Consider the following 54790-nt stretch of genomic DNA (forward strand, 5'->3'; position numbering starts at 1 on the left):
TACAATGAAGGCAAGATGATAGGATCCGTGCTCTTAGGGGCTGGGAACGATTTCTACGATGGGCGCAAAGGCTCCTTGAAAGGCGAGGTCCTTGGCGGAGTAGGAAACGACAAAATCTATGGGGGATCAGCGAACGACACTCTGCGCGGCGAATCTGGAAACGATTCAATATTAGGCGGGGTGGGTGCCGACAATCTGTATGGCGGTGCGGGAGCTGACATGTTTATTTATCGAAGCGTGAAGGATTCCATCCGCGACAAAGCGGGTAGAGATACGGTATTTGACTTCAACCGTGCCGAAGGTGACAAATTCGATCTTCGGGATATTGACGCCAACACGAAGCATGCCGGGAACCAGGCGTTCAAATTCATTGGTGGCGCAAACTTCACTAAACACGCTGGAGAGCTTCAGGACTACAGCAACGCAAGCGGGCATTATTTGCGGGCCGATGTGAACGGCGATGGCGTCCCGGACTTCTCTATCAAAATCGAGACAAGTAGCGTTTTCGCCAAAGCGGACTTCCTCCTTTAGCACGGCGGTGCGACACGGCCCGACCCCATACGGCATAGCGGAAACCTTGGGAGACCCCAGGGTACAATCCCGGGGCATAGCGCCAGAGAGCCCGACCAGCCGCGCGTTGCGCGCGGCGACATCGCCCGATCCCGGCATCTATCAGCTGATCAAGGCCCTTAACGCGACGGCCGTCCGCAGGTCTATGACGATCATCTCGGTGCGCTCAGCGAAGCCAGGCCGTCATGGTGAGCCGCGCTGACGGCCGAAGTTCGTTCCCGATCGATGCGCGCGTGAACATCGCCGACGCGACCAGCACCCGCTCCAACCTTTTTGAGGTCCGAAGTCGCTGCTGATCCCGCACACCCGAAACGAGAGCCGGGCTTAACGGTCCGGCTTCTCAGGCGGCTTAGTCACCGCTCTTGCCGAGACCTGACGGGCCATCAAGACGGCCGGCCGTAGCGGCGAGCGCGCTTATCGCCGTGGCGAGGCCCTTCATAAGCATCGCGGTATCTCGTGTCTCGGTAGCCTTATCAATCTCAAGTGCTCGGCGCCGCAACTCAGAGCTTTCGGATTCCAGGCGGGCCAGAAGGTCGTCATTCATGGCGCTCTCCTTCACGAACCGTACGCAGCTTTGTTCGGGTGTTTCGGTGCCTCGGAGTTCACCGCGGTCTGGCCTTCTTTCAGGGCAGTCTTGTCGGCTGTGCCGGAATCATGATTGGAGGGACCGGTTCCTTTTGTGGCTTTCGGCTGTTTGCGTTCACGTGCCGAGGCGTGCGTCCCGTCAGAGATGCTTCCGGGATGCGTGTCTTCAACGACCGGTGTCGGCGCCACGGTTTTGCTTTCGTCGGGGTTTGTCATAGCTGGTCTCCTTTTCGGGGAGAACGCTACCGCGCGCATGTTCCTCTAACGATCAAAACCACTGCCAAGCCATCCAGAAGCAGGTATAGGCAATCACCCCAATCACGAACAGCCACGCAATACGGCGAGCCATGACACAGTACCCCTCTGGTTCAAGCCGGAGCAGAATGCCCGGTTACGCCGTCGGAGTCGACCTCATGCTCCAAGACTAAGCGCCTTAACCTCAGCAGCTAGAATGGCCTAACAAGACTGAGTAGTTGTCCCGTATCATGCACCCCGGCCGCATATGCCAACAGGATTTTTCTCGCGCGGTCCCTAGCCAGTTTGCCGTCTGGATCGCATCCATATTCGAGACACCAACCTCTCATCACCGTTCGGAGTTCTTCGACCTCTTCGGGTTGAAGAGGAGCAACGGTTACACAGCAACCACTGAACATAGTGCCTCCGTCAAATCGGCAATCATTGCCCGCCTGAGGAAAGTAAGCTGCTTGTCGATACACGCAACATCGATCGAGCGGCGTTCTAGAAAAACGTGGGCGTGTGGTTGCTGAACATTTACCCGCTACCCTATCTTTTTTAGGGTGACCTGCGCTCGATAAATACAGCTGAGTAGTTATCAAGGATGGTTCACCCCCCAGGAAGAGTAATCGGCTTCGGTCTGCGCCCTATTCCAGCCTCAGCACCGACCTGAACGTCACCGTGTCGAGGATCTTGCCGTCCCGATCGGCAATCTCAAAGCGCTGACCGTCGATAAGTTCGCACTTTACAATCTTCTCAGCCAAGATTTCTCGAGCCGCTAATCGTAACCGATATGGTGTGCTCGATCGACGCAAACTCAAGACCAACGGGGTCAGTTTCTTGGGGCGCGCCGTCGCTTGGTCAATCCCATCGCGGCCATCCGCCCACCGTGCTCCCGGGCGAGGCGACAGACATCCCCAGCGGGCGTGACACTGGATCTCCAACATCTCGCCAGTCAGGAGGCCGGCGATATCAAGGCCTTCGTGAAATTCTTCAACGCATCGAGGCCGGACAGCAAGAACGGCACATCCGGCCCTAAGGACGTATGAGCCTTTGACCATTTTTTGACGATAAATGCTGCTCACTCAATCTAAGCTTGTGTTCCTATTGCCGTCGTGGAATGGTCCGAACTTCGGTCATAAGGAGTGATTGCAATGGCGGCAACGGACGTAACGCTTTACGAAATCAACGCCGTTATTGAATACCTCCTATGGAGAACGCAATCATGATGCTCCATTCTGAACACTCGACGGCCAACCTGCCAACGGCTGTGATCGACGCAAACGTGTCGCGCATAATCACTACCGGACACACATTGGCCGGTGATGGTGGACACGCCGCGCTTGTTCGCGACGCTGCGGGTCCGATTGTGACGCTCGATGGCGCCAAGTGGCGGATAGCATCGTCTCCCGTCAACCCGCTAATGTTCGGCGCAAAGGGGGACGCTCCTCTGGACGGGAGCGCTGGCGGAACTGATGATCGATCTGCAATCCAGGCCGCTTGGAACCACGCCGCGAAGTACCGTGTGCCGTGCGAAATGCTTGGCCGCGGCTACAATTGTTCGGAACGGCTTTGGACTCAGTCGAACCTATGTATCCGGGCAGATTTCGCTGTGCTTTACATCACGGAATGGCCAACGGCAGGCGGTTTTCTAGGCAACTGGAACCCGAACGCGGAAGACCGCGTCCAGTCTAACGTCTACATTGAGCGCTTGATCACGGACGGCTCTAAGCTGCCGCCCCCGACTTCAACCCAGAACACCAATCTCGGGCCAGAATTCACCTTTGGTATGAGAGACGCCCGGATCGTCGGCTGCGTCGCGCGCAAAGCCCCGAAGGGAAATGGCGCCGGTGTCGGCGGCTGTGGATTCGGCGGAGAACGTGGCCTCGACAACGTCATCTTTGAGAATTGCATAGCCGAAGACTGCTATCGCGGCGTCCGCGTCGCCGGCCTGAGTGGCGTAAACGACAACGGCACGTCGCGTGCGGCCACCGGTCTCGTTTTCAGAAACACGACCATTCGCCGCTCGGGCTGTGCGCTTCATCTGCACGCCATGACCGAGGACGCGTCGATCATGAATCTCAATGATCTTGGTCTGTTCGACGTTACGTTCGATGGCATCGACATCGTCGATTGCGGCCACGTTGGTTGGGCGAGCTTCGACTTCGGCGCGCACAGCCCGATTTTGCCGCAGAAGTCCGGCGTCTTCGTCATTAGTGGCGCGCGCAACGTCATCATAAAGGATGTCACTATCAAGCTCAAAAGCACCTACACGACCACGGACGAGGACTGGCAGGGCCATGCTGGTTACCCAGGGTCTGGAAATTACATCAGCGCCGGCCTGTCTGGCGCAGTTGGCGCGATCGTTTGGGGCTGGGGCTCGAACATCGTGATCGACAAACTCATGCTGGATGGTGATGTAGATGCGGTTTACCATCACGCTCGTGGCGTTGCTATGGGTGATCTCGGTTCAATCTCTGTGACGGCAGCTCCGGCGCCAGTCAACAATCACGGGGTCGATATCACACGCGTGCGTAACGCTAAGGGGACGGTGGGCGCGATGATAGACTGCATGGCTGGTACCGTCCTATCGCGCGTGTCTGGTGAGGTCTTCGGGAAGTTCGTTACCCCCCCAACGGCATTGATCAAGGCTGGTTCGCCTTTTGTGGCCGCCACGAATATCTTGGTTGGTGTGCGCGAAATGAATGGAATCAAGGAGGTGATCGGCTCGGCGAAACAGCTCTATGACGCCGGCAACACATTCGCGTCGTTCCCCTCTGGACGCACCGATATTCGGCGTCTTGCCCTTAGCGGGGCGGACACACGCATTCGGCTGGCGTTGGCCGACGATGTTGCAGGCAGTGCAGAGTTACCAAATGCGACATGCCTGCTTTGGCTCGTATCATCCAGCAGCACTGCCGCAAATGCTCTGCTGGCGATTCACAATGGGGGAGTCTGGATATCTGGCCAGCAGGGCACAGGCCTGGAGAAGGGCAGTGGTCCTCTCTTGAACGCTGCACTCGCCAATGGCGAAGGGACTGACGGCAAATTGACCGTGTCTTGCAACGGTGGGCGCCTCTACGTTTCAAACCGGCTCGGGTCAGCCGGCACTTTCGACTTCCATATAGTCGCGAGCCCCTATGGTTGACAATTCTCTTCTGCATGGGCCAGACCGGGCGGGTGGTCAACATTCGCCACCGCCCCATCAAATACCGAAGTAGATGACGACGGCGGCCAGCTGCTACAAGATGAAATCGCCCTTGACGAGATCGATGGTCTTGTCGAGGCGAAGTGCGAAATCGGCTTTGCCATCACCGTTCACGTCGCCGGAGACGAAGGTGTCGCCGCTCTTGTGGAAATAGCGAAGCTCACCGGCCTTATCGGAAAACGCCTTCTCGCCGATGAAGGTGAAGGTGTCGTTCTTGTTCGTGGAGGAGCGGGCGTCGATACCGGACAGGTGGATCCGGTCGCCCTGCTTCTGCAAGAAGTCATAGATCATGTCGCGGGAACTCGCCGTGCTGTCTCTGGTGCTGGTGAAGACGAACAAGTCGGCGCCGGCTCCACCATAAAGCCTGTCGGTGCCAGCACCGCCGTAGAGCTTGTCGGCGCCGCCGCCTCCCTTCAGGAGGTCATTGCCGTTCCCGCCCTCAAGTGTATTGGCCGCGCTATTTCCGATGATTTTGTTGTCGAGGCTATTGCCTGTGCCGTTGATTGTCTTGGAGCCTGTCAGAGTTAGGTTTTCGACGTTTGTGGCGACAGTATAGCTGATGGAAGTCTTGACGAGGTCCTTCCCTTCTTTCGCGTTCTCGATCACGTTATCCTGCGCGCTGTCGACGATATAGGTGTCGTTGCCCTCGCCCCCTGAAAGGGTATCGGCTCCGGCTTTACCGTCGAGAGTATCATTTCCACCATATCCCATCAGCTTGTTTGCCCGGCTCGTTCCCTCTATGATGTTGTTCAACTCGTTGCCTGAGCCTTGGATCGCTTTGCCGGTCAATGCAAGGTTCTCAGTTCCTTTCGCAAGGCCATAGTTAACGCTCGACTCTACCGTGTCGACACCACCGCGATCGACAATTCTATCTCCGGTATTTTCGACGATATAGGTTTCGTTTCCGGCCCCGCCGACCATGGTATCGGCACCCGTCCCGCCGTCTATAAAGACGGTGTCGTGTTTTGTCTTGACTGACTTGGCCGTCCCGCCGTCTATCTGGATATAGTCGTTGCCCGCACCCCCGAGAATGGTTTTGTTCCCGGTCCCGGCAATGATGGTGTCGTCCCCTTGGCTGCCCGTCACTTTGCCACTTCCTGACCCGATCTTGGCATAGACCCCATCGCCCTTGAGAGTGACATTACTCGCGCCAGAATAGCTCTTGGACAATACCTTGGAACCATCGAATTCACGCAGGTCAAAACCGTACATGATGCGCTCGACGGAATTCTCGATGATCGCGATGACTTTGCCGTCCGACGCACGGGTGATCTTCAACGATCCGTCCTTGGTGATTGTGCGCGCATAACTGCCAAAGCTCGAAGCGAGAGAGACGGTGTCGAATTTACCGCTTCCCCCGTTGATTGTCCTCCCCTCTGAGCCAGCTACGGTATCCTTGAAGTATTGGGGATTGAGAGCACCCAAGTCGAAGTGATCGTTACCCGAATGCCCGATTGCGTAGAAATCCTCGCTGGTGAGGGAAAGCCATTCCGAGTTCTCGCTACCGATGGCTACCTGAATTTCGCCCGATCTCCAGCCGTTTCCCAGCAGCTTCTGGGCAAGATCGGTCTTGTAGAAGCCGCCCCATTTTCCGTCTGTGCGAGAGGCGTATTGCATCAGAAGGTTTATATCCTGTTGGTAACCCTCCTTATAATGCAAACCCCAACGGGTCATTGCGAATTTGCTGTTCAGCGTGACAAGGCCGCTGGAACGCTCCGCGTTCCATGGCCACAACCCTAGTGCATCAGCCATATCGCCAACGTGGACAAAGTTTGTCAGACGGCCATCTGCACCCAAGGTTTCACCGGCTTTGGCTCCGATCGAGCCATAAGTATAGCCCCAGATTTTCTGGGGGGCGTTACTTTCCACAAGATCGGAAACAAAATATTGCGTCATCGCGCCGCCGAGGCTGTGACCTGTAACAATAACTTGCGCTATACCATTTCTAGCTTCGTGCAGAAAATCCTTAATCGCAGTCGCGAGCGGTTCAAAACGGGTGTAGTAAGACTTCAAAGCCTTCATGTCAAAGGTGAGGTCTGCGGACCAATCCTTGAGATCGTCAGACCCCTTGAAGGCGACGGAGAGCGTTCTTTTTCCGTCGGCAACGCCGAGATTGACCGTAGCAACGGCATCGCCTGAGAAGAAGCCTTTCGTGCCGTCACGGAACACCCCGTCCGCCATGGTGTACTTTTTGTCGGCAGGGTCCATGCCGAGTTCGATTGCTTGAACACGATGCCAAAGCATCGACATGCCAGACGTGGGATTGTCCTTGTCATAGACTTTTACCATCTGGAGCGCCGTTTCAGTCACCCAGCCGCCACCCTTGAGCGCTACCACGTTTTGCGCTGCTTTCTCGAAGGTCAGTTTCTCCACGCCTTCCAGAGCGTAGAGGTTGTTCCCAGAGACACTCGTAATGAGCGTTGCGAGTTTCGGCGAGTCGGGTTGCTTGACGGAAATCTTGTACTGATCGGGAGATCCCTTGAGGTTCACTGTGTCATAATCACCGTCTTCCTCAAATTCATTAAAATCTAATGAGTCGAACTCTTTGTCTCCAAAAACATACTTCTCTCCCAAACCTAGTATAAATCTGTCATTTCCTGCAGCGCCCTCAATGAAATCTTTGCCATTTCCGCTCTCGATAGTATCATTTCCATCTTGCCCACTAAGTTTGTCATCCGAGTGGCTGCCGATCAATTTATCGTCACCTTTCCCTGCCCACACGCCGCCGCCCGGCTCGTGCAGGCGAAGAATGTCATTCCCATCTGTCCCATCAATGTTGAGGTACGCCGTCTTGCTGATGAGGTCGACAGGACGTGCCGACAGCACGTCGTTAATGGTCGGATTTGTACCTCGGAGGCCGGATGTATTGTCGAAAATCACGTTGTATTCGTGGAAATACACTAGATCAGCTTTTTGAAGTCTATCAATCTTTATCGACCGCCAATGATCAAACGTCCCATCATCTTTGAATACCTTTTCCGATAGGTAGAAATATCGCGAAGTATTTTGGGGTTTGGAAACCGAAATTGTGACAGTCGCCTCTATCCCACCCAGATGCATCATGCCCCTGGACGTTTCAAAAAAGAGAAAGTTTTGTATTTCGTCGTAGCCGCGAATTGAACCGCCTATCTTCCCTCCACCCAGCCATCCGCTCGGGGTAAAATCGACGTCACTTCCTAGGGAGCTTCCGAAATGAGAGAACATCTTTTCCCCACTGGCAAGAATACCACGTTGATCGGCACCGCAGATCTAGCTCCAATACTCTGACACGGGGCAAACCCGAGTCAATAGTAGCCAGAGTGCGCTCACGGTGAAAGAGACAGTTCATGACGTGGGATCTTTTGAACGCATTGAGTTGGCGGCTTTAGAGTGGGCGTTCAGTTCGGCGTTCCGGAGGGAATTTGTAGGTGCCACGGCAGAAGTTCATCGTAACCGTTGCTTCATTCCCACTTTGTCCTGGCGCGCGCCGTGCTTGGCGGTAAGCTCTTCACGATCTATTGGAATGGTGCGGCTGCAAGACTGGCAGAAGACGCCAAGCTGAAGATCGGGCAGCAAAGTACCGAATGTCGTCACATCACTGCCAAGCAGGCCTGCGTACGATAGCCAATCTGCCTCTGTCGTGTTCATGGTTCTCATTGTGTTCTGGTCACGGACCGAGTCAAACGTCTTGAACATCGCGTATTTAAGACAGAAGTATCCTTGTGAAGGCGCCAAGCTCACCCGCTTCAATCGAGCCGGGTTCTTTTGTTGCCGGATGTTGACGGAAGGCGTGGGCATCCTATCTTCGCTGCTGGAAGCCCCCTCCAAGAGGCATCCGGCAGAGAGGTGCGTGACTGCTGGAGCGGTTGCGCGCCTTTTTCGTCTGCTACCGTACACGCGCCGATGCGGTCTCTTTTTTGACTAATTGCCGATGCGATGTGATCACCATCGTCGGAACCAATCTCAAGCCCCATGCCTGTGGTTTCGGCGGTGAGAGCCGGGGCGCTGCGACGTTCCCCGGCTTTTCCGTTTTCGGCTCTTGAAGCTGCCTGGTGAGCAATTATTTCAATATTGTCGCGGTGGGTTCCCCATCCACATCTCGCCGCGACTTCAGCCGGGACGTTGTGTCGTAGCGCGTCCCGGCTTTTTAGGTGCTTTCATGGCGTACCGATCGGTCATGATGTTCAAGCGTTCAGGCGGTTGGGTCGTCGCTGTCACCGCCGATGGGGAAGAGAGTGTGCGATCATTCAAGAGCTACGAGAACGCGAAGTCATACGCGGATGAACATCGCATCCGATTAGGCCTGCCCGTGACCGACAATGTCATTGAGTTTCAGCCGAAGAAGCCGACGAGCCCGCATTGACGAATATTAGCAACGCACTATTTCCGCCGCGTTGCGGTAACTCTCTCCCCCGAGAACAGCCCTGTCGCGATGAAGCCGGGGATTGGTGTGCAACTATCCTCGGCTTTTCATTTGGTTGAGATGGATAGTTGTGAAATCTATCTCCCTCCTGTGGAGCGCAGTCGGTCGCCTTAAGGCTTCCACCCCCTCGTATATCCCCGCCCCATAGCAATAGCCGCGACCCTAAGCCGCTCCTCAACCGCATCACGTTCGGCAAGCACGGTTCGGATTGCCTCGAGCGCATCCCAGTCGTGAAGCGCCAGCACCTCCATGGCTTCGTTTTTCGGTTTGTCCTGGGGCTGCTGCGGCTTCATTGAAGGCGAAGCTCCAACTGCTTTTTGCTCTTGAGGACATAGAGTGGGCGAGGGGCCTCGGCCGCCTTTAGCTGCATCTCTGCGCGCCGGGCAGCGTTCTTTTCACGCCAGGCACGGCTGGCCGCGACCTCAGCGAGAGCTCTTGCGACGACATCGTTTTGCATCGATACCTCCGTTTTGTTCTCTTTATGTTCCCATTCGGGGGCGGAGGTGTCAAGTCGCCAATGAGAAAACAATCCTATTTTTCGAAGGGCGTTTAGCGTCTCGGATGCGTGTACGGCAGGCCGCCTCGTAGTCACCCGGCTACGCCGGAGGGCAGGGACGAACGTCCTGCCATTTCCCACCTCAAAATTGGAGAATTAGATGCCTACTCTTACCGAGTTGCAGGAGAAGCGCGGCCGTCTAATGACGCAGGCGCGCGAAGCCCTGAACGAAATCACCGCGAACACCGACGAAGCCCGCTCTGCGGAACTCGAGGCTCGTCACGACGCCATCATGGCCGACTTTGACCGCGTCGAGAAAAATATCGAGCGCGAAGAGCGGCAGGCCGCCATCGAAGCTCGCTTTGAAGAGCGCCAGCGTCAGCGTCGTCCGAGGGGCGAAGATGGCGAACAGCGCGGCCAGGATGAGGGCGAGCCCCTTAGCTATCGAGCTGTGTTTCACAAATTCATGGCCAGCGGCGCCGACATCGGAGAACTCACTACCGAAGAGCGGGCGGTTCTGAGGAGTGGCGCGCAGTCAGGTAAAGAATTCCGCGCGCAGACTGCGGGGACTACGACAGCGGGCGGCTTTACCGTCCCGACCGAGCTTGCGGCGATCATCATCAAGACGATGAAAGACTGGGGTCCGATGTACGATGAGGACATCGCCACCGTCCTCAATACCGCGTCGGGCAACCCGATGAAACTTCCCACGGTTGACGATACCGCTGTGACCGCCGAGAAGCACACGGAAGCCGCCGCGCTCACCGATGATGGCGGCAAGGATGCGACCTTCGGCCAGAAGTCCCTGGATGCCTATGTCTACGACACGGAATTCGTCCGGTTTTCGATGGAGTTGGCGCAGGACTCGATCTTCAACATGGAAGCTCTCCTCGGTGGGCTCCTTGGTGAGCGCCTGGCCAGGATCGCAAACCGCGAGCTGACGGTCGGCGATGGCACTGGCGATCCGAACGGCGCGGTTACGGCGTCGACGCTGGGCAAGACGGCCGCGGCGGCCGCGGCAATTACTGCTGATGAGATCATTGATCTCCTCCACTCGGTGAATTCGGCTTATCGTCGATCGCCGAAAGCGCGGTTCATGTTCAACGACATGACCCTGGCGGCTATCCGCAAGCTGAAGGACGGGCAGGGTAACTTCCTGTGGCAGATGGGCGACGTGACTACGTCTCAGCCTGGCACGCTCCTCGGCTACCGCTATTCGATCAATGACGACATGGACTCTCTGGCTGCTGCCAAGAAGGTCATGCTCTTCGGTGACTTCTCGAAGTACTTCGTCCGCAAGGTTGGCTCGCCCGTCATCGGCGTATTGCGTGAACGCTTCTGGCCTGACCTCGGCATTGCCGGCCTCATCCGCTTCGACGGCGAGCTTGGCGACACTGCTGCCGTCAAGCATCTGATCACCGCTGCTTCCTAGTCCTGGGCGGCGGGCTTCGGCCCGCCTCCTTCCAAGGAGGGAACATGAATATCCGAATGCTAGTCGGACTGTCCGGCAACGAATACAGCCTGTCGCCTGGCGACACGCGCGAATTTCCCGACGCTGAGGCCATCCGGCTAATCGACGCCGGTTTCGCCATTCCCGTTGTCGAGCAGCCAATTGAGCGCGCAGTCAAGGCGCCTGCGCCAGAGAGGCGCGGAAAGCGGGGCAGGGATGTGGTACCCACCGAAGGTGAAAATACCGGGGAATGACCCGGTTTCGGTCGCCGAAGCGAAGCGCCAGTGTAACGTTCTACACGATGACGATGACGCGCTGCTGTTGGGGTTCATTTCCGCGGCGCGCGACTATGTGGAGCGCTATTGCGGCACGCCTCTGGCGCAGCAAACTGTTGAGGTCAAATGCGACAGCTTTGGTGACATGGCGCGGCTTCCCATAGCTCCGGTGAGTGATGTCGATATTGAGTATGTCGCGACAGATGGCACAGAACAGACTGTGCCGGATGAGGCATACGAGTTGAGGGCCGATGGGCTCGAGGCGTCCGTCGTTCTCGCGTACGGTCAGAATTGGCCTGTGACACGTCCAGGCTCTCGGATCGTCGTGACGGCTATCGTCGGATACGAAACCCTTCCCGCGTCCATACGACATGCGATGCTGCTCTGGATCGCCGAAGCCTATCTCAATCGCGAGAATGCGGAAACGCCCGAATGGACGGCGTTTGACGCTCTATTGACCAATTACCGGCGTTAGGCCGCAGGAGACCCTATGGCAGCACTAAGCATTACCGCGGCGAACGTCGTTGCGGGCACGAATTCCACGCGCGATATAGGCACGGCCGGCACAACCATTACGGCGGGGCAGGCTGTCTATCTGGACACCGCCACGAACAAATGGCTGTTGGCGGACACCAATTCCGCGACGGCCGCCGCGCGTGTTGCCTCGGCTATCGCGCTGAACTCGGCGAGCCTGAACCAGCCCATTTCGCTGCATAAGAGCGGCGACATCACGATTGGCGCGACTGTCACCGCTGGCGTTGCCTACTACCTTGGCGGCACGGCTGGCACGATCGTTCCGGTTGGCGACCTGACGACTGGCGACTATCCGCAGATTATCGGCATCGCGAAGTCCGCGACGGTCCTTGCGGTCGACTTCCAGTCGGCTGGGGTGGCGTTGTAATGGCCGCCGACGAAATGATTGTTGGCGAACTGGCGAGCTTTGGCGCTGGGCAGTTGCGGCTGCGTGCTGGCGATATTCTCGTGACTCGGGTTGGCTATAACGCCTCTGGCGCGACAATCGACGCCGTGCGCGACCGCGTCGAGAAGGAACTGATGCGCCTCGGCATCGCAGAACCGAAGGTTCTCGTGGTTTCTGGCGACATTTCCTTCGAAGTCATTGAGCGCGCCTAATGCCCTGGATCCGGTTCACCAAGGATCATAACTGGGTGCAGCCGGCCTTCACCATCGCCTACAAGGCGGGCATGCACCTGAACGTCACGCGCGCCTGTGCTGACGAGGCTGTGGCGGCTGGCAAGGCTGTCCGAGCGAAGAGGCCGATTGATGGCAAAGAAGCCGAGTAGCGGTAGATGGGAAGAATGCCCATTTACCGGCGAATGGGGGTTCCATCGCGATTCTTTCTATTTCGCGACACTCCGCAATTTTGGCAGTTTCGGACGATTCATCCTCGATTGGAAGCTCGGCGTTGACCTCGGACACAGCATAGCGACTTCCGCGAAAAACGCGTGGCGCTGGTGGGGGCTGCATGGCCAAAAAGCCGAATAGCGGCGCCCTGCGCGTCAAACTGCACTTTCAGGTGCGGCCTCTGGTCGACGACGGCATGGGCAACGAGCAGGCCGGGGATTGGGAGACCCAATTCACCGACTTTGCCGAATTGATCCCGCTCAGGGGCGGGGAACCCGTGCAGGCTGCCCGTCTGACGGGCGTACAGCCGTATATCGTGAGAGTGCGCAGTCACACGGCCAGCCGTGAGGTAACGCCGTCCTGGCGCGCTCTGGACGCCCGCAATCCGAAGCGCGTTCTGAACATCAGGGCTGTTTCGGATCCGGACCAGACGAACGCCTGGCTCGAGATGATGGCCGATGACGGGGTCGCAACATAGCGGTAGGCGACATAGTGCGGGGTAGGGTATGGCGCTGAAAGCCACAATAGCCGGCAAGGATGCGCTGTTTCGCCGCCTGACACAGGTTGCGCCGAATGTCGAGAAGTACGCGGCCGAGGCAAAGCGCAAGGGCGGTGACGAATTGGCCGAAGCGATCCGACGGCAGGCCCCCACCGGCGCGACGCTGGAATACATGGAAAGCATCGAGGCTGACGAGCTCGCAAACCGCCCCCATCAGGAGCGCGTGAGCAAGGCTGCCGCCAAGGATCCAACGGCGGTTGGGCTGTTCGCCGAATACATTTGGCGTTGGTTGGAGTGGGGGACTGCGCCACACAACACGGCAAAAGGTGGCGGCACGGTCTTGGGGCAGGCGACGCACCGCGAAGGCGGAGGCACGCAGCATCCCGGTACCAGCGCTCAGCCGCACATCTTTCCCGTGTACAGATCGCTTCGACCGAAGATCATTAAGCGCATCCGCGCCGCGGTGAACAAGGGCGTTCGGGAGGCCATGAAGAAATGAGTCCCGAATACGAACTGCAGGCCGCCATTGTGACGCTCCTCAAGGCGGATGCGTCGCTCATGAACCTCGTCAACGGGGTATATGATCAGCCGCCTACGACAGCGTGGGCCACCCCGAAAGAGGGGTACGTCACAATCGGCGAGGCGCAATTCATCCGTGACGACGCGACTTGTCTTGAGGGCGGTGACGTCTACCTGACATTGCACACTTGGTCACGGAAGGTTGGTTTTCCGGCTGTCAAGGAGATTGCTTTCGCGGTCTCGGAATCACTGCACATGGCTCCGCTGGTCTTGGCCTCTTGGCGCCTTGTTTCGATCATGCACCGACAGACGCGCGTTTTTCGCGATCCTGACGGGTTGACAAGCCACGCCGTTATTGAATTCGCGGCGTCGGTACACAAGCCGCTGGCATAGGCCGGGCATTCCTCAAAATCACATATGAAGAACGTCCGGCACGCCCGGCGAAGGAGAAATTATGGCTGGAGAACAGCTCGGCAGGCTTCTGCTTATCAAACTGGGCGACGGCGCGACGCCGGAAGTCTTTACCAATCTCTGCGGCCTCAAGGATCGCAGTTTCGACCTTTCGGCAAACTCGGTCGACACGACCAAGCCTAGCTGCACCAACCCCGGCGGCCCGGTTCAGAAGACCAGCCGTCCCGGCATCGTGAGCCGCACCTTCTCAGGCTCCGGCACGTTCGTGTCGAGTGCTGCCATGAAGGCATTCATGGTGCATGTGAACGACGCGACGGTCTTCAATGCGCAGGTCGTCGTTCCTGGTCTTGGCACCTACGAAGGATCGTTCTTCGCAGCCAATTTCACCCTCGACGGCAGCATGGAGGACGATCTCCAGTTCAGCGGTTCGTTTGAGGCTGCAGATGCGCTGACGTTCACGGCAGAGGTCTAATCCATGGCTAAAGAGGAGAAAAAGCCGGTGGGCATAGTTACCCCAACGAAGCCCTTCCCGCTGCAGGTCAATGGCGCGCGCGGGGAGGTTGCTTTGTGGATCGGTGACGTTCCGCTCGTCATTGCTGCGACGATGGGCGGTCTTTCCGCGGTGTCGACGCGGCTGGAGTGCAAGTCTTTTCAGGATCTGTTTGTCCGCCTGTCCGGCGTCGAGGCTGCCGCTACGCTGGCCGGCATCGAACTACTGACCGTCAAAGGCGACCGCCTGGCGGCCATCGACAGCTTGAGGCTGAAGCACTTCCCGGCCTGCGCGGCCGCATTCTCCGCCGCTCTGTCACATCACTTCGATGATGGTGACGAGGGAAACGGGGAAGCCGTCGAAAAGGCGGCATAAAGAGAAAAGAAGACCCGTTTCCGTGGCGGGACTGGATGCGGATTGGCTTAGGCGGGCTGCAATGGCGGCCTGCCGACTTTTGGGAATCGACGCTCACCGAGTTCTTTCAGGCCATCCACGGCCGGAACGAGGCGAATGGCGCGGAAGACAAGCCGAAGGCACCGACCAAGGGGGAGATGGCGGAGTTGTTGGCGGGGTATGGGTGAAATGACCAGTCAAGAGATCGACGACTTGGCCTATCTCACTCAAAAATATGGCGGCACCTTCCGAAAGGTGACGCCGCGGCCATTGGGCGTGGTTCTACCAGACGGCAGCATTGGCGTGCGGTTCATACCGATAAAGGATGGCCTAGTCGTCAGCGAGCATGACAAACCTGACAGGGTGTGGGCCGAATGCGCCGCTAATGAAACCGCGAATTCGTGAGCCACTCTGCGTCTGCAGTTGAACGGTTTTCCCGTCTCTGCATCTGCCGTAGTCGGCCAGGGTCGCAAAGAACACGGAGAACTCGTCAGATCCACCCGATCTTGTGACCTCGTAGGCGACTGGAATAACCATGTCATCGACCACGATGTGGCCATCACCTTCGTGTGTCGCGGTCATCCCCCATCGCCTCCAAAGCCCGCCTCGCGCGGGCTTCTCTATTTTAGGATGAATTCGCCTTGGCTGACAACTCCAACGACGACATGATTATCGCCATTGGCGTTGACATCGCCACGATCCGGCGCGGCATGAAGAAGCTCGAGCAGGAGATCGGCTCTTCTACCAGCAAGGTGCAGAAGCAATTCGAGACTGTCGGTCGTGGCATCGACAATGCCATGACGAGCGCGATGCAGAACCGCATCAACGCTATGGTTGGCGTCGGCACCAAGGGCGCCAAGGAATGGACTGGGGCTCTAGCCGACCAGGGCAAGGAACTTGAGCGGCTTCGCGCCAAGTACAGCCCGCTGTTTGCGACCATCAACAGCTACAAGGCGACCGTTGCGGATATCCGTCGCGCCCACGCGGTCGGTGCGATCTCCACCGACGAAATGACTGCAGCCATTAGCCGAGAACGGCAGGCCGCTCTTGCGAGTACAGCGGCGATCAAGGGGCGGAATGCTGCTCTGGCGCAGGGCGCGCGTGGCTCAGGTCAGGGATTTCAAACCGCCAATATCGCCGCACAGTTTCAGGACATTGCCGTAACCTCGGCGATGGGCATGAGTCCGCTGCAGATTGCCTTGCAGCAGGGTACGCAACTGTCCGCCGTCTTCAATCAAATGGGCAACGGCAAGCAGGTCCTCGCGGGACTCGGCGCAGCATTCGCGTCGATCGTTAATCCCATTTCGCTGGTGACAATCGGTCTGATTGCCGGCGGTGCTGCCGCAATCCAGTATTTTAGTGCTCTTGAGTGGGGTGGCGCCAAGTCTGAGGAGACCCTGAAGCGCGAGGCAGAGCTCGTCGCTGGCGTGGTGGCAAAGTGGGGGGATGCACTCCCCGCCCTCAAGGCATACAATGACGAACGTCAGAGGATAGCTGGAGACAAGGAACTCGCGGAAGCGCTCGAAATTGGGAAGAGCGCCCAATGGGATGATCTGCGAAAACAAATCGCGGACGTGAATGTTGAGTTCACGGCGTTGAAGACTGACATTCAGCAAAGTAGCGATAACGTCGACGGAATCGTTGCACTCCAGAAGGCGTTCAACGATCTCCAGTCAAGGATCGACAAGGGAACCGCCACTGCCGCTGACGCCAAACGCGTGCAGGATGCGCTCGCAGGGTTCGTTTCGGAAACCGGCATTCCGACAATTGCGGACTTTGCGAAGCAGTTTGATGTATTGGCCGCCGCCATCGCCAACGCGTCAGGTAAGGCGAAGACGTTTGATCGTGATGCCGCTATAGCGTTGACCTCCCGGCACCCTAGCCGCGGAACATATGGCGGGATGGAGCGTACCGCCGATGGCACAATGGGGGGCATCGGTGCTGTCTTGCCTTTCAATGGGCCTGTCCCCGAACGCCGTCCGCTTATCGAACTAGACGGCTTGCCTGGAGCAGACAAGGCAGAAAAAAAGCAAGAAACTGCCGCCCAAAAAGCCGCAAACGCTTATCGTGACCTGATCAAGTCCGCAAACGACCGCATCGGCCAGTTGCAGCTCGAAATGGAGCTCACTGGTCAGTACGGTGTGGCGACAGATGCGGCGCGCTTTCGCCTGGAGCTCCTGCAGCAGTCAGAGGACAAGGGCAGGTCCCTTAGCCCCACCCAACGCGCCGAGATCGAAGGCAAGGTTGCGCTCTATGAGAAATACTCGCAGGCGCTGGCCGAAACCAAACTGCAGCAAGATCTGCTGAATCAGGCGCGGTTCAGCGCCGTCAACCGATACTGGTTGCACGACGATGAAGTGACGATCGATGGTAGTGGCAATGTCATTGGTTTTGCCGATACGCGCTATGGCGGCAATCTCGTTCAAATCTACTCAAGGCTGGGGCTCGATACGGAGACGGCATATGCGCCGCTCGTCACGGACCTGTCGGGCGACAGCGTCTGGACAAGCAGCCACCGAGGCGATGGCCAGGCATCCGTTGCGATGGTTGCCAACACCCCGGAAGCGAAAGATTTTACGTGGCGCTTCCCATATGGCGCGCCGCGGCTTTCTGTCGAGGTGAACGGCGCTTATGTCTGGGACTATCGCATTGACGATGACCCATCCAACCCGGCCGCGTGGGTCTTTTCGCGAAATGCTGCGCTCATCATGTGCTGGCACCAATGTTTCAGCGAATTCGGTCATCAAAGAAACTATCAGCGCGCGATCTTGCCCGTCCTCGACATGTGGAAGGAAGAAGCTGACGTTTGTGATGAGGACGTCCCCCTGGATGGGGGCGGCACGGAAAAGCGCTATCTCTGCGATGGCTATGCGACGGCAGAACATGACCCAAAGGTCGGCACGAACGCTATTCTCGCGGCCTGCGACGGTTGGATCTGCGAACGCGGTGATGGCGCTCTTCTATTCGTCGTTGGCAAGTTCCGCGAGAAATATTGCGGTACGCTGACAGACCGCGACATCACGGGATTCCAGCTACAGAATGATGTGCTCTTTCGTGAGGAATGCAACCGCCTGATTCCGAAATTCACCTATCCGGCGACCGACTACACGACGACCGACACCGACTTCTTCGAAAACACGTCCGACCAATTGACCGCTGGACGGGTCCTTGCTCAGGAGGCCGAATACAGTTGGTGCACGCAGTGGCGTCAGGCCCGTCGCCTTGGCATCCGCGACTGGCGGCGCCTTCAGCAGAAAAAGAAGGGCACTCTCGACGTCAGGCTGTGCGGCATTAACGCCGTCTACAACAGATGGAATCGCCTGGAGACGCCGATCGGCCTGCCCGCATTGGATGGCGCCGTGATCGAGAACAGGCGATCGGTACTCGCTCTCACCAAGGGCGGTTTCACGATGGACTTCATCAAACATCCCTCGAACATAGACGCCTGGACCCCATCCTCGAATGAAGGCACGGCACCACCCGTGCCGCCAAAGCCCGCTGTGGGGACCATTACGACACCTACGATTAACAGTGTGACTGCGAAGGCGAATAGCAATTCCGTTTATCTGAGCGTCAAAGTCGTCGACCCGTCGAAGAGCGATCTATCGATGGTCGTTCGCTATCGCATCAAGGATGTAGGTGGCGGTACCCCCGGGGAGTGGGTGGAGCAGATTTATACCGGGGTGTCGCCTTCAGGCGGGTACATCACGGTGAGCACCAATCCCGTTCCGAACAATCTCCTGCTCGAGGTTCAGGCAGCCTTCATTTCTTCGAAGGGCAAGTACGGCAATTGGTCGGCGACGTACGAGATATTCTCGACGGCGGATCCTAATGCTCCAGGTGTTGTGACAAGCCCGTCAGCCGTTGGTGGCGTGGGGCAGGTGACGTTCTCCTGGCGCACGCCAAACAGCGCGAACTATGCGGGCGCCAAGCTTTACTGGGGTGTTTCCAATTCGTTCGGCAGCGCCACCCTCGTCACGCCGCCGGAGTACGGCACCCCGAATAAGAACGACAGCCGCATCATCACCGGCTTGTCCGCTGGCACGCGGTACGGCTGGATCGTTGCGATAAACGGATCCGGCGTCGAGGCGTCTCCGGTTGCGACCGGTTCATACATCGTCACATAAGGAGCCGTCATGGCCATCGGAAACATCTCGGCCGGCGACACGTCGTCGATCGCCAAAATCAATGAGGCGATCGACAGGGTCAACGTTTTCGAGGACAGCAAAGTCGACAACTCCATCCCGACCGGTCGCGTCCTTGGTCGCTCGACGGCGGGAACGGGGGCGGTCAGTGCGCTGACTGTCACGGGTGGTCTTGAGGCCGCCTCTAGCACTCTTCGGATCGCTGACAATGGCGTGACGACTGCGAAGGTTGCGTCGAAAGCGATCACCAACAATGAATTGGCGGACGCAGCCACGCAGACGTTCAAAGGGCGGTTGGCTGCGGGTTCAGGCCCGGTGTCGGATTTGACCGTCTCTCAGATGAAGACGGCACTTGGCATATCTGCGCTTGAAGCGGGGTTAAGCGACGAGGTTTCTGCGCGGACGAATGCAGTCAATGCGGAAGCCACCACTCGGGCGAACGCTGATGCTGCAGAAAGCCAAGCACGCATCAATGGAGACACCGCCGAAACGCAGGCACGCGCTATCGCCGTCAATAACCTGCAGGGACAAATCAATCTGCGCGCGACGAAAAGCGACCTGGCTGAAGAGGCAGGAGCGCGGCAAGCTGGCGATGAAGCCGAGGCGACCATGCGCGTAGCCGCGGACGAGTTGCGCCCGACCTTCTCGAAAGTGTCAGGAGCAATCCGCCCAGGTGAAGCGCCTTCGTTCTTCACCGCCGAGGTCGATGGCGAACCTGATACGCTGGAGCCGCTTTCCAGCGCTGACGTTGCTGCCTCCACGGATGGCAAGGTCGCCAAAATTGATGGCGCCGGTGTTGTTGCGCCGGTTGCTGTCTGGCGCATTGAGCCTGGGCACCTTTACCGCGTGCGCTTTGTCTTGCGACGAGCCGTCGATACGGATGATCCTGCGAATGACGCAATCCGGCTAGGCGTTCGGTGGCTGAAGTCTGACAAATCGGGGTCGGCAACGGCGGCGTTGGCAAATCTGCTCGACGTGACAGTCGCTGATGGCCGCGTCGAGTATGTTTTCACCCTGGCAACAGTGAGTGGTGACGACGTCGACGCTGTGTCTCCGCCTGACGGAGTGTATTTTCGCCCGTTCGTCCGCGCCTTCGGGAGTGGCGAGACGTATGTGGAAGTCATTCAGGTTGTGGATGCAACCGACGCTGTCGTCTGGTCTCCGGACGTCGAACTCCTCATGCGCGAAATCGCTTCCCTAACAGCGCAGGTTATTTCACTAAACGACCGCGTGTCCTCCCTAGAGGCCTAATTCCAAGGAAATCACTATGGCAGCCTTCACGGTTGCCGCCGGCACGGACTGGATCGACACGATTGTGCTCGGTTCGGTCAACGATCGCTGGCGGCTGGACGACTACGACATCTGGCTTCACGTCAAGAAGGAAGGTGATGACACCATCCTCCTTGATCTCACCACGGCAAACGGCAGGCTGGTTGTTGCTGACGCGCCCGGTCGCCGCCTCGAGATCAACGTGGGCTGGTCGCTGATCGAGGCGGTAGAGCCCGGTCCTTTCGTCTTCGACATCCTCTTTGAAAACAAGACCACGGAAGTCCGCTCACGAAGCGGGCCGCACACGCTTGCGATCTCCCCTGGCATCACCTTTCCGGAGCCTTGATACATGGCGCGACAGCTTTCCAATCCCGTTTATCTCGCGTCTCCTGAAAAGGGCGTTGATGGCCGCGGCATTCTTACGGGCGCCCGTGCGCCCCTTATGACCGACGGTCGCATCGGCGACTTCTGGCTCGACAGCCGCACCGACCAGCAGAAACTCTACGGCCCGAAGAATGCCGGCGCATGGCCGGACCTCGGCTTCATCAAGGGCAACCGCGGCTGGACTCCTGTATTCGCCGCTGTGGCCGACGGCGTTCGCCGCGTGCAGCAGGTTGTCGACTGGCAGGGCGGTGAGGGCCCAAAACCGGCGACCGGCAAATACGTCGGCGCGACCGGCCTTGTGGACGCCATCGGCGACGCTCTCGACATCCGCGGGCCGGAAGGTCCGGAGATGGTGATTGATGCACTTGATGCCGGTGGAGATACCGCGACGTACGATACGCTCGTGCCGGCGGCCGACGTTGGAGACGACAACGTGCGGCGCCCATTGAAGGAAATGTTCTCGCCAGGCGGTTCGCTAATCTTCAAGACGCTTGCAGACGCGCAGGCAGCAACGGTCCCGGCGCGGATTGACCGTGTCTTCATCAACGAACTCGACGGTTTCAGAGTGCGCGTTGACAGTGAACCAGCTGACGGCGGCAAGCACCGCAGCGCCGACAGGTTCCTGTCCGATGAGCAAGGGACGGATTCGGCGAATGGCGGCTGGTGGGGCGATCTGGCTGATGTGGGGCCGACGCGGATCAGCACGGCTGCGCAAGCTGCTCTGGATATCGCCTCGGCCCGAGTTGCCGCAGCGGTTGAGTATCCGGTCGTCACGGGCGCCAATTTCACCGCATCGTCGGATGTTCAAGTGCTGCTGTCGACCTCGGATCCAAACTCCTATTGGCACTTTGGCTCGATGGTCTACGAGCCGGCAAAGAACCGGCTTCACTGGATGTTCAGAAGCGCCGCTGTTCACACGGCCATCGAGTCGCAAATCCTCTACATGTTCAGCGATGACGGCGGCGCAACGCTGTGGTCGTATGATGGTGACGGCGATCTCGTTTCCGGCCCGTCGGCTATTCTAGCCTCGCCAGCGGGACGCGATTACCGGGACGTATGCCTTGGCATCACGCCTACCGGGGACATTCTCGCCATCTACACGGATCTGCCAATCGGCGGAGGGGCTACTCCAATTCGGCGCCTTCGCTCCCGCGATAGCGGTAAAACTTGGCAGTCCGAATCCGTAATCTACACCCACTCGTCGACCGGGGCGCGGGCGTATGGTCGGATCAAGGTCATCCCCGGTGAAGGAAAGTCACGGATGGCTTTCACGATGTACCGCACCGACACGAACGACGTTCGCTTATGGGTCTCCGACGACATGGGGGAGACCTGGTCCATGGGAGCGGCGATCTTCTCGGGAAGCGCAGAGAACGAGACCGAAGTGGCGTTCTGGGGCAATGTCGGTGTTGCCATCGGCCGGAAGAACGCGGGCGGCATGTCTTGCGCTATCACCCAGGATTACGGCGCGACGTGGACTAAGTTGACCGATGTGCTCGGTAGCGTCACAGCGGATGTTGCACCCACCGTCGACATTGTCCGGGATCCATACGGTACGGTCTGGGTCGTGCTGGGCGTCTGCAGTCGTGCAAATGATACGATGCGGTGGTTCTCCGGAACGCTGAAGGACGTGCTCGCCAATGGCGGCGATGGGTTCGATTCGTACTTCGACAGCGCCACAGATATGGCCGCCACAAGTGGCTATCACGTGCCCCAGCGTCTACCTTCCGGTGAGTGGGTGGTCCTCGAGGTGAAAGAGGACAACAGCGGAGGTCGAGTGCTTCGTCTTCGGCGGATGCAGATCGAGAAGTCGGTCATGATGGCACGAAAATGGACGCCGCGGCTTGTGAGTGGAAGCACTTTGGCGGCACCGGGGAATGAAGCGACATACTCTTCGCAGTTTGGCCGCTATGATCGACTGGGCGACCTAATCCGGTTCGATGGATACCTGCAGATCGCTACGAAGGGCACGCTCGAAGACACGAACAACGTGCGTCTCACTATGCCCGGGCCTGGAGTTCCATCTGGCTCGCAACTCGTTCTGCGTGCGACCGCACACATCGCGCACTTCTCGAACGGAAATCTCCCGGCGAACAACTACTTAAGCGGGGCAATGGCCCTAAACGGCCAAGGCACGCTCGCACTATACCGGACGGGTCAAACCGGTTCGACGGCGATGGTGGCGACCGAGATCAACGCGACCTTCGCGGTGCGGTTCTCGGGCAGCTACTACGCCGCGGTGACGAACTAACGTGGAAGGCGGGCCGGCTTCGGTCGACTCGCCCGATGGAAGAAACGTAGTCAAGACTCCCCGGCCTCCCGCCTGGTGCGGCGATGGCGTTCCTCCGTCAAATCCCCACAATCCTAGGAGACCTTTATGGCTCGGGAAACCCTTCCCGTCGCCCTCGACCTCATGTTTGGTCACGAGGGCGGCTATGTGAATGCCAAGACTGACCGCGGCGGGCCGACCAAGTATGGCGTGACGCACAAGACGCTTGCCGCCCATCTTGGCGTGGCGTCGGTGACGGACGAACGCGTCAAGGCAATGACGCTGGCCGAAGCAACTGCGATCTATCAGCGGTCCTACTGGTCGCAGTCTGGTGGCGATGTGCTGCCGGCTGGTCTCGACTACGCCGCATTCGACTTCGGCGTAAACTCCGGCCCGTCGCGTGCCGTGAGGTCGCTGCAGGCCGTGATGGCCGCCAAGGGCGTCTATGCCGGCAAGATCGACGGCCATATCGGTGAGCAGACGCTTGCCGCTGTGAAGGCTTACCCGGGCGGCGTACGCGTGCTCATCGTCGACTATTGCGACGAGCGCATGCGGTTCCTTCGATCTCTCGGTGGCAAGACTGGCTTTTCGGCCAATGGCCGTGGCTGGACGATCCGCGTCACGGGAAAGGACCCGAAAGGCCAATACAAGACGCAGCCGGGGGTCGTCGGCAATGCCCTGCGGCTTGCCGCAGCGGAAAAGCCGCGGGGGTCACAGACGACGGCTGGCAGCGCAAAGGCTGACGGACGCGACACTGGTATCGGCGGAGTACTGAAGAAACCAGAGGCATGGGGTCCGCTTGGCGGCTTGCTATCGGCAATCGGCGCAATTGCTGCCGGGAGCGGGCCGGTCCAATGGGCGCTTGCTGCGGCCGTTGTGGCGGGCGTGGCTTACGGCATCTATCGGCTGGTCGAGCGGGAGAGAGCAGATGCATAATCCAGAATACGGCGGAGTCGATAGCCAGACGTCGGTTAGCACGCTGAAACTGTCCTTGGCGGCCAGCAACGCTCGAGAGGTGCTAGCGGCGCTTTCCCATGCGGCGCAAGCTCTTCCGGGTTTCCGCGACGCTCTTCTGGACCTCTTCGAGATCAGCGAGGAGCCTTTTGTTGTCGAGCTGGACCGTCTCGCCGCACCCCGCGCAGACGAAGTCGTCATGCGCCTTTATCCAAGCGATAGTCTCCTCCGTCTTGTGGCCGCATTTCGGGCAAGGCAACCCGAACTTTTTCCCGTCGAGCATTTTCCCCTCCTGGTTGGTGAAGGGGATATCAACACGATCAAAGGGGATACGCAATGCTGGCAATAGCAGCGGGGCTATGGTCCCGCATTTCCAGCTATCTCGCCATGGCTGGTGTAGCGCTCGCGATTATCGCGGGCGCATTTCTCTATGGGCGCTCCGACGGCAAGGCAGACGCAGAAGCCGAGCACGCCCGCAACAATGCGAAAGCAATCAAGAAGGCGAGGGGCGTCGAAAATGAAGTTCAAGGCATGGGTAGCGCTGATGTTGACGCTGGTCTCGCTAAGTGGATGCGTGACGGCAAGCGGTAATTTCTGCGATGTCGCGCGGGCTGTGCGCCCCAGTGTGGAAGACAACATGACCGAAGAGACGAAGCGCCAGATTCTGCGGGAAAACGAAAAGCTGGCAAAGCTTTGTGGGGTGGTGCCGTGACCGGCCCCGAAATCATGGCCGTTGTCGGCTTCATCGTCATGCTGTTCGGCGCGATCTTCGGTGTCTGGAAATACCTTGACGGCAAGCTGACGTCGGCGCGGCAGGAGACGGACACCGTTGCGCGCGATCTTGCAGCACACAAGCTCCACGCGGCCGAGACTTTTGCAACCAAGCAGGGGATGCAGGAGCAGACCGGCCAGATGCTTCGCGCAATCGAGGGTGTGGCGTCTCGCATTGATGGAATCAGTGAGCGGCTGGACAATATTCTGTTGCAACGACCGGCACGAAGTCCCCGCAATTGATCAAGCCCTCTCTGCCTCACGGTGGAGGGGGCTGTTTTTGTTTGTGCCTTCGGAAAGGTGGGGAGTAGACCAGATCAGCTATCGCACCACGGTTACTAAACAATCGAGGACTTCACCGGCCACAGCGATCAAGGAACTGCAGAACCGCGTCAGGCAGAAAGAAGGTGCTATCACGGTTGTTGGGAGATCCTTCAAAGGATCGAGGCGGGGCAGCGTGGACAGAGCGAGCGGTAAACGCAATGGTTTCGACTGCCCATTACGCGGAAGAAGCCGGGCCTGGCGTCCGGCTTCTGAATTCCAAGTTCACGATCGTCAATCAGGCCGCGGTGTCAATCTGGGCAGGGCTAGCAACTTGGATTGCCTTGATCATATTTAGCAGATTGCTGATGGCGGCTGTCTCTTCCTCGATCCGCTCCGCCGTGGTCTTTCCGTCGGGCCAGGCGAGAGACACACCCTTGCGTTCCATGGCGACAAGACTGTCCCGATGTTTCTTCCGGTCGAGCATCATCTCTGTGAGCTTAAAACGCAGCTCTGCATTTCCCATTTCATCACTCCTAACGTTAGCCCCACTGGATTAATGCAACGCAGCGACGCAAGAGTCCAGACTTGTAGAATAGAAAAGGCTATTCGGCTCACGTAAACACTATTGAGGGTCTGGCTTGTCATCTAGGGGGTGATAATGCGACGCGACGCTAGAAAGTGGCAGCTGAGGAACGATCGCCGTGGCGATTTGTTCCTCAGAGTGGATTTAGGGGCGGTATGAACCGGTCGTCATAGGATGAAGTCGCCCTTGACCAGGTCGATGGTCTTGTCGAGGCGAAGCGCGAAGTCGGCCTTGCCGTCGCCGTCAACATCGCCGTAGACGAAGGTATCGCCGCTCTTGTGGAAATAGCGCAGCTCGCCGGCTTTCTCGGAAAACGCCTTCTCGCCGATGAATGTGAAGGCATCGTTCTTGCTTGTCGCACTGCGGGCGTCGATGCCGGACAATTGGATCCGGTCGCCCTCATCCTGCCAGAAGTCGTAGACCATGTCACGGGCGCTTGGCGTGCTATCCTTGGTGCTGGTGAAAACGAACAAGTCGGCACCCGCACCGCCATAGAGCTTGTCGGCACCGGTCCCGCCGATCAATTTGTCGTCACCGTAACCGCCGTCGAGCCGATCGTTCCCCGCGCCGCCGAGGAGCCTGTCGTTGCCGCTTTCGCCGTGAAGTTTATCATTGCCGGAGCCCCCGTCGAGATGATCGTCACCGTCCATGCCCCTGAGATCGTCGTTGCCCGTACCGCCCAGGAGCTTGTCGTTGCCGCCGCCGCCATAGAGCTTGTCGTTGCCCGCTTCCCCGTAGAGTTTATTGGTTTTTTTGTCGGTTTCTGAACCGTCCTTCCCGTCTCCATAAAGACTGTCATCCCCCGACCCGCCATAGAGGATGTCCGAGCCCTTACCACCGTAGAGACTGTCGTTGCCGCTACCTCCATAGATTCGATCGTTGCCCGCAAGGCCCTCAATTCCGTCGTGTCCGCCCATACCTTTCATGAAGTCGTGCGCGGACGTGCCCTGCATGAACGGATCGTTGCCAGCGCTGCCGAGAAAATTCGGTCCACCGGAATCTAGCCGGTATGTAGCGACACCCTTTTCATAGTCGGCGACAAATAGCAGGTCGCCCTCAGACCAGACCTCCCAAGGTGTGCCTTCGGTTATGACCGCGCCAACCTTTGCGAACTTGCCGCGGTCATTTTTCTCGAAGATAACGATTTCATGAGAGGCAACGAAAAGGCGCCCGCCTTCCAACCAGGCCTCACCCGATATCACTGAGCCAAACTCGTCGGTTACCTTAATCTGCTGCGCCCTTTTGAGGCTGCCATTCGCTGCGATATCATAAATGATGATACCGTTGTCCCCGCTAGCTCCGACGACGAGTTGCTTGCCATCAGTCCAAATCTCGCCGTCAATCTTGAGCTTTGAGGCCCGCACGAGGCTACCATCGGCGGTGATGCTGTAGGACGTGATGCCGCCCGCTGAAACGAAGAGATGCTTTCCGTCCGAAACAATCTCATCTACCTGTTGCGGCAGTTTGACGTGTTGGACTTGCGAGACGTTCGCGCCGCTTCCAGTCTTGTAGACGGTCAGTCCGAAGCTATCTCCCACAAACAGGTGCTTCCCTTGTGCCAAAACAGCGCTTGAGCTTCCATGCGGGGATGACAGCTTTGAGAGTTTGCCGCTGGAACCTACTTCAAATGCGGAGAGTTCATTGAAACCTGCGACATACAGCCGGTCACCGTTGGACCAGAGATCATTCGGCCCTTCCAATATCTTTACAGACGAGAGTTTCGTCAGGTCGCCGTTCTGGGATATGTCGAAGACCGTCACGACGCCATTCCTGAAGAGCTCTAAGCTGCCAACAAAGAGACGATTATCGCTCAGCCATAGCTCACGGGTGTCGTACGGCAATTTCACGCTATCGATTTTAGTGAAACCAACCATGAAGATCCTCCAAAGAAACGGTGACGATACTTTACATTTGCAATATTCAACTTGATCGCGTCAAGATAAGCAATTGTTGGATAGCGCATCCGGGCCCTCAACATCCTTTGGTGCGGCCGATGTTCAAAGCGCCGATCGGGAAAGCCGGAAGGCATTCCACGCTTTAGGCTGTTGTTGTCGCGGGAGACCCGGCCAATGTACATGCCATCGCGGAAGGCAGACCAGACTTCCTTCTCCTCGGACCATGTTTGGATCCATCGGTGTTTTCTTTAATGTCGTCGTTGTTAGGGCTTCCAGCCCCTCGTATATCCCCGCCCCATCGCGATAGCCGCGATCCGAAGGCGCTCTTCGACTGCGTCGCGCTCGGCAAGCACGGTTCGGATCGCCTCAAGCGCGTCCCAGTCGTGGAGCGCTAGGACCTCGAAAGCCTCATCCTTGGCATTCTCAGTCGGTTGCAGCTGCGGGATCATTGTAGGCGCAGCTCCAACTGCTTTTTGCTCTTGAGAACATAGAGTGGGCGAGGGGCCCTGGCCGCCTTCAGCTGCATCTCTGCGCGCCGGGCAGCGTTCTTCTCACGCCAGGCACGGCTGGCCGCGACCTCAGCGAGAGCTCTTGCGACGACATCGTTTTGCATCGATACCTCCGTGTTGTTCTCTTTATGTTCTCATTGAGGGTCGGAGGTGTCAAGTCGCCAATGAGAAAACAATCCTATTTCTCGAAGGGCATTTAGCGTCTTGGATGGACATACGGCAGAAAGTCCTTATCGAAGCTTTCATGCGCGAAGTAATCGAGCGCACGCTGTCCATGCGGTGAATACAAGTCCTCCGACTTACCGTCAGGGCCGCCCAGAAGTTGGCCGATGACATGGTAGGCTTGCTGGATTTTCGCCTCGAGCTCGGCGATGCGTTCTGCGTCGGTCATGTCTTTTTCCCCAATCGGCCTAGATACGCCTCTTCCCGCCATGCCAGTCGTTTAGGCGCACGATCTCTTCTCGGCCTGCATCAGTGACTGTCCACGTGCGGTCGCCTTGGCTGTCCCGCTTGCCCTCCTTAAGCGCCCCCTTACTGGCAAGCTCGTCCATGGTGAAATCTGTGGCGCCTGGTACCTCGGCGCTTGTCCTGATGTCGGGATGTTCAACCATATGCCGTAAGGCGTTCATGCAGCGAGTATTCAGAGCGAGTTGCGGTTTACGGTCGTTGCGTCGGTCGCGCTTCGATCTGTCCCAAACAGACCAATCCTCCTTGCCGTCCTGCAGGGACTGCAGGACGTAGTTTTTGTCGACGCCCATATGGATGTTGTACCACTTCCTTACGAGTGGCACAGGTCGCCCGTCGTGGAGGGGATCGATCTGGGGAAAGCCGTGGCGCTCGAGCGCGGGGATGACAACCTTCACGTACATTGACGCGCGCTCTTTGCCGACGACTGCGATGGCGATTTCTCGGTCGGTCGCGAAGAGCGGAAGTTTGGAGAGAGGGTCGGTCATTGTTGCTCCCACTTCGTCATGGCCTGGCGCGCCAACTCACTTTGCCCGCCGAGATAGTGCGTATGCAAAATCGCGTCGATATCCTTCGGGGAATGGCCAGTGATGGCGCCAATCTCGGCGATAGAGCAGCCAGAAAGAGCGAGTCGTGTCACTGTTGTTCCTCGCAGATCATGGAACGTCAGCCCCGTGATGCCGACCGCTTTCGCAGGTCTCCTCTTACGTGGTGGTGCGGGTGGTGAGGCCGCAGGAGAGGGCTAGAGCGGCTGACTTGGACGTGCAATATGCGAAATCTGGCTAAATCATTGACAAAATTGTAAAAATTATGATGGATTGGTGTTTAATGCATCGTCTAGGTGTCGACGATGTACACGCCGAACTCATGGAGATCGACATTGAAATGGTCGATAGGCGTTTCGTCGTTTCGATTCTGAACCGCAGCCTTGGTGGCGTCACGAAGTTCTTACTTTTTCGCGTTTGATTCTTCCGAGCGCCGACTTCCTGACCCCTTTTTCTTTGCCGTCAATTTCTGAAGGCTCTCATATAAGCGAAAATCCGAAGTATGAGCTTTGACAGTCTTGGGTTTGGGCTCTCGCTCAGGCGCTCGAAGCACTTCCCATATCGCCAGCAAGTCGGCTTCAGAAAAAAGGTAGTCCCGGCCGAACCGCGAGCAGCATCCGTATTTGCGAGCGATCTTGATCAAGGCGCGGTTCGAAAGACGCAGGCGCGCTGCGGCTTCGTCGGCGGTGTAGATGGTGTCGAGGTGCGTTGGCTGGGTCATCCCCTGACGCTATCGCCCACCTGGTGCCAGGCAACTGGACGTCAGAAACAAAAAGTAAGGGAGTGGTCGACAGTTGAACGTCGTCCACAGGATAAGGCGATCACCCTTGTCGGTCCCGCAGGCGAACGCCGGGGCCATTGCCGTTTTGGTCGATGAACAGGATGCCGGCGGATTCGAGGGCGGCGCGGACAGCAGCAACGTTGTTGGCCAGTCCGCTTGCAATCCCCTCGCTTGCTTCCATGCGACGGAGCGTCGGTGCGGAAATACGCGCCCTGTCTGCCAATTCAACTTGGCCAATCCCCAGAAGGGCACGAGCAGCCGCGATCTGCCGGCCTAGAATGTGATTAAAATCGCTCACTTTGATAAATAGCGCTTGACGCGTCCCCAATTGATGGTAATAGTTATCGTACTGAGCGTTATTAATCAACACGAGGAGACCCGCCATGCACACCGCCCTGCAGACTACAGACAGAAGGCTCACCCCGCGCCGGCTGGTGCCGAGAAGACCGTCGGCGAATCCGTATGCCAACAACCCCGGCACCATCGCCAAATGGCTCGATGCGTTTCACGCCGAAAGACCTCACCGTTTTCAGGCTGGCGACGAAGTCACGTTCGAGACGGCGGACGGCTGCAGGCGCAATTTTTACATTCTCGAACTCATGGATGGTGAGGTCGCCGCATTCTTTTATGACGGCAATCCGCATCTCGTCCAGGTGAGCATGGCCGATGTCGACGACCTTCGGATTGTCAGCACCCGCCAGTACCTCGATGCGGAAGCACTCGACATGTATCGCGCACTGGTCGGTCTCGACATAGAAGCCGAGGTGGCAGCATGAACTGGCGCGAAATCTACCCCGAAGGCTCCACCGTTTTCATAGGCCGAGATCGCTATATCGCCACCCATAATGAGCATGGGCTCGGCCTGGACCTCTACTGCCTCAAAACCGGTGACCGTGCCATGACGATCACGCCCGAATTCGTTTCGCAGATCGTGGACGGAATAAGGTACCGCTAACAGTTTCCCGCCAGCCGCTCCGCATTGTCGGCTGGCTTTTGCCGGTGGCGCTACGTAGCTGCCCCGGTCTTTTATACCAGAGGCCCGCGCTGCACCACCGTCGCCCACACCAGACGAGCGCGGGCCGCCCACATAACCTTACACCACCTTCACGCCCGCCGATGTAAGCAATCTGGCCATTTTGGCAGAATCGACCAGCACACCGCTTTCCAACTTCGTGATCTCGAGTTCGGTGAGGCCGGACATCACGCTCAGTTGCTCGATGCTATAGCCCTTATTTCTGCGGAGTTCTGCAATGGGATTCGAAACGTTGATCGTCATTTTCTCTCCTGTTATTGCATCGCAATATATGTCGCTTGCGGCGCACAACAAGGGTGGGCAATCCGCATCTTGCGGTGTCGATGCGGATCAAAGTCCCTCTCTGCGCATTCCTCAGCCGTCACCATCCTAAAAGCAGGAGCTCAAAATGGACTGGAATCGCGTTGAAGGTAATTGGAAGCAGGTGAAGGGTAAGATCAAGGAGCAGTGGGGCAAGCTGACTGACGATGATCTCGATGTCATCGACGGCAAGCGTGATCAACTCGAAGGCAAGATCCAGGAGCGCTACGGTTACGAGAAGGACCGTGCGACCAAGGATGTCGACGATTGGTACGGTCGCCAGACCTGGTAACAACGAAAGACCCGTCGTTGACGAGCCCTTTCGTCAGCGCTGCTTTTCGCCGGCACTTTTGCCGTCAGAGCTTCTGGAGCGCTCGTCAAACCGATCCGCGCCTTTGGCAAGGTCCGAACCCTTCTCAGCTTCAACTTTGCGCTCATCGGCTCGTGCGGCCTTGTGTAAGCCCATGGCGCCTTCCTTGCCGTCTTCCGTTGGTGCGTTCTCGATCGTCATTGCGTCCTCCTATTGGATACGCGAAAAACGGCCTGTCGAGCGCGTTGTTCCAATCTTGAAAAGCGGCCGGCCAAACACATATCGATTCCGCCAGGTTGTAATTGAAAGGAGCACCACGATGCTGGCTGACGTTTTCTTCTCTGTACCCCTTCACGTCCGCTTCCCCAATGGCGTAACGCGCTCTTTCGAGAGCCTGCACGACACAGTCGACTTTCTTGAAAATGAATGGCCCTTGCGTCACGGAGCTCGATACAAGCGCGCTTGTGAGAAGTGCCGCGCCGCGCTCTATCGAATGGCACCGGTCGCTGTTGCGCGTGAGGCGTTTGTCGCCGCTTGCCTTGAGGCGGGTTTGCCTGTGGAGGCGTTTACGCCGAGTTGGCAAAGAGGACCGTCATCGCCGCCGCGCATGAGTGCCTAGAGACAGACGCCGCTCGCCTATTGGGACGGGCGGCGCCCTTTGGGAACGAAGTTCCGTCCGCCGCGTTCGTCTCTTGATCAAAACAGGAGAGCGTCATGAACCGCATCATCTATATCGTTGGACTGGTCGTTGTCGTGCTGGTAATTCTGTCGTTCCTTGGCCTTCGGTGAGTGTCATGACCGATCCACGCGAAAGACGGATCACTGCGCGGGCTTTCGAACTCTGGCAGGCTGAAGGATCTCTTGACGGGCGAAGCCTCAGTCATTGGCTGCAGGCGGAGAAAGAGGTCGACGAGGAGTTGGCAGAAGAGCCGCTTAACGATCAAGCCGAGTCGGTAGGGCTCGCCGGCGCTGTGAACCCACATTGAGGTTCGACTCCACCGCTGAGACGACTGGTTTCCAAAAGCGGGGAGAAATTGTGGGAAAGATAAACGCCCGTTATCGGATTTCTCAACGATAACGGGCGTTTATCTTTTAATCTGGCTCCCCGGGCCGGATTCGAACCGGCGACCTGTCGATTAACAGTCGAATGCTCTACCGCTGAGCTACCAGGGATCATCCGCTCGCTGCTGGTTTCCAGCTGCTCGCTGCGGAGTGAGCGCGTAATACAAATGCTGGATCGATTTGCCAAGCGGTTTTTGACAAAAAAATGCACCAGACTTGATTGATTGTGGAGAAGTCTCCAACTGAGAGGGACGCGATGCCTGGAAAACCGGGCTTTTCAGCAAAAAGAGCGATGGATGGCAGCGAAAAAAAACAACATGCATTTTGGCATTGATCCCCGCACCAGGCAGATCGTCATCGGTTCTTTTCGCCTCAAGCTACCGGAATCGCGCTGGATGCGCACGCTGATCGGCGTGCTCCTGGTCTTCGGCGGCCTTCTCGGCTTCCTGCCGGTACTCGGATTCTGGATGGTGCCGCTTGGACTTCTCGTGCTTTCGCACGATTCCCACTTCGTGCGGCGCCAGCGTCGCCGGCTTGCCGTGTGGTGGGCGACCCGCAAGGCGCGTCGGGGCGCCCGCTGATCGTTCCTTGCGTCCGTTTCGCTGACCTGATCTAACCCGATGGCTATCGCTTGAGGGGAAGCCTATGGAATTGCTGGTGAAAGGTGCCGTGATCGGGGTCGGCGCGACGGTGCTGATGGATTTGTGGGCTGTCGTGCTGTGGAAGGCCTTCCGCCAGTCACGACCGAACTGGGCGCCGGTGGGGCGCTGGGTCTGGCACCTGAAGAACGGCACGGTCTTCCATGACAACATTGCGGCCGCCGAACCCCACGCGCAGGAGCAGGCGCTTGGCTGGATCTTCCACTATGCCGTGGGCGTTCTCTATGGCGTTGTCCTGGCATTGTTCGTCGGCGCGCCGTGGTTTGCCGCCCCGACCTTCCTGCCGGCCTGGATCCTCGGTATCGTGACCGTAGGGGCGGGTTGGTTCCTGCTACAACCTGGTCTCGGAATTGGTGTTGCGGCCTCCAAGCTGCCGAACGCCAATACCGTGCGTGTTCTCAATCTGGTGTCGCACACCGTCTTCGCGCTGGGGCTATACTTGACGGCGCTCCTCATTCGCTGAAGGAAAAAACGCCACCGCGGCGGGGCCGGCGGTGGCGTCTGTCTTAGCGGGCGGCGGCGACGCCGAGGATGAGGCCTGTAGCAACGCTCATCAGAAGGTAGGAATTGTCCACCTTCACCCATTGCTGGCCACGGGCGGGCCTGTGCAGGCCGTGGCGGTGATAGTCGCGCACGGCCGGCCGGCCTTTCCAGTTCGAATAGCGCTCGCCCTTGCGCCAGGTATGGCGCGTTGTGACCACCTTCTTCTTGACGGTGTAGGAATGGCCGGGCTTGCGGTCGTGGCCGTAGAGCTGCTGGGCCTGTGCCATCGGCATGGCGGCAAAGGAAAGGGCAACGGCGGCGAGAAGGGTGCGTGTGATGTATTTCATCGGTTGGTTCCTCGTTGTTGATACGAGAAGCCTAGGGCCGGCCGGATGAACCAAAACTGAACGCCATGATTACGATTTTGTAATGAAAATAACAGCTTGCTCTGCGTGGCAGATGTGGGAGCGGAGAGGGAAAGGCCCTGGCGGGCCTGTCGCCCTAGTGCGTGGACGGGATGTCTTCCTCGTCCAGGAAGGAATGGATACCATCCCGTGCCACCGTGGCGAGGAATTCGTCGAAAGCCTCCCGATCGGTCGCGAAGGGCGCATCCCATTCGAAAAGGTCCTCGTTCTGCGTCACCACCTCCAGGCGCCAGTCCTGCTGGGTGCCGGCCGGCCGGTAGATATCCACGAGAACGGTGACGTCATCCTCCGTGAATTCGCCGGAGAGTTCGGAATGCTCGAGTTGAGGTTTCTTCGCCATGGGTGATTCCGTTTGATCAGTGTTCGGCATATGCGCACGTCAGCCCGCGTCTGCAAGAGCCCGCCTTGTCGGGCAAGATCAATTTCCGCGGATGCGAGCGCAGGCATCCCGCCATTGGGCCAGCTTGGCGCCGTCGCCCTTTTGCGGCGCAAGCGAGAACACTTTGCCGCCGATGGAGACCGTCGCGCCTTCGCTGTTGTCCTTCGACAGCGTATCGAGCAGGGGCGCGGTGTCGTAGGTGCCGAGACTGAGCATCCAGCCGCCATCCATCTCGTTTGTATCGACATGGATCATGGAAATCGGCAGGTCGATGCTCTTGCCTACGGCTGAGAGCGCCACCTTGGCATAGGCAAGGCCTGCCGAGGCTTTGATCAGATCGATTGCCATCAGCTCGACCGGGCCCGTGAGAATGCTGATTTCCAGCGGTGGGGTCCGGGCGGGATCACAGGAGAGACTGTAGGAAACACATTCCGAGACCTCTTCACCGGTGCACGGGCTGAAAGTCAGATGAGCGGCAGGCTGTTCCTCGTTCTCATAGAAATAGGCGTAGAGTTCCTCGCCTCGTACTGGGGCGATGCCAAGGAAGAGCAGCGCGAGCATACCGGCAGGAAGCGATGCGAACCTCATGAGACCCTCTTGTCGATGTCGCGCCCAATCGTCGAGGCCGACGCGATGACATGCTTCCGGGCGCCAGCGTCCGAAGTATCAGAGCTTGGTGCGCGTTTGTCGACAGTCTTTTGGACAAGGGACCGGCGGCCTGCCTGCGGCCTGAAGAAAATGCGTGGCCGAGGGGCCTTGACGGCTTGCCGGATGGGGCAGGGGCCATGTGAAAGGCGCAAAACGAACAGCAGCCCAAGAGGGCTGCAACTCTTTGATTTCTTTGATGAAGAGTGGAGGCCTCGCCGAGAATCGAACTCGGGTGCAAGGATTTGCAGTCCTCTGCGTCACCACTCCGCCACGAGGCCGTCCGTTTGCTATAAAGCGTGTGGTGACGGGCGTTTAGAACGAATTCAAACAGGGTGCAAGAGGCTTTGGTGTCGATTGTTGCGCTTTTTTGTGGGCAGGCGGCGCGCCGTTCGGGCGCGCCGTGCCAATTACTGCGCTGGAGCGCCTTCGAGACCGACGAGGGCGATCTTGGCGTAGCCGGCGGCGCGCAGGAGGTTCATGACATCCATGACGCTGCCGTAATCGACGGCCTTGTCGGCGCGCAGCAGGATGCGCGTGTCCTTGTTGCCTTCCGTTACGGCATCGAGTTCCGGACCGAACGTGTCGCGACCGATCTCGCCGTTGCCGATCGAGACCGTCAGGTCCTTTTTCAGCGTCATGAAGACCGGCTTGTCCTCCCGTGGCGTCGGCTGGGCGACGGAGGAGGGCAGGTCGACATTGATGTCGACGGTCGCAAGCGGTGCGGCCACCATGAAGATGATGAGCAGCACCAACATGACGTCGATGAACGGCGTCACGTTGATTTCGCTGTTTTCCTCCAGGTCGTCGCCGCCGCCTTCCTTGATCTTGCTGGCCATGGCGTCACCCGAGCTTTACGACGGAGCCGGCAGCCCGTTCGCCGCGCTGGACGGCGGGGTGGCGGACGGCGCGGCGCACATCGAGGTCACGGCTGGCCAGCCGCTCGATGGCGGCCGAGGCGTCGGCAAGGTTCTGGCGGTAACCGGTGATGGCGCGGGCCAGGAAGTTGTAGATCACCACGGCGGGAATGGCCGCGACGAGGCCGATGGCCGTGGCAAGCAGCGCTTCGGCGATGCCGGGGGCCACGATGGCGAGATTGGTCGTCTGCGCCTTCGAGATACCGATGAACGAGTTCATGATGCCCCAGACGGTGCCGAAGAGGCCGACGAACGGCGCGGTCGAGCCGATGGTGGCGAGCAGGCCCGTGCCCTTGGCGATGCGGCGGCCGCCATGCACTTCCATGCGGCCGAGGCGAGAGGCGATGCGTTCCTTCACGCCGCCGTCGGAGACGTGGTCGAGCACGGATTCGGAGGCTTCCATCTCTTCGCGGGCGGCGCTTGTCATGCGGGCGACGAGACCGCGGTTGCGGCCCAGCGCCTGTTCGCCATCCTCGAGGCCGCGGGCAGCCACGAGGCGGCGTACGGCGCGGCTGGCGGATCGCTGCGCGGCGCCGAGTTCGGCGAGCTTGACGAGCAGCACCGTCCAGGTGACGACGGAAGCGAAGGCAAGGCCGATCATCACGGCCTTGACGACGATGTCGGCGGCCATGAACATGCCCCACGGCGAAAGGTCGTGCGGCAGACCCGCCTGGCGCGCGCCTGCGGCATCATCGACCGCCTCGAGTTCCGTCGCGTCCTCGTCTTCCATCGTCGCGTCGGTCTCGGCCGATGTTGCCGGGCTGGTCGTGGTTTCGGCAGAGCTTTCCGTTGCGGTCGGGCGCGACGTCGTCTCGGACGTCGTCGTGTCTGTAGCGGTCGCGGTGGGCTGCGAACCGACAGCCTGTGTTTCGGTGGCCTGGGTTTGTGTGGACTGGGTTTGTGTAGACTGGCGGGCTTCCGGCTGGGCGTCGCCCGTCTGGACCGTGGGTGTCTCCTGGGTCTGCGCCGAAGCGGCGTAGGGGGCGGCAAGCGCCAGCAGGATCATCGCGAAGTGCAGTCGAGACCGTTTCAGCACGGCGTATTCCTCTTACATGTCTGTCTTAAACGGAGCCTGCTCAATGAGGAGGCGTGGGTGCGGGCGCGCGGTGCATCCCAAAAACCTGATTGTCCAATACGACATTATGTACCGGACAGGCAATAATATGTTGAGTAATTTATTCATGATAACACGGATAAGTCCCGGCCGATCTTACCCCGGCAGGTGAGAGTGGTGGTTTTTGCGCGCAATGCTCTCGCACCTATGGACACCCGGCCCGAAACCGCACTAAGAGAATTGCGACGCATCCGGCAGCGGGCCGGGCCTTCGCGCCGGTCCTCGCCGTTTTACTCAAGGGCTAGAGATGATTGACTACAAAGCAGCGCGCACGAAGATGGTGGATAACCAGATCCGTACGACGGACGTGACGTCGCACGAGGTGCTCGACGCCTTCCTGACCGTCGCGCGCGAAGAGTTCGTGCCCGCGGCGGCGAAGCCGCTTGCCTATATCGACAACGACATCCAGCTGTCGCCCGGCCGGTTCCTCATGGAGCCGTCGCCGCTTGCCAAGTTGATCCAGCTTGCCGAGGTCGCCAGCACCGACGTCGTTCTCGAAGTCGGTTGCGGCACGGGCTATGCCTCGGCGATCCTGTCGCGCCTGGGAAGCTCGGTCGTCGCGCTCGAAAGCGACGCGGATCTTGCAGCGGCGGCGACGGAAACGCTTTCCCGTCTCGGCTATGACAATGTCGCCGTCGTTTCCGGCGATCTCGAAGCCGGTTATGCTGCGGAGGCGCCTTACGACGTGGTCTTCGTGCACGGCGCCGTCGAATTCGTTCCGGCCGCACTTTTCGCGCAGCTTCGAGATGGGGGCCGTCTGGTCGTCGTCGAAGGCTACGGCAATGCCTCGCAGGCTCGCATCTACATCAAAGAAAGCGGCCACGTTTCCGAGCGCAATGTGTTCAACACCGCCGTCAAGCCGCTGCCGGGCTTCCGCCGGGCGAAGGAATTCGTGTTCTAGCGCGGCGCAAGCCAATGGATGGAGGAAAGGCCCGCTTTTGTTGCGCTTTGGCAACGGGCCTTTCCTATTGTGGTTGCATGACCTGAGGGGACTGGCGCGATCCCCGTTTCCCAAGCAACTTAAAGCCACTATTTGCAAGCGGTGCGCGGACCGTCCAGGACGATTGTCGCATTGCTGAACATCGCCCGCGATTTCTGCGAATGTTCAAAGTGTATCAAACGGCGGCTCAGTGGCGGGTCGGTCCAGGATCGGAGTTTTGTACTGTGTCCATTCTTCGTCGAACCGCCCTTGCTTTTGCGTTTGCTTCCGTCGCCTTCGTCCTGCCGCAGGGCGTATCCGCCGAAACGCTGGCCGGCGCGATGGCCAAGGCCTACGAGAACAATCCGGACCTCAATGCCGCCCGCGCGGCGTTGCGTGCCATCGACGAGAACGTGACGATCGCCAAGGCCGGCTATCGCCCACGGATCAGCGCGGTCTCGGAATACGAGGTCACCGGCACCAAGCTGGACAAGCGCCCGGTTTTCGGCAACCGCAAGACCAAACAGCTTACCTCCAGCCACGGCATCACTGTCACACAGCAGATTTTCGACGGTTTTCAGACGTTGAACCGCGTGAAGGCGGCGGAGTTGAACGTTCTGGCAAGCCGCGAGCAACTGCGCGCCAACGAAATCTCCATCCTGCTGGCGGCTGTAGAATCCTACGCCAATATCGCCCGGGACCAGCAGGTCGTCGCCATTCGCAAGCAGAACCTCGCCTTCCTGCGCGAACAGCTCAATGCCGCCAACGCGCGCCTCGATGTCGGGGAGGGCACGCGAACGGACGTCAGCCTCGCCGAGGCCGAGCTTGCGGCCGCCAAGGCGCTGCTGACGGCGGCGGTCTCCCAGCTCAAGCAGAGCGAGGCGGCCTATGTGCAGATCGTCGGCGTTGCGCCGTCGGGCATCAAGCAGCCTCCTGCGGCGAAGAAGGCGATGCCTTCCTCGCTCGATGCCGCAGTCGCGATGGGTTACCAGGAAAATCCGACCATCCTTTCGGCCATGCGCAGCGCCGATGCCGCCGGATACAATGTGCGGGTCGCCGAAGGCACGATGCTGCCGGGCGTTTCGCTGCAAGGCGATCTCTACAAGTCCGTGAACAACGACGCAGGGCCGGCCGACAACCTGACCGGCGCGCTCTCGGCCCGTGTCGTGGTTCCGCTCTATCAGGGTGGGGCGGAATACGGCCAGATCCGCCAGGCCAAGGAGCAGCTTGGCCAGCGACAGATCCTCGTCGATTCCGCGCGCCTGGAAGTGCAGCGCACCATTGTTTCGGCCCATGCGCAATACGAGGCGTCGGTCGCGGCCATCGGCGCAATCCGTCAGCAGATCGATGCCGCCAACATGGCGCTGAACGGCGTCGTAGAGGAGCGTAATGTCGGTCAGCGCACGACGCTCGACGTGTTGAACGCACAGCAGAATGTGCTCGATGCGAAGGAAAGCCTTGTCTCGGCCCAGCGTGATGCCGTCGTCGCCAGCTATTCCGTGATTGCGGCCATGGGGGCGTTGACGGTGCGCAGCCAGGGGCTGGAGGTGACCGAGTACCGCGCCGAGCGTCACTACGAGAAGGTCAAGGACAAATGGTTCGGCCTTCGCACGGTCGATAGCAACTGAGTGGCCGCGACCTTGCTCTTGGCAGGGTCAACAAATCTGTGCATCACTCTTAACACATGATTCGTGGCGATTTAGTTCGCCGCCGAACTCGCCTAGGGTTTTCGGGATGTCCGGCAGGCCTTGCATGCCATGCCGCGGACGCCGCAGAGAACGGGGATAGAAATGGCTCAGCCAAGTGTAGCGCGTGAACCGTCCATGGATGAAATCCTGGCGTCCATCCGCAAGATCATCGAGAACAACGAAGCTCAACCGGACTTCGCCGCAGATGCGCGGGACGATGAAGGTTTCGATATCTCGACGGAAGGGGATGCTGGCCTTCTCGATCATCCCTCGGTCGTGGAGCAATTCCACGTCGAGGAAATCCGCTCTGCTCCGGTTCATTCCATTGCGCGTGTCGAACCCGCGCCGGCCGCCGGCCAGCCGTCGCTGTCACTGGGCACCGCGCAGGCTACCGGTCAGCCTGCATTGTCGCTGGCCGATGTCGCCGCCCGTGTTCGCGCCGCCTCCGAGCGCCATGTCGCTGCCAACCGCGGCGAGCCGGCGGAGCGCGATTCGTTCTCGGCGGAGCCGGTGCAGCAGGTTGCAGCGCGCGAGGAAAATCCGCTGATCACGGCGCGTGTCGCCGCCACGGCGGGCCGCTTTGCTCCAGTGGCCGAGACCGTCGAGCCGGTTGCCGATGTGGTAGAAGCCGCCGTGCCCCGCGCTGCGCCGGTACAGGATTCTGTTACCGAGGTGTTTGAGGAGAGCCCGGTCGGCCGTGAGATCGCTTCCCTCGTGTCGCCGGCCGTCAGCGAGCGTGTTGCGCAGTCCTTCGGTGCATTGGCGGAGGCCGTCGATGCCGGCCCGCGCCGCTCCTTTGACGAGATCGCCGAAGACATGCTGCGCCCGATGCTGCAGGAATGGCTCGACGACAACCTGCCGACGCTGGTCGAACGGCTGGTGCGCGAGGAAATCGAACGGGTGGCGCGCGGCCCGCGCCGCTGACCGACGCCGCCATTCTTCAAAAGAAGGTTTGAGCCGCGCCGGGCACCCGGCGCGGCTTTTCTTCTGATATTGTTGACTCCATGCCGGCCATCCGGTTTACAAAACCCAACCGATAAACAGCAGGCCACGCACGAAAATGCTTGAAAAAACCTATGATTCCGCAGCGGTCGAGCCGCGCATCGCCAAAACGTGGGAAGATGCGGATGCATTCCGCGCAGGCGAGGGCGCAAAGCCCGGCGCCGAAACCTTCACCATCGTGATCCCGCCGCCGAACGTCACGGGTTCGCTGCATATGGGCCATGCGCTCAACAATACGCTGCAGGACATCATGGTCCGCTTCGAGCGCATGCGCGGCAAGGACGTGCTGTGGCAGCCCGGCATGGACCATGCCGGCATCGCGACCCAGATGGTCGTCGAGCGCAAGCTCGCTGCCGAAAAGCTGCCGGACCGTCGCGAGATGGGCCGCGAGGCCTTCATCGAAAAGGTCTGGGAGTGGAAGGCAGAATCGGGCGGCCTGATCTTCAACCAGCTGAGGCGTCTCGGCGCGTCCTGCGACTGGTCGCGTGAACGCTTCACCATGGATGAGGGCCTCTCCGAAGCCGTGCTCGAAGTCTTCGTCTCCTTGTACAAGGAAGGCCTGATCTATCGCGGCAAGCGTCTCGTCAACTGGGACCCGAAGTTCGAAACGGCGATTTCCGATCTCGAAGTCGAGAACAAGGAAGCCGACGGCCATATGTGGCACTTCAAGTACCCGCTCGCCGACGGGGCCACCTATACCTATGTCGAGAAGGACGCGGACGGCAACGTCACCTTCCAGGAAGAGCGCGACTATATCTCGATCGCCACCACGCGTCCGGAAACGATGCTGGGCGACGGCGCGGTTGCCGTTCATCCGACCGACGAGCGCTATGCGCCGATCGTCGGCAAGCTTTGCGAAATTCCGGTCGGCCCGAAGGAACACCGCCGCCTGATCCCGATCATCACCGACGAATATCCGGAGAAGGATTTCGGCTCGGGTGCGGTCAAGATCACCGGCGCGCACGACTTCAACGACTACCAGGTGGCCAAGCGCAACAACATTCCGCTCTATCGTCTGATGGACACGCAGGCTGCGATGCGCGCCGACGGGGAGCCCTATGCGTTCTACGCCGCGCAGGCGCTCGAGATCGCGAAGTCCGGCCATGTTCCCGGTGAAGCCGAGGTTGATGACATCAACCTCGTTCCCGATGAATATCGCGGCCTCGATCGCTACGAGGCCCGCAAACGCATCGTCGATGCCATCAATGCCGAGGGCCTTGCCGTCACCGTCAAGGATGCCGAAGGCAACGACATTCCCTATGTCGAGAACAAGAAGGTCATGCAGCCGTTCGGCGACCGCTCCGGCGTTGTTATCGAGCCGATGCTGACCGACCAGTGGTTCGCCGACGCCAAGACGCTGGCCAAGCCCGCCATCGCGTCGGTTCGCGAGGGCCGCACCAACTTCGTCCCGAAGAATTGGGAAAAGACCTATTTCGAATGGATGGAAAACATCGAGCCGTGGTGCATTTCGCGCCAGCTCTGGTGGGGCCACCAGATTCCGGCCTGGTACGGCCCGGATGGTCAGGTGTTCGTTGAAAAGACCGAGGAAGAGGCGCTGCACGCCGCCATCCAGCACTACATCGCTCATGAAGGCCCCTGGAAGGCCTGGGTCGAGGAGAAGCTGGAGAATTTTGCACCCGGCGACATCCTGACGCGCGACGAGGACGTGCTCGACACGTGGTTTTCCTCCGCGCTCTGGCCGTTCTCGACGCTCGGCTGGCCGGAAAAGACGCCGGAACTTGCAAAATACTACCAGACCGATGTGCTGGTCACCGGCTTCGACATCATCTTCTTCTGGGTCGCCCGCATGATGATGATGGGCATGCACTTCATGAAGGACGAGTTCGGCAATCCGGTCGAACCGTTCCACACCGTCTATGTCCATGCCCTGGTGCGCGACAAGAACGGGCAGAAGATGTCGAAGTCCAAGGGCAACGTCATCGATCCGCTCGAACTGATCGATGAGTACGGTGCGGATGCGCTGCGCTTCACGCTGGCGATCATGGCCGCGCAGGGCCGCGACGTGAAGCTCGACCCCGCCCGCATCGCCGGCTATCGCAACTTCGGCACCAAGCTGTGGAACGCAACGCGTTTTGCCGAGATGAACGGCGTCGCTTCCGATCCGAAATTCGTTCCGGAAGCGGCCTCGCTGACGATCAACCGCTGGATCCTGACGGAACTGGCCCGCGCCGCGCGCGATGTCACCGAAGCGATAGAGACCTATCGCTTCAACGATGCGGCCGGCACGCTCTACCGCTTCATCTGGAACCAGTTCTGCGACTGGTATCTGGAACTGCTGAAGCCGGTCTTCTCCGGTGAGGATGCGGCGGCCAAGGCGGAATCGCAGGCCTGTGCGGCTTACGTTCTGGAAGAGACCTATAAGCTCCTCCACCCGTTCATGCCCTTCATGACGGAAGAACTGTGGGCGCATACGGCGGGCGAGGGCCAGAGCCGCGACAACCTGATCTGCCACGCCGAATGGCCGGCACCCGCTTACGGTGACGATGCTGCCGCCGACGAGATCAACTGGCTGATCGACCTCGTGTCCGGCATTCGTTCGGTCCGTGCAGAAATGAACGTGCCGCCGAGCGCCACGGCACCGCTGATCGTGGTCGGCGCGAATGCGCTGACCCAGACGCGGCTTGCAACGCACGATCAGGCGATCCGCCGTCTCGCGCGGGTGTCTGAAATCGGCCTCGAAGCGACGGCTCCGAAGGGCGCTGCGCAAATCGTGGTCGGCGAGGCGACCGCCTGCCTGCCGCTCGGCAGCCTGATCGATCTCGGCGCCGAAAAGGCGCGTCTTGAAAAGGCGATCGAGAAGGCGAAGGTGGAAACGGGCCGTATCCAGGGCAAGCTTTCGAACGAGAAGTTCGTCGCCAATGCCAAGCCCGAGGTGGTGGAAGCCGAACGCGAGCGTTTCGCGGAGCTCGAGCAGCAGCTCGCCAGCTTGGCCGTGGCGCTGACAAGGGTCAGTGAAGCTGGCTGATTCCACGCATGGCGTGTGAAGACGATTGCAAAGCCGCGCTGGTACCCCCAGCGCGGCTTTTTATTCGCCGAGCGGCTGCAAAATTCTTATTGTGGTGGAAATGTGACATGGTGCCGCAATGATGGAATAGGATTTCTGTTTTGCGCAAATTTTCCCGATATCTTGAAAATATTTTTCGGTGGGCGGGTTTGATGAGGTGCTTCAGAAAAATCTTACGTAATTTTGGCGATGCACACTGGAAATCACGGGCGAAAAGTGGGGTTTGCCAAGGCGGCGTGCGTCTTCGATAGTCGGTGTCGGACATGCGGTGGAGAGGCCGTGTTGTGACATTGGGGGAATATGAATGATCAAAACGATCTTCAAGAATGGTGTTATCACCATCACGGCACTGGCGGCTTTCGCGGGAGCTGCACAGGCAGGCGGCTTCAGTCGCGGCGAAGCGGATACGGATATCCTCTATGAGGATGGTACGGCCGCCTTCAGGGCGAAGACGACCTTCGTCGCGCCGCAACGTGGATACGATACCGTCAATGGTATCGAGGGCACTGACGGCGACTACACGAACAATTATTTCATCCCGAGCCTCGCCGGCAAGGTGCGTCTGACGGACAATCTGTCATGCGCGGCGACCTACACCCAGCCCTTCGGCGCGTCCTCGACCTATGGTCTTCAGGCACAGGCGGCCGACGCGGCCACCTCGAGAATCGGCAATGCGACAATCGAGGCGAGCTTCGAGACGCATGAATACGGCCTGACCTGCGCCGCGAACTTCAATCTCGAGACCGGTCGGCTTTGGCTGCTTGGCGGCCTCTTCCTGCAGAGCTTCGACTATGAGGAAGTTTCCCGCTACGGCACGCTGCGCCTGAAGGACAGCAGCGAACTCGGCTATCGCCTCGGCGCCGCCTACGATATCCCGGATATCGCCCTGCGGGCCGAAATCATGTACCGGTCGCAGATCGATCATTCGGGTGATGGCGCTTTCACCATCAGCTCTGCCGGCGCTCCGATCCTGGGCGTTCCTGCAGGTTTTGAACTCCCGGCCTATGGCGCAGGCAGTCTGCCGCAGTCCCTCGAGCTGAGCCTCCAGAGCGGCATTGCGCCGGGCTGGCTTGCTTTCGGCTCGATCAAGTGGACGGACTGGAGCGTGCTGCCGACGCTCAACTACAACATCACCGGGCTTGGCGATCTCAAGAAGAACTTCAAGTTCCGTGACGGTTGGACCGTGATGGGCGGCATCGGTCACACCTTTACGGATACCGTGTCCGGCGCGATCAGCCTGACATGGGATCGTGGTGTCGGCACCGGCGCCGATATCATGACGGACACCTGGACGGTCGGTCTCGGTACGGCCATCAAGGCCGGTCCGGGCGAGTTCCGTCTTGGCGGCGCGGTCAGCTATCTGACGTCAGGTGAGCAGAAGTTCGATGCCGGCGGCGAGCTGGCGGATTTCAACGCGACTGTCGATGGCGACTTCGCCTACGGTGCGAGCGTTTCCTACCTCATCAAATTCTGATCGTCGGACCAGAATCGTGAAAAAGGGCCCGGTGTCATCGCCGGGCCCTTTTTCTTGGTTAACACTTCGTTTCATTGTCGTCAGCCTCATGGGGAAATCACAGCGACGCCTGAAAATATGTGACGGAATCGCAACACATTTTTTTCCAGAGTTTGCTACACCCCTAGGCAAGCGACGAAATGTCCATTTCCCGCCACAAACGGGGCGCAGCGATACGGACATGTAAACGCGTGGAACCGCGCTTAAGGAAACGATGGGCCAGCCGATGTCATTGCCGCCGGAAAAACCGGAAACCAGCACGAGAGCCGTGCATTCCCGGTTTGGCGCACATGGAAAGGCCTGGCGCGGAATTGTAGAGTCGATGCCGAAGTCCGAGTTGATGCCGATGAAACTATTGGTAATGGGCCTTTGTCTTTCGCTTTCCTCCGGGATGGCGTCCCAGGCCCTCGCATTTGACACGCAGTCCGGCGTCAGCCGGGAAAGTGGTCCCTTCGATCTCTTCAAGTTCGGCTTCTTCTCCTACAAGGAGGGCCGCAAGGGCGATGCCGTCGAGGCCTATCGCTATGCGGCGGAAAAAGGCCACACCGGATCGCGCTGGGCACTTGCCAACATGTATGCGGATGGCGACGGCGTGCCGGAAAATGACCTCGAAGCTTTCAAGATCTACAGCGAAATCGCCCAGGCCGGCGTCGAACCGGGCTCGGAAGACACCGGGTATTTTGCCAACGCGCTGATTGCGCTTGCCGGATACTATCGCCGCGGCATTGCCGACAGTCCCGTCAAGATCGACCTGTCACAGGCTCGCCAGCTCTATTTCCAGGCGGCTTCGGCCTTCGGTATTCCAGAAGCACAGTTCCAGCTCGGCCGCATGATGCTTTCAGGCGAGGGCGGTTCCGTCAGCGTGCATCAGGCCAAGAAATGGCTGAATCGCGCGCGCAACAATGGCCATGCCGGCGCGATGGGGCTTTTCGGCAACATCATCTTCCAGGAAGGCGACGCCGCCCGCGGTCTTGCTTTTATGACCGCAGCCCTCGACCATTGCCCGCCGAAGGATTGCGCGTGGCTTCAGTCGACGCAGGAAGAGGCCTTCTCCGTGGCAAGCGAGGAAGACCGTCGCAAAGGCGTGGCGCTCGCGAAGAACATTCGCTCGAACGCAGGCGAGTAGAAATCCGGCAGGCGATGGGGGCGACGTGCCGCCCGTGACTACGTAGTGGCCAACGCGGTGTAGTCGAGCACGGCCACGACCGGCACGTGATCTGACGGCTTTTCCCAATTGCGCACATGCTTTTCGACATCGGTCGAGACGAGGCGGTCGGAAGCCTCGGCCGACAGCATGAGATGATCGATGCGGATGCCGTTGTTCTTCGGCCAGGCACCGGCCTGATAATCCCAGAAGGTATAGAGCGGTGTCGCATCCGACGATGCGCGCACGGCATCGGTCAGGCCGAGATTTTCGAGGCGACGGAACGCTTGGCGGGTCGGTGGCAGGTAGAGCGCGTCGCGCTCCCAGACCTTTACGTCCCAGCAATCGTGCGGCTCGGGAATGACATTGTAGTCGCCGGCGAGGATAAACGGTTCCTCCAGTGCCAGCCGGTCCTCGGCAAAGGCGACGAGGCGATCCATCCAGGAAAGCTTGTAGGGGTACTTCACCGGATCATCGGGCGGATTGCCGTTCGGCAGATAGAGGCAGCAGAAGCGGATCGCACCACCCTCGACGGAAAAGACGCCTTCGATGAAACGGGACTGTTCGTCGCCATCGCCGCCAGGCAGCCCGCGATTGACTTCGTCCGGGCGAAACTTCGAGAGCAGGGCGACACCGTTGAAGCCCTTCTGGCCATGTGTCTCGATGTGATAGCCGAGCGCCTCGATCTCTGCGCGCGGAAAACCCTCGTCGACCGTCTTGATTTCCTGCAGACCGACGATATCGGGGTTCGACTCTTTCAGCCACGCGACCAGATTGTCGATGCGCGCCCGCACGCCGTTGATGTTCCAGGTGGCAATCTTGATCGGCATGCGGGGGTCCGTTTCGGTTTTGAGGAGAATCAGATCGAGAAGCTTGTGCCGCAGCCGCAGCTCGCGACGGCATTCGGGTTCCGGATCTGGAAAGACTGGCCGAGCAGGTTGTCGATGAAATCGATCTCCGAACCATCCATATAGACGAGGGAGAGCTGGTCGATCAGGACCTTTGCATTGTCCTTTTCGAGGACGATGTCATCGTCCTGCTGGTCCTCGACGAGATCGAACTTGTAGGAGAAGCCGGAACACCCGCCGCCTTCCACCGAGACGCGAAGCGCCTGTTTTTCGGGGGCTGCGCCGAGAATAGAGGCGATGCGCCGGGCGGCGGCATCGGAGATGGTAACGGACTTGTCGGTCATGTCTGCCTCCTGCCGGGGTCAAGATCCGGAGAGAATCGCTTCCTTGCGCGGACTGCGGCGGTCAGGCCGCTTTGCATCCCGCTGCTGTAAGCTGTTTAGACAACCTCATGAAAAGGTTTGTTTTTCAAGCTTCTCTTGCAGCCGGACTTGCCGCTGTGCACACTATAGGTATGAAGGCATTGCGGCCGCGTCAATGGGCGGCGTGAATGCAGGTGACGAATGACCTTTGACAGACATGCGCTCGGGTTTGGCGCCGGGCAGCGCGCAATCTACGCCTCCGACCCCTGGGCGACACGTGGACGGCTTCATGCCGAAAGCGAAAGTCCGACCCGATCGGACTTCCAGCGCGACCGCGACCGCATCGTGCACACGACCGCCTTCCGGCGCCTCAAGCACAAGACTCAGGTCTTCATCGCCGCCGATGGCGATCACTATCGCACGCGCCTGACCCATACGATCGAAGTGGCGCAGATCGCCCGTGCGCTGGCGCGCGCCCTGAAGCTCGACGAGGACCTCGCCGAGGGCGTCGCGCTCGTGCATGATTTCGGCCATACACCCTTCGGCCACACCGGCGAAGACGCGTTGCACGAGGTGCTGAAGCCCTTCGGCGGCTTCGATCACAATGCCCAGTCGCTGCGCATCGTCACCAAGCTGGAGCGGCGTTATGCCGAATTCGACGGGCTGAACCTGACCTGGGAAAGCCTGGAGGGGCTTGTCAAGCACAACGGCCCCCTGATCGGCCCGACGGGCGAATGCACCCATGGCGAGGACGTGCCGCGGCCGATCCTCGAATATTGCGCCCTGCACGATCTGGAGATCGCCAGCTTCGCCAGCCTGGAGGCGCAGGTTGCGGCGATCGCGGATGATATCGCCTACAATACCCATGACATCGATGACGGCTTGCGCTCCGGTTATCTCACGTTCGAAATGCTGGAGGATGTACCGTTCCTCGCCGGGCTCATGCGGGACGTCTCCGACAGATATCCGGGCCTGGAAGCGCCGCGTTTCACCCACGAGATCATGCGCCGCCAGATCACCCGCATGGTGGAGGACGTGATCGGCTATGCCCAGGCGGCGATCCGCGAGGAGCGGCCGGAAAGCGCGGAGGACGTGCGCAAGGCCCGTCGCTGCCTTGCGACGTTCACCGAGGACATGTCGGTGACCGACAAGCAGATCAAGAAACTCCTGTTCTCGCGCATCTATCGCCACCCCGAAGTCATGCGCGTGCGCGCCAATGCCGCCTCGATCCTGACGGATCTCTATCACGCCTACATGGATGAGCCTCAGCTCATGCAGGGCCACTATTGGGTGGACCGGATCGCCAGCATGCCGGAATCGGCGCGGGCCCGCCATGTCGGCGATTACCTCGCCGGAATGACCGACAATTACGCCATCAGCACGCATCGGCGGCTGTTTGACCACACCCCGGATTTGCGATAGTCACCCGCCGAACCGAACTACTTCGCAGGATGTGCCATGAAACGGCCGCTGCGAGCGGATGGATGAGATGAACCTTTTTACAGACTTCGATAACAGAATCAAAAACGTACTCGAAGGACTTGAGATCGTGCGCGAAAAGCGCGCCGATGTCGATTTCGGCCGCATCAGTGTCGAGCCTCCGCGCGATGCCAGCCATGGCGACGTTGCGACCAATGCTGCGATGGTTCTCGCCAAGCCGCTCGGCCTCAATCCGCGTGCACTCGCCGATCTCATCGTCGCGGAACTCCGGAACGATCCGGAAGTTACCGATGTCAGCGTTGCCGGCCCGGGCTTCATTAATGTGCGCCTGTCGGTGTCCTACTGGCAGAAGCTGCTGGCGGCTATCGTTTCCGAAGGCACGGATTATGGCCGCGGCTCGCTCGGCGCCGGCCGCAAGGTCAATGTCGAATATGTCTCCGCCAATCCGACCGGCCCGATGCATGTTGGCCATTGCCGCGGCGCCGTGGTGGGCGATGCGCTCGCCAATCTGCTGGCCTTTGCCGGTTATGCGGTGACGAAGGAATACTACATCAACGACGCCGGCTCGCAGATCGACGTGCTGGCCAAGTCCGCCTTCCTGCGCTACCGCGAAGCGCTGGGCGAGACGATCGGCGAAATCCCCGCCGGTCTCTATCCGGGTGACTATCTCGTCCCAGTCGGTGAGGCGCTTGCCGCCGAACGCGGCACGACCCTGCGCGCCATGTCGGAAGCGCAGTGGATGCCGATCGTCAAGGAAAAGACGATCGAGATGATGATGGCGATGATCCGCGAGGATCTAGCCGCGCTCAACGTCAAGCACGACGTGTTCTTCTCCGAGCGGTCGCTGCATGCCGGCAACGGTGCGCCGATCCGTACCGCCATCAACGACCTGACCTTCAAGGGCCATGTCTACAAGGGCGTGCTGCCGCCGCCGAAGGGCCAGCTGCCGGAAGACTGGGAAGACCGTGAGCAGACGCTGTTCCGCTCGACGGAAGTGGGGGACGACATCGACCGCCCGCTGATCAAGTCTGATGGCTCCTACACCTATTTCGCGGCCGACGTCGCCTACTTCAAGGACAAGTACGATCGCGGCTTCGACGAGATGATCTACGTGCTCGGCGCTGACCATGGCGGTTACGTCAAGCGCCTCGAAGCTGTCGCGCGGGCCGTGTCGGAAGGCAAGGCGAAGCTGACGGTGCTGCTCTGCCAGCTGGTCAAGCTGTTCCGCGATGGCGAGCCTGTGAAGATGTCGAAGCGCTCGGGTGACTTCGTCACGCTGCGGGACGTCGTCGAAGAAGTCGGCCGCGACCCGGTTCGCTTCATGATGCTCTACCGCAAGAACAGCGAGCCGCTCGACTTCGACTTTGCCAAAGTGACGGAGCAGTCCAAGGACAATCCGGTCTTCTACGTGCAGTATGCCCATGCACGCTGCATGTCGGTGTTCCGCCAGGCGGCGGAGGCGTTTCCCGACTTGGACATCGCCTCGCTCGATCTTGCCGCCACGATCAAGGACAACATCGTCGATGCAAGCGAGCTTCAGCTTCTTGCCAAGCTCGCAGAATATCCGCGTGTCATCGAGGCTGCTTCACTGGCGCAGGAGCCGCATCGCATCGCATTTTATCTCTATGATCTTGCCAGTGCGTTCCATTCGCATTGGAACAAGGGCAAAGAACAGCCGGAATTACGGTTTGTTAACGATAAAAATAGAGAATTGAGTATCGCCAGACTTGGGCTGGTGCACGCGGTTGCCTCCGTTCTTAAGTCGGGCCTTGCCATTACAGGCACGGCCGCTCCGGACGAGATGCGATAACGTCACCATTTGCCCACAATAAGCTGGCAAATGCGACTTTGTAGCTTGTGAGTGGGAAGCAGTATGGCAGACAAGAACTTCGCGCGAAGCGGAACGGCGGACACGGATCTCTTGGCGGATGATGATCCGTTGAGCGAGCTCGCCCGCCTCGTCGGCTACGAGCCGCGTCCGGTCAAGGATGTGGCCAAGTCTTACTCGGAGCCTCTCGATATTGTGCCACGGCGGGAAAATCCCGTCCTGGCGCTCGAAGACGAGCTGTTGCGGGCCTTCGAGCAGTACGATGCGCCGAGCCGCGTTGCCGTCCAGCCGGTCGCTGCCGAAAAGTCCGCGACCCACGCTGTCGAGCCCGTTTTCGAGGAGCCTGTGCCGGTCGCCGAGGATCCGTTGGCTGTCATCGATGACGCTCCGATGCGCCACGACGCGGTCGTGGATGCCGATTTGCGTGAGCCGGCCTTCTCCGAAAATGTCGATGTTGAGCCGGCCCTTGAATCCGATCCGTCGCTGCTGCTTGCCGATGAGCTGGAGGCGACCGTCAACGAGGTGCCCGTCGTCGAGAGCGAGCCGGTGGTTCACGCCGGCCGCCAGTTTGCCGACCGCTTCGAGCCACGTTTCGAAACCCCTGTTCGCCAAGAGCCGGCCGTTGATGTGATGTCTGCCGACCGTGCGGGCTCTCAGGATCGTCAACCGGAATTTCTCGGCTTTCAGCCGGTGGTCGCCGATGAGAACCAGCTCGACGCTCTGAGCCTTGATCTGGAGCGCGAGCTGGAGCTTTCGATCGGCGACGGTTTCGCCGACGATCTCGTTGCCAGCGAGAGCGCCGTCGCCGAGGCGTCTTTCGTCGAGCCGCAGCTGGTGGTCGCTGAGGCCGTGGAGAGCAGTGGCGATCCGGTCTTTCAGGAACTGTTGCCTGTAGAGGTTGCGGCCGAACCGTTCCAGGCCGAGGCGGCTTATGTCGCGGATGAGCCGCACTTCGTTGCCGACCTTGCCTTCGACGGCCGCGAGGAGCGTGCCCGGGCTGCCGCCGTGGTGGAAAGCCAGTGGCAGGCGGAAGAGCCGGTCTTCGATGCGGCGCCCGAGTATCGCGTCGAATCCGTTGAGGCGGTCGCTCACGACCGCGACGCATTGCTGGCCGATGTGGAACGCTACCCCGTTCCCGAGACCCGCACGCGCATCTCCGGTGAATCCCGCAATCCCGCAAACATCGCCTCGATCTTCAGCCGTCGTGCGACGCCGACCGCGCATCATCGCGAACCTGTCCTCAACACGTCCGTCGCCGAGCCGGTGAAGGCGCCGGTTGCCAGGGTGGAGCCTGCGCCGGTCGTCGAAGTTCGTCAGGAGCCCGTTGTGGTGCCTGCGGCGGCTGCTGCCGCCGAGCCGGAGATCGACTTCGAATCGATGGAGTTTGATCTCTCCGATATCGAACTCGACCTTTCCGACATCGTGCTGGACGACCTGCCGGCCAAAGCGGAAGTGAAGCCTGCTGAGGTCAAGCCGGTCGAGGTGCAGACGCCTGTTCGCCGCGAACCGGCTGTCGCGGTTCCCGTTTCGACCTATACGGCGACCCCGCAGCCGGTGGTGGCCGAAATGGCCGACGGCTCGCTGCCGTTCGATCCGACGATGATCGCCGACACCGACACCGGTGTTTCCCCGGTCACAGAGCTCGACGTGCCGCAGCTCCCGGTCATCGAGAAGGAAAAGCCGCCCGTCGTCCAGCCGGACTACGAATTCGATATCGACGCCGAGATGGCGCAGCTCTTCACGGAGCCGGTCGCCAAGCCGACGCGCAACGAAGGTCTGCAGGCGGGCGTTGCCGCCGGTGCGGTTGTCGCGGCCACCGTGGCCCAGCCGGTCGCGCAGATGAACGATGTCGATGATTTCGAACGGGCGCTGGAAGAGGATTTCCGTCGTTCGCTGAGTCAGCCCGAGCGCATGGCAATCCCGGTCGATCCGGGCCAGGCGACGCAGCTCTATGGCGGCGACGGCTATGACGACGAGCAGTCGCGCCCGCGCCGCGGCCTTCTGATCGCTGCTTCCATCGCGGGACTGCTGCTCGTTGGCGGCGGCGGTGCCTATGCGTGGAGCACTTTCATGGGCGGCACCGCCGCTTCCGGCGAGCCGCGCGTCATCCTCGCCGACAAGGATCCGATCAAGGTCGTGCCTGAGGAAAAGGGTGGCAAGACCGTCCCGAACCAGGACAAGGCCGTCTACGACCGCGTTGCCGGCGACACTGCGAACACGCCGCAGCAGGAACAGCTCGTCACGTCCACGGAAGAGCCGGTTGACGTGGTGCAGCGCACGCTGACGCCGGAAACGCTGCCGGATGACGGTATCGACACGCCGGCGACGGCCGAAGACGACAACCGCCTGCTGCCGGGCGTCGATGAACCTGAAACGGCGACGGCCGACGGCAAGCCGCTGGTCTCGCCGCGCAAGGTCAAGACGATGATCGTCAAGCCGGATGGCACGCTCGTCGCCCGCGAGGACATCGTGAGCGAGCCGGCGTCGGAGACCGCAGGCCTCGATGCCAAGGCGACCGCGACGACCGCCGTCGCCTCCGGCGAGGCTGCCGCGACGGCCAATGCCACGCTCGACGCCGACGCCTCGCTGCGTTCTGAACAGCAGGCGACGGACGGTCAGCCCCGCTCGGCGCTCGCCGAAGTGGCGACCGCTGAAGTCGACGACACCGCACCTGTTCGTACCGTCAAGACGACGACGATCGGCGCGACGGCCGAAGGCACCACCGACGGCAAGGCGCCGGTTCCGGTCACTCGCCCGGTCGATCAGCCGGTCAAGGTCGTCGGCACCGTCACGGAAAACGGCAATGTTGCCGGCACGCAGACCGCATCGGCGACGCAGACCGAGCAGACGGCTGAACAGACGCAGGTTGCTGCGGTTGCACCCGGCAGCTACGTCATCCAGATCGCCTCGGTGCCGTCTGAAGCGGACGCGCAGAAGACCTACAAGAACCTGTCGGCGAAATTCGGCAGTGTCATCGGCGGTCGCGGCGTGGATATCAAGAAGGCGGAAATCCCCAACAAGGGCACGTTCTTCCGCATTCGCATCCCGGCCGGCTCGCGTGAGGAAGCAAACGCACTGTGCAGCCGCTATAAGGGCGCGGGCGGCAGCTGCCTCGTCACGCGCTGAGGTCGAGACCAGATTTTTGGGAAGGCGCGGGACGAGTTCCGCGCCTTTCTTTTTGCCCATCCAACGCAAACATCCGAGATTGCCGATATGAGCGAATCGAAATCCTTCATTTCGGGCTGCAAGGGCCTGAGCCTCACCGAAGACGAAAAGGCCTTCTTCCGCAGCGAGCGGCCCTGGGGCTTCATCCTGTTCGGCCGCAATATAGGCGAGCCCTCCCAGGTCGCGGACCTGACGGCGGAAATGCGTGACTGCATCGGCGGCGGCAGCGACATCCCCGTGCTGATCGACCAGGAAGGCGGTCGCGTCCAGCGCATCAAGCCGCCGCATGTCCAGCAATATCCGAATGCCGCCGCTCTCGGCGCCATCTACCGCGCGGATGCGGAAAAGGGCCTGCGCGCCGCGTGGCTCATGTCGCGCCTGCATGCCTTCGATCTCTATCGCCTCGGCATCAATGTCGATTGCCTGCCGGTGCTGGATGTCGCCGTGCCCGGCGTGCACGACGTCATCGGCAACCGTGCCTATGGCCAGGAGCCGGAGATCGTCTCGGCCATGGGCAAGGCGGCGGCCGAGGGCCTTAAGGCCGGCGGCCTGCTGCCGATCATGAAGCATATGCCGGGCCATGGTCGCACCATGGTCGATTCCCATCATGACCTGCCGGTGGTGCATGCCAGCCGCGAAGAGCTCGACGCCTGCGACTTCGTGCCCTTCCGCCGCATGAAGGACGAACTGATGGCGATGTCCGCCCATATCGTCTTCACCGCCATCGATGCCGACAATCCGGCGACGACCTCGGCCAAGGTGGTGCGCGAGATCATCCGCGGCCATATGGGCTTCGATGGC

62 protein-coding genes and 2 tRNA genes (1 of these 64 cut by a window edge) are annotated in these 54790 nt (G+C 59.7%); 41 read left to right on the plus strand and 23 right to left on the minus strand.

The window, feature by feature from the left end; genetic code table 11:
- The coding region (locus tag MUU55_RS00005) for a M10 family metallopeptidase C-terminal domain-containing protein (protein ID WP_244758733.1) at positions 1-531 on the plus strand (531 nt) is incomplete at its 5' end.
- 388 nt (positions 532-919) lie between these two features.
- Here the strand turns inward: MUU55_RS00005 and MUU55_RS00010 are convergent.
- Positions 920-1114 (minus strand): hypothetical protein, encoded by a 195-nt coding sequence (locus MUU55_RS00010; RefSeq protein ID WP_244758734.1) that lies wholly within the window; start codon positions 1112-1114, stop codon positions 920-922.
- 11 nt (positions 1115-1125) lie between these two features.
- Entirely contained in the window at positions 1126-1371 is a 246-nt protein-coding gene (locus MUU55_RS00015; RefSeq protein WP_244758735.1) for a hypothetical protein, read from the minus strand.
- A gap of 1243 nt (positions 1372-2614) precedes the next feature.
- On the opposite strand from MUU55_RS00015, the gene MUU55_RS00020 reads away from it, so the two are divergent.
- On the plus strand, positions 2615-4537 hold the full coding sequence (locus tag MUU55_RS00020; RefSeq protein ID WP_244758736.1) for a hypothetical protein: 1923 nt from the start codon (positions 2615-2617) through the stop codon (positions 4535-4537).
- Between the two features lie 93 nt (positions 4538-4630).
- Here the strand turns inward: MUU55_RS00020 and MUU55_RS00025 are convergent, their stop codons facing one another.
- Both MUU55_RS00025 and MUU55_RS00030 read right to left on the minus strand, forming a co-directional pair.
- Entirely contained in the window at positions 4631-7801 is a 3171-nt protein-coding gene (locus MUU55_RS00025; protein WP_244758737.1) for a M10 family metallopeptidase C-terminal domain-containing protein, read from the minus strand.
- Between the two features lie 219 nt (positions 7802-8020).
- Positions 8021-8374, minus strand: a complete 354-nt coding sequence (locus MUU55_RS00030; protein ID WP_244758738.1) for a hypothetical protein — start codon at positions 8372-8374, stop codon at positions 8021-8023.
- 361 nt (positions 8375-8735) lie between these two features.
- On the opposite strand from MUU55_RS00030, the gene MUU55_RS00035 reads away from it, so the two are divergent.
- The 22 genes from MUU55_RS00035 to MUU55_RS00140 all read left to right on the plus strand — a co-directional run bounded on the left by MUU55_RS00035 (position 8736) and on the right by MUU55_RS00140 (position 24929).
- A complete protein-coding gene (locus tag MUU55_RS00035; RefSeq protein ID WP_244758739.1) occupies positions 8736-8939 on the plus strand; it encodes a hypothetical protein in 204 nt (67 codons plus the stop codon).
- A 716-nt stretch (positions 8940-9655) separates the two neighbouring features.
- Entirely contained in the window at positions 9656-10927 is a 1272-nt protein-coding gene (locus MUU55_RS00040; RefSeq protein WP_244758740.1) for a phage major capsid protein, read from the plus strand.
- Positions 10928-10971: 44 nt separating this feature from the next.
- Positions 10972-11199: a hypothetical protein gene (locus tag MUU55_RS00045; protein ID WP_244758741.1), complete on the plus strand. Its 228-nt coding sequence runs from the start codon at positions 10972-10974 to the stop codon at positions 11197-11199.
- Positions 11162-11695: a head-tail connector protein gene (locus MUU55_RS00050; protein WP_244758742.1), complete on the plus strand. Its 534-nt coding sequence runs from the start codon at positions 11162-11164 to the stop codon at positions 11693-11695. Before MUU55_RS00045 ends, MUU55_RS00050 begins: the two co-directional genes overlap by 38 nt.
- A 15-nt stretch (positions 11696-11710) precedes the next feature.
- On the plus strand, positions 11711-12121 hold the full coding sequence (locus MUU55_RS00055) for a hypothetical protein (protein ID WP_244758743.1): 411 nt from the start codon (positions 11711-11713) through the stop codon (positions 12119-12121).
- Positions 12121-12351: a hypothetical protein gene (locus tag MUU55_RS00060; protein ID WP_244758744.1), complete on the plus strand. Its 231-nt coding sequence runs from the start codon at positions 12121-12123 to the stop codon at positions 12349-12351. The genes MUU55_RS00055 and MUU55_RS00060 overlap by 1 nt, the downstream gene beginning before the upstream one ends.
- Positions 12351-12521, plus strand: a complete 171-nt coding sequence (locus MUU55_RS00065) for a hypothetical protein (protein WP_244758745.1) — start codon at positions 12351-12353, stop codon at positions 12519-12521. Before MUU55_RS00060 ends, MUU55_RS00065 begins: the two co-directional genes overlap by 1 nt.
- A gap of 182 nt (positions 12522-12703) precedes the next feature.
- Positions 12704-13060 (plus strand): head-tail adaptor protein, encoded by a 357-nt coding sequence (locus MUU55_RS00070; RefSeq protein WP_244758746.1) that lies wholly within the window; start codon positions 12704-12706, stop codon positions 13058-13060.
- A gap of 28 nt (positions 13061-13088) precedes the next feature.
- The gene (locus MUU55_RS00075) at positions 13089-13580 is read left to right on the plus strand and encodes an HK97 gp10 family phage protein (RefSeq protein WP_244758747.1); all 492 of its coding nucleotides are present in this window, start codon (positions 13089-13091) and stop codon (positions 13578-13580) included.
- Positions 13577-13993 carry a DUF3168 domain-containing protein gene (locus MUU55_RS00080; protein WP_244758748.1) on the plus strand — a complete coding sequence of 139 codons (417 nt, stop codon included), beginning with the start codon at positions 13577-13579 and terminating at the stop codon, positions 13991-13993. The genes MUU55_RS00075 and MUU55_RS00080 overlap by 4 nt, the downstream gene beginning before the upstream one ends.
- A 61-nt stretch (positions 13994-14054) precedes the next feature.
- Positions 14055-14483, plus strand: a complete 429-nt coding sequence (locus MUU55_RS00085; RefSeq protein ID WP_280518828.1) for a phage tail tube protein — start codon at positions 14055-14057, stop codon at positions 14481-14483.
- A 3-nt stretch (positions 14484-14486) separates the two neighbouring features.
- Entirely contained in the window at positions 14487-14876 is a 390-nt protein-coding gene (locus tag MUU55_RS00090; RefSeq protein WP_244758749.1) for a hypothetical protein, read from the plus strand.
- The gene (locus MUU55_RS00095; protein WP_303276154.1) at positions 14873-15082 is read left to right on the plus strand and encodes a phage tail assembly chaperone; all 210 of its coding nucleotides are present in this window, start codon (positions 14873-14875) and stop codon (positions 15080-15082) included. The genes MUU55_RS00090 and MUU55_RS00095 overlap by 4 nt, the downstream gene beginning before the upstream one ends.
- Positions 15075-15299, plus strand: a complete 225-nt coding sequence (locus tag MUU55_RS00100) for a hypothetical protein (protein WP_244758751.1) — start codon at positions 15075-15077, stop codon at positions 15297-15299. The genes MUU55_RS00095 and MUU55_RS00100 overlap by 8 nt, the downstream gene beginning before the upstream one ends.
- A gap of 236 nt (positions 15300-15535) precedes the next feature.
- On the plus strand, positions 15536-19021 hold the full coding sequence (locus MUU55_RS00105) for a phage tail length tape measure family protein (RefSeq protein ID WP_244758752.1): 3486 nt from the start codon (positions 15536-15538) through the stop codon (positions 19019-19021).
- 9 nt (positions 19022-19030) lie between these two features.
- Entirely contained in the window at positions 19031-20290 is a 1260-nt protein-coding gene (locus MUU55_RS00110; RefSeq protein WP_244758753.1) for a hypothetical protein, read from the plus strand.
- A gap of 16 nt (positions 20291-20306) precedes the next feature.
- Positions 20307-20654 (plus strand): hypothetical protein, encoded by a 348-nt coding sequence (locus MUU55_RS00115; RefSeq protein ID WP_244758754.1) that lies wholly within the window; start codon positions 20307-20309, stop codon positions 20652-20654.
- A gap of 3 nt (positions 20655-20657) precedes the next feature.
- Positions 20658-22943: a sialidase family protein gene (locus MUU55_RS00120; protein ID WP_244758755.1), complete on the plus strand. Its 2286-nt coding sequence runs from the start codon at positions 20658-20660 to the stop codon at positions 22941-22943.
- 126 nt (positions 22944-23069) lie between these two features.
- Positions 23070-23897, plus strand: coding sequence for a glycoside hydrolase family 108 protein (locus MUU55_RS00125; RefSeq protein WP_244758756.1), 828 nt, complete (start codon positions 23070-23072; stop codon positions 23895-23897).
- Positions 23890-24264 (plus strand): hypothetical protein, encoded by a 375-nt coding sequence (locus MUU55_RS00130; protein ID WP_244758757.1) that lies wholly within the window; start codon positions 23890-23892, stop codon positions 24262-24264. Before MUU55_RS00125 ends, MUU55_RS00130 begins: the two co-directional genes overlap by 8 nt.
- A gap of 168 nt (positions 24265-24432) precedes the next feature.
- Positions 24433-24627 (plus strand): hypothetical protein, encoded by a 195-nt coding sequence (locus tag MUU55_RS00135; protein WP_244758758.1) that lies wholly within the window; start codon positions 24433-24435, stop codon positions 24625-24627.
- Positions 24624-24929, plus strand: coding sequence for a hypothetical protein (locus tag MUU55_RS00140; RefSeq protein WP_244758759.1), 306 nt, complete (start codon positions 24624-24626; stop codon positions 24927-24929). Before MUU55_RS00135 ends, MUU55_RS00140 begins: the two co-directional genes overlap by 4 nt.
- A gap of 316 nt (positions 24930-25245) precedes the next feature.
- Here MUU55_RS00140 and MUU55_RS00145 read toward each other — a convergent pair whose 3' ends face one another.
- The 8 genes from MUU55_RS00145 to MUU55_RS00180 form a co-directional block, all read right to left on the minus strand.
- The gene (locus MUU55_RS00145; RefSeq protein ID WP_244758760.1) at positions 25246-25473 is read right to left on the minus strand and encodes a hypothetical protein; all 228 of its coding nucleotides are present in this window, start codon (positions 25471-25473) and stop codon (positions 25246-25248) included.
- Between the two features lie 227 nt (positions 25474-25700).
- Entirely contained in the window at positions 25701-27407 is a 1707-nt protein-coding gene (locus MUU55_RS00150) for a M10 family metallopeptidase C-terminal domain-containing protein (protein WP_244758761.1), read from the minus strand.
- 284 nt (positions 27408-27691) lie between these two features.
- Complete coding sequence (locus MUU55_RS00155) at positions 27692-27877, minus strand: hypothetical protein (protein WP_244758762.1); 186 nt, start codon at positions 27875-27877, stop codon at positions 27692-27694.
- A gap of 256 nt (positions 27878-28133) precedes the next feature.
- On the minus strand, positions 28134-28328 hold the full coding sequence (locus MUU55_RS00160; protein WP_244758763.1) for a hypothetical protein: 195 nt from the start codon (positions 28326-28328) through the stop codon (positions 28134-28136).
- Positions 28329-28347: 19 nt separating this feature from the next.
- On the minus strand, positions 28348-28890 hold the full coding sequence (locus MUU55_RS00165) for a hypothetical protein (RefSeq protein WP_244758764.1): 543 nt from the start codon (positions 28888-28890) through the stop codon (positions 28348-28350).
- Positions 28887-29042, minus strand: coding sequence for a hypothetical protein (locus MUU55_RS00170; protein WP_244758765.1), 156 nt, complete (start codon positions 29040-29042; stop codon positions 28887-28889). Before MUU55_RS00170 ends, MUU55_RS00165 begins: the two co-directional genes overlap by 4 nt.
- 308 nt (positions 29043-29350) lie before the next feature.
- On the minus strand, positions 29351-29668 hold the full coding sequence (locus MUU55_RS00175; protein WP_244758766.1) for a hypothetical protein: 318 nt from the start codon (positions 29666-29668) through the stop codon (positions 29351-29353).
- A 100-nt stretch (positions 29669-29768) separates the two neighbouring features.
- Entirely contained in the window at positions 29769-30113 is a 345-nt protein-coding gene (locus MUU55_RS00180; protein WP_425314121.1) for a helix-turn-helix domain-containing protein, read from the minus strand.
- Here MUU55_RS00180 and MUU55_RS00185 point away from each other — a divergent pair.
- Together MUU55_RS00185 and MUU55_RS00190 are read left to right on the plus strand one after the other, a co-directional pair.
- A complete protein-coding gene (locus MUU55_RS00185) occupies positions 30112-30504 on the plus strand; it encodes a hypothetical protein (protein WP_244758767.1) in 393 nt (130 codons plus the stop codon). The two genes, MUU55_RS00180 and MUU55_RS00185, sit on opposite strands and share 2 nt — an antisense overlap.
- The gene (locus MUU55_RS00190; protein ID WP_244758768.1) at positions 30501-30683 is read left to right on the plus strand and encodes a hypothetical protein; all 183 of its coding nucleotides are present in this window, start codon (positions 30501-30503) and stop codon (positions 30681-30683) included. Before MUU55_RS00185 ends, MUU55_RS00190 begins: the two co-directional genes overlap by 4 nt.
- Positions 30684-30821: 138 nt before the next feature.
- On the opposite strand, the gene MUU55_RS00195 is transcribed toward MUU55_RS00190, so the two are convergent.
- Complete coding sequence (locus MUU55_RS00195) at positions 30822-31004, minus strand: helix-turn-helix domain-containing protein (protein ID WP_244758769.1); 183 nt, start codon at positions 31002-31004, stop codon at positions 30822-30824.
- 145 nt (positions 31005-31149) lie between these two features.
- On the opposite strand from MUU55_RS00195, the gene MUU55_RS00200 reads away from it, so the two are divergent.
- A complete protein-coding gene (locus MUU55_RS00200) occupies positions 31150-31353 on the plus strand; it encodes a CsbD family protein (protein WP_160859510.1) in 204 nt (67 codons plus the stop codon).
- Between the two features lie 33 nt (positions 31354-31386).
- On the opposite strand, the gene MUU55_RS00205 is transcribed toward MUU55_RS00200, so the two are convergent.
- Positions 31387-31572: a hypothetical protein gene (locus tag MUU55_RS00205; RefSeq protein WP_244758770.1), complete on the minus strand. Its 186-nt coding sequence runs from the start codon at positions 31570-31572 to the stop codon at positions 31387-31389.
- Positions 31573-31690: 118 nt separating this feature from the next.
- Here MUU55_RS00205 and MUU55_RS00210 point away from each other — a divergent pair, with 118 nt between their 5' ends.
- Together MUU55_RS00210 and MUU55_RS00215 are read left to right on the plus strand one after the other, a co-directional pair.
- A complete protein-coding gene (locus tag MUU55_RS00210; RefSeq protein ID WP_244758771.1) occupies positions 31691-31990 on the plus strand; it encodes a DUF982 domain-containing protein in 300 nt (99 codons plus the stop codon).
- A gap of 175 nt (positions 31991-32165) precedes the next feature.
- Positions 32166-32357: a DUF2934 domain-containing protein gene (locus tag MUU55_RS00215; protein WP_244758772.1), complete on the plus strand. Its 192-nt coding sequence runs from the start codon at positions 32166-32168 to the stop codon at positions 32355-32357.
- A 112-nt stretch (positions 32358-32469) separates the two neighbouring features.
- Here the strand turns inward: MUU55_RS00215 and MUU55_RS00220 are convergent.
- A tRNA-Asn gene (locus tag MUU55_RS00220) sits at positions 32470-32544 on the minus strand.
- A gap of 185 nt (positions 32545-32729) precedes the next feature.
- Here MUU55_RS00220 and MUU55_RS00225 point away from each other — a divergent pair.
- Positions 32730-33014, plus strand: a complete 285-nt coding sequence (locus MUU55_RS00225) for a hypothetical protein (protein WP_244758773.1) — start codon at positions 32730-32732, stop codon at positions 33012-33014.
- Between the two features lie 64 nt (positions 33015-33078).
- Positions 33079-33555 carry a DUF2938 domain-containing protein gene (locus MUU55_RS00230; protein ID WP_244758774.1) on the plus strand — a complete coding sequence of 159 codons (477 nt, stop codon included), beginning with the start codon at positions 33079-33081 and terminating at the stop codon, positions 33553-33555.
- A 43-nt stretch (positions 33556-33598) separates the two neighbouring features.
- Here MUU55_RS00230 and MUU55_RS00235 read toward each other — a convergent pair whose 3' ends face one another.
- The 6 genes from MUU55_RS00235 to exbB form a co-directional block, all read right to left on the minus strand.
- A complete protein-coding gene (locus tag MUU55_RS00235; protein ID WP_244758775.1) occupies positions 33599-33922 on the minus strand; it encodes an RcnB family protein in 324 nt (107 codons plus the stop codon).
- 154 nt (positions 33923-34076) lie between these two features.
- Complete coding sequence (locus MUU55_RS00240) at positions 34077-34340, minus strand: hypothetical protein (RefSeq protein WP_244758776.1); 264 nt, start codon at positions 34338-34340, stop codon at positions 34077-34079.
- 78 nt (positions 34341-34418) lie between these two features.
- Positions 34419-34967 (minus strand): hypothetical protein, encoded by a 549-nt coding sequence (locus MUU55_RS00245; protein ID WP_244758777.1) that lies wholly within the window; start codon positions 34965-34967, stop codon positions 34419-34421.
- 264 nt (positions 34968-35231) lie between these two features.
- Positions 35232-35305 (minus strand) — tRNA-Cys (locus tag MUU55_RS00250).
- Positions 35306-35434: 129 nt separating this feature from the next.
- Complete coding sequence (gene exbD, locus MUU55_RS00255; RefSeq protein ID WP_244758778.1) at positions 35435-35863, minus strand: TonB system transport protein ExbD; 429 nt, start codon at positions 35861-35863, stop codon at positions 35435-35437.
- A 4-nt stretch (positions 35864-35867) separates the two neighbouring features.
- On the minus strand, positions 35868-36977 hold the full coding sequence (exbB, locus tag MUU55_RS00260; protein WP_244758779.1) for a tonB-system energizer ExbB: 1110 nt from the start codon (positions 36975-36977) through the stop codon (positions 35868-35870).
- A gap of 328 nt (positions 36978-37305) precedes the next feature.
- Between exbB and MUU55_RS00265 the strand changes: the two genes are divergently transcribed.
- From MUU55_RS00265 to exoR, 6 genes are all read left to right on the plus strand, one after another.
- Entirely contained in the window at positions 37306-37956 is a 651-nt protein-coding gene (locus MUU55_RS00265; RefSeq protein WP_244759830.1) for a protein-L-isoaspartate O-methyltransferase family protein, read from the plus strand.
- A 263-nt stretch (positions 37957-38219) separates the two neighbouring features.
- A complete protein-coding gene (locus MUU55_RS00270; RefSeq protein WP_244758780.1) occupies positions 38220-39602 on the plus strand; it encodes a TolC family outer membrane protein in 1383 nt (460 codons plus the stop codon).
- Positions 39603-39764: 162 nt separating this feature from the next.
- The gene (locus MUU55_RS00275) at positions 39765-40586 is read left to right on the plus strand and encodes a PopZ family protein (protein ID WP_244758781.1); all 822 of its coding nucleotides are present in this window, start codon (positions 39765-39767) and stop codon (positions 40584-40586) included.
- 136 nt (positions 40587-40722) lie between these two features.
- A complete protein-coding gene (locus MUU55_RS00280) occupies positions 40723-43650 on the plus strand; it encodes a valine--tRNA ligase (RefSeq protein ID WP_244758782.1) in 2928 nt (975 codons plus the stop codon).
- Between the two features lie 343 nt (positions 43651-43993).
- Positions 43994-45163, plus strand: coding sequence for an OmpP1/FadL family transporter (locus MUU55_RS00285; RefSeq protein WP_244758783.1), 1170 nt, complete (start codon positions 43994-43996; stop codon positions 45161-45163).
- Positions 45164-45524: 361 nt separating this feature from the next.
- Complete coding sequence (gene exoR / locus MUU55_RS00290) at positions 45525-46328, plus strand: exopolysaccharide production regulator ExoR (RefSeq protein WP_244758784.1); 804 nt, start codon at positions 45525-45527, stop codon at positions 46326-46328.
- A gap of 38 nt (positions 46329-46366) precedes the next feature.
- On the opposite strand, the gene xth is transcribed toward exoR, so the two are convergent.
- Both xth and erpA read right to left on the minus strand, forming a co-directional pair.
- Positions 46367-47170: an exodeoxyribonuclease III gene (gene xth, locus MUU55_RS00295; RefSeq protein ID WP_244759831.1), complete on the minus strand. Its 804-nt coding sequence runs from the start codon at positions 47168-47170 to the stop codon at positions 46367-46369.
- A gap of 35 nt (positions 47171-47205) precedes the next feature.
- Complete coding sequence (gene erpA / locus MUU55_RS00300) at positions 47206-47538, minus strand: iron-sulfur cluster insertion protein ErpA (RefSeq protein ID WP_244758785.1); 333 nt, start codon at positions 47536-47538, stop codon at positions 47206-47208.
- A 219-nt stretch (positions 47539-47757) separates the two neighbouring features.
- Between erpA and MUU55_RS00305 the strand changes: the two genes are divergently transcribed.
- The 4 genes from MUU55_RS00305 to nagZ all read left to right on the plus strand — a co-directional run.
- A complete protein-coding gene (locus tag MUU55_RS00305) occupies positions 47758-48978 on the plus strand; it encodes a deoxyguanosinetriphosphate triphosphohydrolase (RefSeq protein ID WP_244758786.1) in 1221 nt (406 codons plus the stop codon).
- A gap of 67 nt (positions 48979-49045) precedes the next feature.
- Positions 49046-50806, plus strand: coding sequence for an arginine--tRNA ligase (argS, locus tag MUU55_RS00310; protein WP_244758787.1), 1761 nt, complete (start codon positions 49046-49048; stop codon positions 50804-50806).
- Positions 50807-50869: 63 nt separating this feature from the next.
- A complete protein-coding gene (locus MUU55_RS00315; protein WP_244758788.1) occupies positions 50870-53950 on the plus strand; it encodes an SPOR domain-containing protein in 3081 nt (1026 codons plus the stop codon).
- Between the two features lie 87 nt (positions 53951-54037).
- Positions 54038-54790 carry the 5' portion of a beta-N-acetylhexosaminidase gene (gene nagZ / locus MUU55_RS00320; protein ID WP_244758789.1) on the plus strand. It continues 267 nt past the right edge of the window, so only the first 753 of its 1020 coding nucleotides appear in the window; its start codon is at positions 54038-54040; its stop codon lies off the right edge, out of view.

The organism is Shinella curvata (assembly GCF_022899935.1).
GTDB lineage: Bacteria > Pseudomonadota > Alphaproteobacteria > Rhizobiales > Rhizobiaceae > Shinella > Shinella curvata.

Excerpts from the sequence above, each read along its gene's own strand:
- MUU55_RS00010 (WP_244758734.1), bottom strand. The coding sequence starts at position 1,114 with ATGAATGACGACCTTCTGGCCCGCCTGGAATCCGAAAGCTCTGAGTTG.
- MUU55_RS00015 (WP_244758735.1), bottom strand. The coding sequence starts at position 1,371 with ATGACAAACCCCGACGAAAGCAAAACCGTGGCGCCGACACCGGTCGTT.
- MUU55_RS00020 (WP_244758736.1), top strand. The coding sequence starts at position 2,615 with ATGATGCTCCATTCTGAACACTCGACGGCCAACCTGCCAACGGCTGTG.
- MUU55_RS00025 (WP_244758737.1), bottom strand. The coding sequence starts at position 7,801 with ATGTTCTCTCATTTCGGAAGCTCCCTAGGAAGTGACGTCGATTTTACC.
- MUU55_RS00030 (WP_244758738.1), bottom strand. The coding sequence starts at position 8,374 with ATGCCCACGCCTTCCGTCAACATCCGGCAACAAAAGAACCCGGCTCGA.
- MUU55_RS00035 (WP_244758739.1), top strand. The coding sequence starts at position 8,736 with ATGGCGTACCGATCGGTCATGATGTTCAAGCGTTCAGGCGGTTGGGTC.
- MUU55_RS00040 (WP_244758740.1), top strand. The coding sequence starts at position 9,656 with ATGCCTACTCTTACCGAGTTGCAGGAGAAGCGCGGCCGTCTAATGACG.
- MUU55_RS00045 (WP_244758741.1), top strand. The coding sequence starts at position 10,972 with ATGAATATCCGAATGCTAGTCGGACTGTCCGGCAACGAATACAGCCTG.
- MUU55_RS00050 (WP_244758742.1), top strand. The coding sequence starts at position 11,162 with ATGTGGTACCCACCGAAGGTGAAAATACCGGGGAATGACCCGGTTTCG.
- MUU55_RS00055 (WP_244758743.1), top strand. The coding sequence starts at position 11,711 with ATGGCAGCACTAAGCATTACCGCGGCGAACGTCGTTGCGGGCACGAAT.
- MUU55_RS00060 (WP_244758744.1), top strand. The coding sequence starts at position 12,121 with ATGGCCGCCGACGAAATGATTGTTGGCGAACTGGCGAGCTTTGGCGCT.
- MUU55_RS00065 (WP_244758745.1), top strand. The coding sequence starts at position 12,351 with ATGCCCTGGATCCGGTTCACCAAGGATCATAACTGGGTGCAGCCGGCC.
- MUU55_RS00070 (WP_244758746.1), top strand. The coding sequence starts at position 12,704 with ATGGCCAAAAAGCCGAATAGCGGCGCCCTGCGCGTCAAACTGCACTTT.
- MUU55_RS00075 (WP_244758747.1), top strand. The coding sequence starts at position 13,089 with ATGGCGCTGAAAGCCACAATAGCCGGCAAGGATGCGCTGTTTCGCCGC.
- MUU55_RS00080 (WP_244758748.1), top strand. The coding sequence starts at position 13,577 with ATGAGTCCCGAATACGAACTGCAGGCCGCCATTGTGACGCTCCTCAAG.
- MUU55_RS00085 (WP_280518828.1), top strand. The coding sequence starts at position 14,055 with ATGGCTGGAGAACAGCTCGGCAGGCTTCTGCTTATCAAACTGGGCGAC.
- MUU55_RS00090 (WP_244758749.1), top strand. The coding sequence starts at position 14,487 with ATGGCTAAAGAGGAGAAAAAGCCGGTGGGCATAGTTACCCCAACGAAG.
- MUU55_RS00100 (WP_244758751.1), top strand. The coding sequence starts at position 15,075 with ATGGGTGAAATGACCAGTCAAGAGATCGACGACTTGGCCTATCTCACT.
- MUU55_RS00110 (WP_244758753.1), top strand. The coding sequence starts at position 19,031 with ATGGCCATCGGAAACATCTCGGCCGGCGACACGTCGTCGATCGCCAAA.
- MUU55_RS00115 (WP_244758754.1), top strand. The coding sequence starts at position 20,307 with ATGGCAGCCTTCACGGTTGCCGCCGGCACGGACTGGATCGACACGATT.
- MUU55_RS00120 (WP_244758755.1), top strand. The coding sequence starts at position 20,658 with ATGGCGCGACAGCTTTCCAATCCCGTTTATCTCGCGTCTCCTGAAAAG.
- MUU55_RS00125 (WP_244758756.1), top strand. The coding sequence starts at position 23,070 with ATGGCTCGGGAAACCCTTCCCGTCGCCCTCGACCTCATGTTTGGTCAC.
- MUU55_RS00130 (WP_244758757.1), top strand. The coding sequence starts at position 23,890 with ATGCATAATCCAGAATACGGCGGAGTCGATAGCCAGACGTCGGTTAGC.
- MUU55_RS00135 (WP_244758758.1), top strand. The coding sequence starts at position 24,433 with ATGAAGTTCAAGGCATGGGTAGCGCTGATGTTGACGCTGGTCTCGCTA.
- MUU55_RS00145 (WP_244758760.1), bottom strand. The coding sequence starts at position 25,473 with ATGGGAAATGCAGAGCTGCGTTTTAAGCTCACAGAGATGATGCTCGAC.
- MUU55_RS00150 (WP_244758761.1), bottom strand. The coding sequence starts at position 27,407 with ATGGTTGGTTTCACTAAAATCGATAGCGTGAAATTGCCGTACGACACC.
- MUU55_RS00155 (WP_244758762.1), bottom strand. The coding sequence starts at position 27,877 with ATGATCCCGCAGCTGCAACCGACTGAGAATGCCAAGGATGAGGCTTTC.
- MUU55_RS00160 (WP_244758763.1), bottom strand. The coding sequence starts at position 28,328 with ATGACCGACGCAGAACGCATCGCCGAGCTCGAGGCGAAAATCCAGCAA.
- MUU55_RS00165 (WP_244758764.1), bottom strand. The coding sequence starts at position 28,890 with ATGACCGACCCTCTCTCCAAACTTCCGCTCTTCGCGACCGACCGAGAA.
- MUU55_RS00175 (WP_244758766.1), bottom strand. The coding sequence starts at position 29,668 with ATGACCCAGCCAACGCACCTCGACACCATCTACACCGCCGACGAAGCC.
- MUU55_RS00185 (WP_244758767.1), top strand. The coding sequence starts at position 30,112 with ATGCACACCGCCCTGCAGACTACAGACAGAAGGCTCACCCCGCGCCGG.
- MUU55_RS00180 (WP_425314121.1), bottom strand. The coding sequence starts at position 30,113 with ATGGCGGGTCTCCTCGTGTTGATTAATAACGCTCAGTACGATAACTAT.
- MUU55_RS00190 (WP_244758768.1), top strand. The coding sequence starts at position 30,501 with ATGAACTGGCGCGAAATCTACCCCGAAGGCTCCACCGTTTTCATAGGC.
- MUU55_RS00195 (WP_244758769.1), bottom strand. The coding sequence starts at position 31,004 with ATGACGATCAACGTTTCGAATCCCATTGCAGAACTCCGCAGAAATAAG.
- MUU55_RS00200 (WP_160859510.1), top strand. The coding sequence starts at position 31,150 with ATGGACTGGAATCGCGTTGAAGGTAATTGGAAGCAGGTGAAGGGTAAG.
- MUU55_RS00205 (WP_244758770.1), bottom strand. The coding sequence starts at position 31,572 with ATGACGATCGAGAACGCACCAACGGAAGACGGCAAGGAAGGCGCCATG.
- MUU55_RS00210 (WP_244758771.1), top strand. The coding sequence starts at position 31,691 with ATGCTGGCTGACGTTTTCTTCTCTGTACCCCTTCACGTCCGCTTCCCC.
- MUU55_RS00215 (WP_244758772.1), top strand. The coding sequence starts at position 32,166 with ATGACCGATCCACGCGAAAGACGGATCACTGCGCGGGCTTTCGAACTC.
- MUU55_RS00225 (WP_244758773.1), top strand. The coding sequence starts at position 32,730 with ATGGCAGCGAAAAAAAACAACATGCATTTTGGCATTGATCCCCGCACC.
- MUU55_RS00230 (WP_244758774.1), top strand. The coding sequence starts at position 33,079 with ATGGAATTGCTGGTGAAAGGTGCCGTGATCGGGGTCGGCGCGACGGTG.
- MUU55_RS00235 (WP_244758775.1), bottom strand. The coding sequence starts at position 33,922 with ATGAAATACATCACACGCACCCTTCTCGCCGCCGTTGCCCTTTCCTTT.
- MUU55_RS00240 (WP_244758776.1), bottom strand. The coding sequence starts at position 34,340 with ATGGCGAAGAAACCTCAACTCGAGCATTCCGAACTCTCCGGCGAATTC.
- MUU55_RS00245 (WP_244758777.1), bottom strand. The coding sequence starts at position 34,967 with ATGAGGTTCGCATCGCTTCCTGCCGGTATGCTCGCGCTGCTCTTCCTT.
- exbD (WP_244758778.1), bottom strand. The coding sequence starts at position 35,863 with ATGGCCAGCAAGATCAAGGAAGGCGGCGGCGACGACCTGGAGGAAAAC.
- MUU55_RS00275 (WP_244758781.1), top strand. The coding sequence starts at position 39,765 with ATGGCTCAGCCAAGTGTAGCGCGTGAACCGTCCATGGATGAAATCCTG.
- MUU55_RS00280 (WP_244758782.1), top strand. The coding sequence starts at position 40,723 with ATGCTTGAAAAAACCTATGATTCCGCAGCGGTCGAGCCGCGCATCGCC.
- MUU55_RS00285 (WP_244758783.1), top strand. The coding sequence starts at position 43,994 with ATGATCAAAACGATCTTCAAGAATGGTGTTATCACCATCACGGCACTG.
- exoR (WP_244758784.1), top strand. The coding sequence starts at position 45,525 with ATGCCGAAGTCCGAGTTGATGCCGATGAAACTATTGGTAATGGGCCTT.
- erpA (WP_244758785.1), bottom strand. The coding sequence starts at position 47,538 with ATGACCGACAAGTCCGTTACCATCTCCGATGCCGCCGCCCGGCGCATC.
- MUU55_RS00305 (WP_244758786.1), top strand. The coding sequence starts at position 47,758 with ATGACCTTTGACAGACATGCGCTCGGGTTTGGCGCCGGGCAGCGCGCA.
- argS (WP_244758787.1), top strand. The coding sequence starts at position 49,046 with ATGAACCTTTTTACAGACTTCGATAACAGAATCAAAAACGTACTCGAA.
- MUU55_RS00315 (WP_244758788.1), top strand. The coding sequence starts at position 50,870 with ATGGCAGACAAGAACTTCGCGCGAAGCGGAACGGCGGACACGGATCTC.